Annotated in this window: 49 protein-coding genes (2 of these 49 only partly in view); 24 read left to right on the top strand and 25 right to left on the bottom strand. The window is 39.9% G+C overall.

Features of this window, described 5'->3' with window-relative positions; genetic code table 11:
* From cydA to sdhC, 9 genes are all read right to left on the bottom strand, one after another.
* On the bottom strand, positions 1 to 711 hold the 5' portion of the coding sequence (cydA, locus tag AAZR93_RS13900) for a cytochrome ubiquinol oxidase subunit I (RefSeq protein WP_294109967.1). 858 nt of this gene lie to the left of the window's left edge; 711 of the gene's 1,569 nt are visible here — the first part of the coding sequence; its start codon is at positions 709 to 711; its stop codon lies off the left edge, out of view.
* An 830-nt stretch (positions 712 to 1,541) separates the two neighbouring features.
* Positions 1,542 to 2,414 carry a succinate--CoA ligase subunit alpha gene (sucD, locus tag AAZR93_RS13905; protein ID WP_294109964.1) on the bottom strand — a complete coding sequence of 291 codons (873 nt, stop codon included), beginning with the start codon at positions 2,412 to 2,414 and terminating at the stop codon, positions 1,542 to 1,544.
* On the bottom strand, positions 2,414 to 3,580 hold the full coding sequence (gene sucC / locus AAZR93_RS13910; protein ID WP_434720138.1) for an ADP-forming succinate--CoA ligase subunit beta: 1,167 nt from the start codon (positions 3,578 to 3,580) through the stop codon (positions 2,414 to 2,416). Before sucC ends, sucD begins: the two co-directional genes overlap by 1 nt.
* Before the next feature lie 131 nt (positions 3,581 to 3,711).
* Positions 3,712 to 4,926, bottom strand: a complete 1,215-nt coding sequence (odhB, locus tag AAZR93_RS13915) for a 2-oxoglutarate dehydrogenase complex dihydrolipoyllysine-residue succinyltransferase (protein WP_434720139.1) — start codon at positions 4,924 to 4,926, stop codon at positions 3,712 to 3,714.
* A gap of 14 nt (positions 4,927 to 4,940) precedes the next feature.
* On the bottom strand, positions 4,941 to 7,748 hold the full coding sequence (gene sucA / locus AAZR93_RS13920) for a 2-oxoglutarate dehydrogenase E1 component (RefSeq protein WP_434720140.1): 2,808 nt from the start codon (positions 7,746 to 7,748) through the stop codon (positions 4,941 to 4,943).
* 385 nt (positions 7,749 to 8,133) lie between these two features.
* Entirely contained in the window at positions 8,134 to 8,850 is a 717-nt protein-coding gene (locus AAZR93_RS13925) for a succinate dehydrogenase iron-sulfur subunit (protein WP_294109956.1), read from the bottom strand.
* A gap of 35 nt (positions 8,851 to 8,885) precedes the next feature.
* Positions 8,886 to 10,652, bottom strand: a complete 1,767-nt coding sequence (gene sdhA, locus AAZR93_RS13930) for a succinate dehydrogenase flavoprotein subunit (protein ID WP_294109954.1) — start codon at positions 10,650 to 10,652, stop codon at positions 8,886 to 8,888.
* Positions 10,653 to 10,997: a succinate dehydrogenase membrane anchor subunit gene (sdhD, locus tag AAZR93_RS13935; protein ID WP_294109953.1), complete on the bottom strand. Its 345-nt coding sequence runs from the start codon at positions 10,995 to 10,997 to the stop codon at positions 10,653 to 10,655.
* Positions 10,991 to 11,401 carry a succinate dehydrogenase cytochrome b556 subunit gene (sdhC, locus tag AAZR93_RS13940; protein ID WP_294109951.1) on the bottom strand — a complete coding sequence of 137 codons (411 nt, stop codon included), beginning with the start codon at positions 11,399 to 11,401 and terminating at the stop codon, positions 10,991 to 10,993. The genes sdhD and sdhC overlap by 7 nt, the downstream gene beginning before the upstream one ends.
* A gap of 606 nt (positions 11,402 to 12,007) precedes the next feature.
* Here sdhC and AAZR93_RS13945 point away from each other — a divergent pair.
* Complete coding sequence (locus AAZR93_RS13945) at positions 12,008 to 13,294, top strand: citrate synthase (protein ID WP_294109949.1); 1,287 nt, start codon at positions 12,008 to 12,010, stop codon at positions 13,292 to 13,294.
* 89 nt (positions 13,295 to 13,383) lie between these two features.
* Here the strand turns inward: AAZR93_RS13945 and AAZR93_RS13950 are convergent, their stop codons facing one another.
* Positions 13,384 to 14,142 (bottom strand): AraC family transcriptional regulator, encoded by a 759-nt coding sequence (locus AAZR93_RS13950; RefSeq protein ID WP_434720141.1) that lies wholly within the window; start codon positions 14,140 to 14,142, stop codon positions 13,384 to 13,386.
* Positions 14,143 to 14,241: 99 nt separating this feature from the next.
* Here AAZR93_RS13950 and AAZR93_RS13955 point away from each other — a divergent pair, with 99 nt between their 5' ends.
* Positions 14,242 to 15,378 (top strand): multidrug effflux MFS transporter, encoded by a 1,137-nt coding sequence (locus AAZR93_RS13955; RefSeq protein WP_434720142.1) that lies wholly within the window; start codon positions 14,242 to 14,244, stop codon positions 15,376 to 15,378.
* A gap of 158 nt (positions 15,379 to 15,536) precedes the next feature.
* Here the strand turns inward: AAZR93_RS13955 and AAZR93_RS13960 are convergent, their stop codons facing one another.
* Both AAZR93_RS13960 and AAZR93_RS13965 read right to left on the bottom strand, forming a co-directional pair.
* Entirely contained in the window at positions 15,537 to 16,280 is a 744-nt protein-coding gene (locus AAZR93_RS13960) for a type 2 GTP cyclohydrolase I (RefSeq protein ID WP_294109941.1), read from the bottom strand.
* Positions 16,281 to 16,502: 222 nt separating this feature from the next.
* Positions 16,503 to 16,709 (bottom strand): YbfA family protein, encoded by a 207-nt coding sequence (locus tag AAZR93_RS13965; protein WP_434720143.1) that lies wholly within the window; start codon positions 16,707 to 16,709, stop codon positions 16,503 to 16,505.
* A 420-nt stretch (positions 16,710 to 17,129) separates the two neighbouring features.
* Here AAZR93_RS13965 and kdpF point away from each other — a divergent pair, with 420 nt between their 5' ends.
* The 7 genes from kdpF to AAZR93_RS14000 all read left to right on the top strand — a co-directional run bounded on the left by kdpF (position 17,130) and on the right by AAZR93_RS14000 (position 25,506).
* The gene (gene kdpF, locus AAZR93_RS13970) at positions 17,130 to 17,219 is read left to right on the top strand and encodes a K(+)-transporting ATPase subunit F (RefSeq protein WP_294109932.1); all 90 of its coding nucleotides are present in this window, start codon (positions 17,130 to 17,132) and stop codon (positions 17,217 to 17,219) included.
* Between the two features lies 1 nt (position 17,220).
* A complete protein-coding gene (gene kdpA / locus AAZR93_RS13975; protein ID WP_294109930.1) occupies positions 17,221 to 18,924 on the top strand; it encodes a potassium-transporting ATPase subunit KdpA in 1,704 nt (567 codons plus the stop codon).
* 13 nt (positions 18,925 to 18,937) lie between these two features.
* Positions 18,938 to 21,001 (top strand): potassium-transporting ATPase subunit KdpB, encoded by a 2,064-nt coding sequence (kdpB, locus tag AAZR93_RS13980; protein WP_434720144.1) that lies wholly within the window; start codon positions 18,938 to 18,940, stop codon positions 20,999 to 21,001.
* A 10-nt stretch (positions 21,002 to 21,011) separates the two neighbouring features.
* Positions 21,012 to 21,605 carry a potassium-transporting ATPase subunit KdpC gene (gene kdpC / locus AAZR93_RS13985; protein ID WP_336431004.1) on the top strand — a complete coding sequence of 198 codons (594 nt, stop codon included), beginning with the start codon at positions 21,012 to 21,014 and terminating at the stop codon, positions 21,603 to 21,605.
* Positions 21,606 to 21,612: 7 nt separating this feature from the next.
* On the top strand, positions 21,613 to 24,300 hold the full coding sequence (gene kdpD, locus AAZR93_RS13990; protein WP_434720145.1) for a two-component system sensor histidine kinase KdpD: 2,688 nt from the start codon (positions 21,613 to 21,615) through the stop codon (positions 24,298 to 24,300).
* 16 nt (positions 24,301 to 24,316) lie between these two features.
* Entirely contained in the window at positions 24,317 to 25,000 is a 684-nt protein-coding gene (gene kdpE, locus AAZR93_RS13995) for a two-component system response regulator KdpE (RefSeq protein WP_294109922.1), read from the top strand.
* A gap of 101 nt (positions 25,001 to 25,101) precedes the next feature.
* Positions 25,102 to 25,506, top strand: a complete 405-nt coding sequence (locus AAZR93_RS14000) for a DUF5329 family protein (RefSeq protein WP_434720146.1) — start codon at positions 25,102 to 25,104, stop codon at positions 25,504 to 25,506.
* Between the two features lie 263 nt (positions 25,507 to 25,769).
* Here AAZR93_RS14000 and glnS read toward each other — a convergent pair whose 3' ends face one another.
* The 10 genes from glnS to AAZR93_RS14050 all read right to left on the bottom strand — a co-directional run bounded on the left by glnS (position 25,770) and on the right by AAZR93_RS14050 (position 36,978).
* Positions 25,770 to 27,437 carry a glutamine--tRNA ligase gene (glnS, locus tag AAZR93_RS14005; protein ID WP_434720147.1) on the bottom strand — a complete coding sequence of 556 codons (1,668 nt, stop codon included), beginning with the start codon at positions 27,435 to 27,437 and terminating at the stop codon, positions 25,770 to 25,772.
* A 197-nt stretch (positions 27,438 to 27,634) separates the two neighbouring features.
* Positions 27,635 to 28,450: a sulfite exporter TauE/SafE family protein gene (locus tag AAZR93_RS14010; protein ID WP_434720148.1), complete on the bottom strand. Its 816-nt coding sequence runs from the start codon at positions 28,448 to 28,450 to the stop codon at positions 27,635 to 27,637.
* Positions 28,451 to 28,716: 266 nt separating this feature from the next.
* The gene (locus tag AAZR93_RS14015) at positions 28,717 to 29,451 is read right to left on the bottom strand and encodes a vWA domain-containing protein (RefSeq protein ID WP_434720149.1); all 735 of its coding nucleotides are present in this window, start codon (positions 29,449 to 29,451) and stop codon (positions 28,717 to 28,719) included.
* Between the two features lie 216 nt (positions 29,452 to 29,667).
* A complete protein-coding gene (locus AAZR93_RS14020; protein ID WP_434720150.1) occupies positions 29,668 to 30,561 on the bottom strand; it encodes a hypothetical protein in 894 nt (297 codons plus the stop codon).
* A 299-nt stretch (positions 30,562 to 30,860) separates the two neighbouring features.
* Positions 30,861 to 31,064 carry a hypothetical protein gene (locus AAZR93_RS14025; RefSeq protein ID WP_434720151.1) on the bottom strand — a complete coding sequence of 68 codons (204 nt, stop codon included), beginning with the start codon at positions 31,062 to 31,064 and terminating at the stop codon, positions 30,861 to 30,863.
* 74 nt (positions 31,065 to 31,138) lie between these two features.
* Positions 31,139 to 31,543, bottom strand: coding sequence for a RidA family protein (locus AAZR93_RS14030; RefSeq protein ID WP_434720152.1), 405 nt, complete (start codon positions 31,541 to 31,543; stop codon positions 31,139 to 31,141).
* A 196-nt stretch (positions 31,544 to 31,739) separates the two neighbouring features.
* Positions 31,740 to 33,371: a benzoylformate decarboxylase gene (gene mdlC / locus AAZR93_RS14035; protein ID WP_434720153.1), complete on the bottom strand. Its 1,632-nt coding sequence runs from the start codon at positions 33,369 to 33,371 to the stop codon at positions 31,740 to 31,742.
* A 339-nt stretch (positions 33,372 to 33,710) separates the two neighbouring features.
* Entirely contained in the window at positions 33,711 to 34,994 is a 1,284-nt protein-coding gene (locus AAZR93_RS14040) for a cytotoxic necrotizing factor Rho-activating domain-containing protein (protein WP_434720154.1), read from the bottom strand.
* Positions 34,995 to 35,409: 415 nt separating this feature from the next.
* A complete protein-coding gene (locus AAZR93_RS14045; RefSeq protein ID WP_294109901.1) occupies positions 35,410 to 36,405 on the bottom strand; it encodes an XdhC family protein in 996 nt (331 codons plus the stop codon).
* 9 nt (positions 36,406 to 36,414) lie between these two features.
* Entirely contained in the window at positions 36,415 to 36,978 is a 564-nt protein-coding gene (locus AAZR93_RS14050) for a nucleotidyltransferase family protein (RefSeq protein ID WP_294109899.1), read from the bottom strand.
* A gap of 325 nt (positions 36,979 to 37,303) precedes the next feature.
* Between AAZR93_RS14050 and AAZR93_RS14055 the strand changes: the two genes are divergently transcribed.
* Genes AAZR93_RS14055 through AAZR93_RS14065 form a run of 3 tightly spaced genes read left to right on the top strand, consistent with a single transcriptional unit; the run spans position 37,304 to position 41,879 of the window.
* Positions 37,304 to 40,099 carry a xanthine dehydrogenase family protein molybdopterin-binding subunit gene (locus AAZR93_RS14055; protein WP_434720155.1) on the top strand — a complete coding sequence of 932 codons (2,796 nt, stop codon included), beginning with the start codon at positions 37,304 to 37,306 and terminating at the stop codon, positions 40,097 to 40,099.
* Positions 40,096 to 40,647 (top strand): (2Fe-2S)-binding protein, encoded by a 552-nt coding sequence (locus AAZR93_RS14060; protein ID WP_336431002.1) that lies wholly within the window; start codon positions 40,096 to 40,098, stop codon positions 40,645 to 40,647. Before AAZR93_RS14055 ends, AAZR93_RS14060 begins: the two co-directional genes overlap by 4 nt.
* Positions 40,644 to 41,879, top strand: a complete 1,236-nt coding sequence (locus AAZR93_RS14065; RefSeq protein ID WP_434720156.1) for a cytochrome c — start codon at positions 40,644 to 40,646, stop codon at positions 41,877 to 41,879. Before AAZR93_RS14060 ends, AAZR93_RS14065 begins: the two co-directional genes overlap by 4 nt.
* 44 nt (positions 41,880 to 41,923) lie before the next feature.
* On the opposite strand, the gene AAZR93_RS14070 is transcribed toward AAZR93_RS14065, so the two are convergent.
* The gene (locus AAZR93_RS14070) at positions 41,924 to 42,484 is read right to left on the bottom strand and encodes a DedA family protein (RefSeq protein WP_294109890.1); all 561 of its coding nucleotides are present in this window, start codon (positions 42,482 to 42,484) and stop codon (positions 41,924 to 41,926) included.
* Positions 42,485 to 42,917: 433 nt separating this feature from the next.
* On the opposite strand from AAZR93_RS14070, the gene AAZR93_RS14075 reads away from it, so the two are divergent.
* The 3 genes from AAZR93_RS14075 to AAZR93_RS14085 are packed head-to-tail and all read left to right on the top strand — an operon-like array spanning position 42,918 to position 47,752.
* Positions 42,918 to 45,836: a xanthine dehydrogenase family protein molybdopterin-binding subunit gene (locus tag AAZR93_RS14075; RefSeq protein ID WP_336431001.1), complete on the top strand. Its 2,919-nt coding sequence runs from the start codon at positions 42,918 to 42,920 to the stop codon at positions 45,834 to 45,836.
* A complete protein-coding gene (locus AAZR93_RS14080) occupies positions 45,833 to 46,399 on the top strand; it encodes a (2Fe-2S)-binding protein (RefSeq protein ID WP_434720157.1) in 567 nt (188 codons plus the stop codon). Before AAZR93_RS14075 ends, AAZR93_RS14080 begins: the two co-directional genes overlap by 4 nt.
* 12 nt (positions 46,400 to 46,411) lie before the next feature.
* A complete protein-coding gene (locus AAZR93_RS14085; RefSeq protein WP_434720158.1) occupies positions 46,412 to 47,752 on the top strand; it encodes a cytochrome c in 1,341 nt (446 codons plus the stop codon).
* Between the two features lie 135 nt (positions 47,753 to 47,887).
* Here the strand turns inward: AAZR93_RS14085 and AAZR93_RS14090 are convergent, their stop codons facing one another.
* Positions 47,888 to 48,280, bottom strand: coding sequence for a nuclear transport factor 2 family protein (locus tag AAZR93_RS14090; RefSeq protein WP_434720159.1), 393 nt, complete (start codon positions 48,278 to 48,280; stop codon positions 47,888 to 47,890).
* A 44-nt stretch (positions 48,281 to 48,324) separates the two neighbouring features.
* Between AAZR93_RS14090 and AAZR93_RS14095 the strand changes: the two genes are divergently transcribed.
* The 4 genes from AAZR93_RS14095 (at position 48,325) to AAZR93_RS14110 (ending at position 52,965) form a co-directional block, all read left to right on the top strand.
* Entirely contained in the window at positions 48,325 to 49,095 is a 771-nt protein-coding gene (locus AAZR93_RS14095) for an AraC family transcriptional regulator (RefSeq protein WP_434720160.1), read from the top strand.
* 228 nt (positions 49,096 to 49,323) lie between these two features.
* A complete protein-coding gene (locus AAZR93_RS14100; RefSeq protein WP_434720161.1) occupies positions 49,324 to 50,115 on the top strand; it encodes an inositol monophosphatase family protein in 792 nt (263 codons plus the stop codon).
* 559 nt (positions 50,116 to 50,674) lie between these two features.
* Positions 50,675 to 52,027: an MFS transporter gene (locus AAZR93_RS14105; RefSeq protein ID WP_434720162.1), complete on the top strand. Its 1,353-nt coding sequence runs from the start codon at positions 50,675 to 50,677 to the stop codon at positions 52,025 to 52,027.
* 80 nt (positions 52,028 to 52,107) lie between these two features.
* Positions 52,108 to 52,965 (top strand): phosphatidylinositol-specific phospholipase C domain-containing protein, encoded by an 858-nt coding sequence (locus tag AAZR93_RS14110; protein ID WP_294350975.1) that lies wholly within the window; start codon positions 52,108 to 52,110, stop codon positions 52,963 to 52,965.
* A 132-nt stretch (positions 52,966 to 53,097) separates the two neighbouring features.
* Here AAZR93_RS14110 and AAZR93_RS14115 read toward each other — a convergent pair whose 3' ends face one another.
* Positions 53,098 to 53,238: a hypothetical protein gene (locus AAZR93_RS14115; RefSeq protein WP_434720163.1), complete on the bottom strand. Its 141-nt coding sequence runs from the start codon at positions 53,236 to 53,238 to the stop codon at positions 53,098 to 53,100.
* Positions 53,239 to 53,323: 85 nt separating this feature from the next.
* On the opposite strand from AAZR93_RS14115, the gene AAZR93_RS14120 reads away from it, so the two are divergent.
* From AAZR93_RS14120 to AAZR93_RS14140, 5 genes are all read left to right on the top strand, one after another.
* Entirely contained in the window at positions 53,324 to 53,476 is a 153-nt protein-coding gene (locus AAZR93_RS14120; protein WP_434720247.1) for a type VI secretion system ImpA family N-terminal domain-containing protein, read from the top strand.
* Positions 53,461 to 53,844 carry a VasL domain-containing protein gene (locus AAZR93_RS14125; RefSeq protein ID WP_294350978.1) on the top strand — a complete coding sequence of 128 codons (384 nt, stop codon included), beginning with the start codon at positions 53,461 to 53,463 and terminating at the stop codon, positions 53,842 to 53,844. Before AAZR93_RS14120 ends, AAZR93_RS14125 begins: the two co-directional genes overlap by 16 nt.
* A 1,072-nt stretch (positions 53,845 to 54,916) precedes the next feature.
* Positions 54,917 to 55,948, top strand: a complete 1,032-nt coding sequence (locus AAZR93_RS14130; protein ID WP_434720164.1) for a methyltransferase — start codon at positions 54,917 to 54,919, stop codon at positions 55,946 to 55,948.
* Between the two features lie 169 nt (positions 55,949 to 56,117).
* Complete coding sequence (locus AAZR93_RS14135) at positions 56,118 to 56,858, top strand: SDR family oxidoreductase (protein WP_434720165.1); 741 nt, start codon at positions 56,118 to 56,120, stop codon at positions 56,856 to 56,858.
* A 202-nt stretch (positions 56,859 to 57,060) separates the two neighbouring features.
* A protein-coding gene (locus AAZR93_RS14140) for an alpha-keto acid decarboxylase family protein (RefSeq protein ID WP_434720166.1) crosses the window boundary here: on the top strand, positions 57,061 to 57,671 show its 5' portion. Its footprint extends 1,048 nt past the window's final position; 611 of the gene's 1,659 nt are visible here — the first part of the coding sequence; it begins with the start codon at positions 57,061 to 57,063; its stop codon lies off the right edge, out of view.

The raw sequence follows: 57,671 nt of genomic DNA on the forward strand, positions 1-57,671 counted from the left end.
AAGCACGATAACAGACAGAACCGCAGCAATACCAAAACTTGCAGCAATTGCAAAAGAACGTTTAGCAAAAGCAACATCACGTCCTTTTAGCAAGTAGTATGAACTAATACCAAGAATGAACATGGCACCAGTACAATAACCCGCAGCAACAGTGTGAACAAATTTAACTTGTGCGACAGGGTTCAGCACTAGCTCCGAGAAGCTAAGCATTTCCATGCGCATGGTTTCAAAGTTAAAGTCAGAAGCGATAGGGTTTTGCATCCAACCATTCGCGACCAAAATCCACAATGCAGAGAAGTTAGAGCCTAAAGCAACCAACCAAGTCACCGCGAGGTGCTGATTTTTGCTTAAACGATCCCAACCAAAGAAGAATAAACCAACAAAGGTAGATTCTAAGAAGAACGCCATCAAACCTTCGATTGCAAGAGGTGCACCGAAGATATCTCCGACATAGTGCGAATAGTAAGACCAGTTAGTACCGAATTGGAACTCCATAGTCAAACCAGTTGCAACACCTAGGGCAAAGTTAATACCAAATAACTTACCCCAGAACTTAGTCATATCTTTATAAATTTGCTTACCAGATAGTACATATACCGTTTCCATAATCGCAAGCAAAAACGCCATACCAAGCGTCAATGGTACAAATAGGAAATGGTACATCGCAGTCATGGCAAACTGTAATCTTGACAGTTCGACAATATCAAACATCTTGACTCCTTGCTCCTAGCAGGAAGACACCGACTTGCGGCAACCCGGCCTTCAGTTTAAAACCGAAGGACCTCTTAACTACCAGCAAAAAATGCCTCAAAACAACAAATAATTAACAAAAGGAAAAGAACTAACTACACTATAATAATAGTACGCTTATCTTTACATACAATAAACTTCTTTTACGTGATTCAGATTTGAATTCTGACTTTACATCAAGAATTATACTATTTAATAGATAAAGACATATTTGATCGAGCACCAATTTAAGCAATTTAAACAAATAAAGCCAGTAGCAATGAATTGATTTACGTCAATTTTTTGCTTTTTGTTAATTGATTGAAGCCACAAACAATTAATCGTTATTTAGATGTTAATTTGCTGTTATTGACAATGAAGCAAATATGCATTTTTCTTTAAAAGATTAACAAAAAAATATTATCTTTCTTTTAAACATTCAAAAAAAGAATATTTAATTTATTATAGTATCTTATTTTGCAGTTATTACGAATTTTATTAAAAAAAGAACTTATCTCAACTAATTGTCTATTTATCGTTAATTAAAATCACTTTAAATCCATAAAATTGATGTACCGCAAATTACGTATTTCTCCATTAATTGTGCTTTCCTTTCCCACAACCAAAAATCATACTCACTATATCTAAACATCGCTAACGCACTTTATACCATGGTGACAGCGGAATCTTATTTCATTTTATACATTGATTAAGCCTATAGTATAAACGCCAGCTATAAAAAAACCCGCATCCAAAATAGATGCGGGCTTCTGTCTCTTACCCTAAACGCGAATAAATAACTCGCGCTTAGCTTACTTGTTTAGCAATGATTTTACTGCATCGCCGATATCTGCAAGGCTACGAACAGTTTTCACGCCAGCGGCTTCTAAAGCAGCAAATTTCTCATCGGCAGTACCTTTACCACCAGCGATAATTGCGCCTGCGTGGCCCATACGCTTACCTTTCGGCGCCGTAACACCTGCAATATAACCAACCACAGGTTTAGTCACGTGCTCTTTAATATATGCAGCCGCTTCTTCTTCTGCGTTACCACCAATTTCACCGATCATAACAATCGCTTCAGTTTGTGGATCTTCTTGGAATAATTTCAAGATATCGATAAAGTTAGAACCCGGAATTGGGTCGCCACCAATACCGACACATGTAGATTGGCCTAATCCTGCATCTGTAGTTTGTTTAACCGCTTCATAGGTCAACGTTCCTGAGCGAGAAACAATTCCAACTTTACCTGGCAGATGAATGTGCCCCGGCATAATACCAATCTTACATTGACCCGGTGTGATAACCCCTGGGCAGTTTGGACCGATCATGCGAACGCCTGCTTGGTCTAATTTTACTTTAACTGTCAGCATATCCAGAGTTGGGATACCTTCAGTAATAGTAATAATTAGCTTAATGCCTGCATCGATAGCTTCTAAGATAGAATCTTTACAAAATGGTGCTGGCACATAGATAACTGATGCAGTCGCACCAGTTGCTTCTACAGCTTCACGCACGGTATTAAATACAGGAAGGCCTAAATGCGTTGTGCCGCCTTTACCTGGTGTGACACCACCAACCATTTTTGTACCGTAAGCAATAGCTTGTTCTGAGTGGAATGTACCTTGACCACCCGTAAAACCTTGGCAAATTACTTTGGTGTTTTTATCGATTAAAATAGACATTATTTAGCCTCCGCTGCTGCTACTGCTTTTTTAGCTGCATCAGTCAGGCTGTTAGCAGCAATAATATTCAAGCCACTTTCTGCCAGTTTTTTCGTTCCGAGTTCAGCATTATTACCCTCTAAACGCACAACAACTGGCACATTGACGCCAACTTCTTCAACTGCACCAATGATACCGTCGGCAATCAGGTCGCAACGAACAATACCACCAAAAATGTTAACAAAAACCGCTTTAACATTTTCATCTGAAAGGATGATTTTAAACGCTTCAGTTACGCGCTCTTTAGTTGCCCCGCCACCGACATCAAGGAAGTTAGCTGGGGAACCGCCGTGCAATTTAACGATATCCATCGTTCCCATTGCAAGACCCGCACCATTAACCATACAACCAATGTTGCCATCGAGAGCAACATAATTCAGTTCCCACTGAGCGGCTTGTGCTTCACGCGCATCTTCTTGGGATGCATCATGCATTTCACGCATTTCTGGCTGACGATATAATGCGTTGCTATCAATTCCTAATTTACCATCTAAGCAAACCAGGTCACCCTCGGTATTAATAACCAGTGGGTTAATTTCAGCTAATGCAAGATCGCGCTCAAGGAATAACGTTGCTAGACCCATGAAAATTTTAGCAAACTGGCTAACTTGTTTACCCGTTAAGCCTAATTTGAATGCAAGCTCACGGCCTTGGTAAGGCATAGGACCTGTCAGTGGATCAATACTTGCTTTATGAATTAACTCTGGCGTTTCTTCAGCAACTTTCTCAATTTCAACGCCACCTTCAGTTGACGCCATGAATACGACACGACGAGTGCTACGGTCAACAACGGCACCTAAATAGAGTTCTTTTGCAATATCAGTCGCCGTTTCTACCAAAATTTGGTTAACCGGCTGACCGTTTGCATCTGTTTGATAGGTTACTAAGTTTTGACCTAACCACTTTTCAGCAAATGCACTGATATCGTTGATATCATTTGTAACTTTAACGCCACCTGCTTTACCACGTCCACCTGCATGAACTTGGCATTTAATGACCCAAGGACCATTACCAATTTTTTTAGCAGCTTCAAGGGTTTCAGCGACCGTTGAACAAGCATAGCCTGTCGGCGCTGGCATACCATAACGTGCAAACAGCTGTTTTGCCTGATACTCGTGTAAATTCATGATGTTCTATCCATAATTAAGTCTGAAGAGGCGTTTATTCGCCTCTGCAATTGTTACTGATTTAGCAACCAGCGAACTGGTTACATCGGTTACTTCAGACCGGGCAGGTTGTACCCTGCCCTGTTATGTTGCTATACGTCTAGCAGTAAACGAGTTGGATCTTCCAGCATATCTTTGATAGCGACTAAGAAGCCCACTGATTCACGACCATCAACTAAACGGTGGTCATAAGACAGCGCTAAATACATCATAGGAAGAATTTCTACCTTACCATTTACAGCCATAGGGCGGTCTTTAATGGCATGCATGCCTAAAATTGCGCTCTGTGGTGGGTTAATGATAGGGGTGGACATCAGAGAACCGAATACGCCGCCATTAGTGATAGTGAAATTACCACCCGTTAAGTCTTCAACTGTTAACTTACCGTCGCGACCTTTGATAGCCAGTTCTTTAATATTTTTTTCAATATCAGCCATGCTCATGCCATCAACATCACGTAAAACTGGTGTTACCAAGCCTCGTGGCGTTGAAACTGCAATACTAATATCAAAGTAGTTATGATAAATCACATCAGAACCGTCAATAGAAGCATTCACTTCTGGGTAACGTTTCAGTGCTTCAACCGCCGCTTTAATATAAAAAGACATAAAGCCTAAACGTACACCATGACGTTTTTCAAATGCTTCACCGTACTGGGTACGTAAGTCTTTGATTGGCTGCATGTTGATTTCGTTGAACGTGGTCAGCATCGCCGTAGTATTTTTCGCTTCCAGTAAACGCTCTGCAATACGTTTACGCAAACGAGTCATTGGAACACGTTTTTCACTACGATGTGCTAATGGCGCTTGTGGAACTGCCGGTGCTTGAGCAACTGCTGCTGCCGCAGGTTTGTTAGTTGCTAAATGTTTCTCAACATCTTCACGCGTTAAACGACCACCAACACCCGTTCCTTTAATATCTGCTGCATTCAAGCCGTGCTCAGCAATTAGGCGACGAATAGCTGGGCTCAGCGCATCATTGCTTTCAGTTTCTAAGCTACCAGTTTGACGTTGTGCAGGTGTCGATACCTGAGCTTCTTTAACTTCAGCAGGAATACCAGTGCTATCACCTAAACGAATACGGCCTAATAACTGTTTAGATAAAACAGTTGCGCCTTCTTCTTCAACGATAGCTTCTAAGATACCCGCTTCACTCGCAGGAACTTCTAAAACCACTTTGTCTGTTTCGATCTCTACCAGCACTTCGTCACGCTCGACTCTATCACCTGCCTTTTTATGCCATGTGGCAACCGACGCATCTGCAACGGATTCAGGAAGATCGGGAACAAGAATTTCTACGCTACTCATTTTGTATCCTTTATTTATTCAATGTTCAAAGCGTCATTTACCAGGGCTTTTTGTTGTTCCTGGTGAACGGACGTATAACCAACTGCTGGAGAAGAAGAAGCAGCACGGCCTGCATAGCGTAAAGTCGCTCCGGCAGGGATTGCTTCACGGAAATTATGTTGACTACAGTACCAAGCACCTTGGTTTAATGGCTCTTCTTGACACCAAATGAAGTCTTTCGCATTAGTAAATGGCGCCAATGCATTTTGGATATCTTCGTGTGGGAACGGATATAGCTGTTCAATACGAACTATCGCAACATCGGTTTGTTCATTCTTACGACGTTGCTCTAATAGATCGTAATAGACTTTCCCTGAACACAGAACGACACGTTTCACATTTTTCGGATTGATTTCATCTATTTCACCGATAACTGTTTCAAACTTGCCATTGGCCAGTTCTTCCATGCTTGATACCGCTAATGGGTGACGAAGCAGTGATTTAGGTGACATAACAATCAGAGGACGGCGCATACCACGTAGCGCTTGGCGACGTAACATGTGATAAACCTGTGCCGGTGTTGATGGTACACACACTTGCATGTTCTGATCTGCACACAGTTGTAGGTAACGTTCTAAACGTGCAGATGAATGCTCTGGGCCCTGACCTTCATAACCATGAGGCAGTAACATGACCAGACCACACATACGACCCCATTTTTGCTCGCCTGAGCTAATAAATTGGTCGATAACTACTTGAGCACAGTTAGCAAAGTCACCAAATTGCGCTTCCCAAATCGTTAGTGTGCGCGGTTCAGTTGTTGCGTAACCATATTCGAATGCAAGTACCGCATTTTCAGTCAGGACTGAGTCCCAAACATTAAATACACCTTGACCATTATGAACATTTTGCAAAGGTACGTAGACGGAGCCATTCGTTTGGTTATGAACAACCGCATGACGATGGAAGAATGTACCACGTCCGGCATCTTCACCTGATAAACGAACAGCAACGCCTTCATCGACAAGTGTGGCATAGGCTAAAACTTCAGCTGCACCCCAATCGAGAAGTTTTTCACCTTTCGCCATTTCTAAACGATCTGCATAGATTTTCTCAACACGTGATTGAGCAACAATACCATCAGGAATTGTGCTTAATTTCGTCGCAAGTTCAGTGAGTCGTTTAGGATCATAAGTTGATTTATATGAAGCATCCCAATCATGATTTAAGTAAGGTTCCCACGTGTACGCATTGAGTCCCATTTCACGGTACTCTTCAACGACACAGTCACCTCTGTCAAGCGCATCACGATAGAGATTAACCATCTCAGTCACTTCATTTGCAGAAACCACACCACTTTCAATTAAGCGATCTGCATAAATTTTACGTGGTGTCGGATGCTGCTTAATTTTTTGATACATAATTGGCTGAGTTGCATTTGGCTCATCAGCTTCATTATGACCATGACGGCGATAACAGACTAGGTCGATCATCACGTCACGTTTAAATGTATTACGGAAATCAAGCGCTAAGCGAGTCACAAAAGCAACCGCTTCAGGATCATCTGCATTAACGTGGAAAATTGGTGCCTGCACCATTTTCACGATATCCGTACAGTATTCAGTTGAACGCGTATCTTTTGGATTTGAAGTCGTAAAACCAATTTGGTTATTAATTACGATACGCATTGTACCGCCAACCTCATAACCGCGAGCTTGAGACATGTTCAAAGTTTCTTGAACTACGCCCTGACCTGTCACTGCCGAGTCACCATGAATGGTAATAGGCAGAACCATATTGCTGCGACCTTCATCAAGACGGTCACGGCGTGCGCGTACAGAACCAATAACAACTGGGCTAACAATTTCAAGATGCGATGGGTTAAACGCCAACGCTAAGTGAACGCGCGAACCCGCGGTTTCAAAGTCAGATGAAAAACCTTGATGGTATTTCACATCACCTGCAGTTGAGTGATCTTTGTGCTTGCCCGCAAACTCATCAAAAAGTTCAGCTGGTTTTTTACCTAAGATATTAATCAGAACGTTGAGGCGGCCACGGTGAGCCATACCTAAAACAACTTCACGTGTATCTTGCTTGCCGGCGTGGTGGATCAGATCCTTCAACATAGGGATCAATGAATCACCACCTTCCAGTGAAAAACGTTTTGCCCCTGGGAATTTAGCACCTAAGTAACGCTCAAGGCCTTCGGCAGCAGTCAGTTCAGCTAAGAAACGACGTTTCTCTTCTTTAGAGAATTGCTCTGCAACATTCACAGACTCAAGACGTTGCTGTATCCAGCGCTTTTCTTCAGTGTTGGTGATGTGCATATATTCAGCGCCGATTGAACCGCAGTAAATGCGTTTCAGCTCCTTATATAAGTCACTGAGCTTCATGGTTTCTTTGCCGATAGCAAACGAACCCACGTTGAACGTTTCGTCAAAATCTTCTTTTGTTAAGTTGTGGAAGGCGGGATCTAAATCTGGAACAGATTCTCGATTCCAAAGACCTAACGGATCAAGATTTGCGTTTTGATGTCCACGAAAGCGGAATGCGTTAATTAGTTGCAAAACTTTAACTTGTTTTGCATCGATCGTAGGATCGCTAATAGAGGTGTGATAACGCGTAGAATCTTTTGCTAAGCGACGGAAATAATCGCGTGCTTGCGAGTGAAATTGCTCACTGTTGGTGCTTGCACCAGCCAGTTGTTGGAAAATATCTTTCCATTGCTCATCTACGGAATTAGGGTCAGTCAGATAATCTTCATAGAGCTGTTCTATATAAGACTGGTTCGCGCCTGCCAGAAAGCTTGAATCCAGCCAGTCCTTCATTACGCCGTTCTGCATTGTGATCCCTTAAGCTATTAGAAGCTTTAGTTTTCGCCGTGGTTAACTAATCGCCGCATTTAAGCGACCTCGATAAAGGTTCTCTTGGACATGCTTTTTGCATGTTCTCACTTTGGGAGTCCCATTATCAATTGAGGGTTTCCCTTTTAAGGAACCTTTAAAAACTGGCTGCGGTTTTTAAAGGTTCCTTGCTTACGCTCGTGTCTTCATCTTTTGCAGTTGGCTTTTTACTTTCACTTTTTTACTTTACGCTTTCGGTGACTTTATGGACTATTTTACAAGATTAGCATTTTTATTTTACGCTTTATCTTTACTTTATGTGTTTATTTTGTGCTATCACTTAATTAACCAGCAGTACCTAGGTACCGCTGGTCAAAATCAGCTTTTATGCACTATGTTTTAGTAACATAGATTTAATATGGCCGATAGCTTTCGTTGGATTTAGTCCTTTAGGGCATACATTGACACAATTCATAATGCTATGACAGCGGAAAACACTAAAAGCGTCGTTCAGATCATCTAATCTTGAATCCGTTTCAGTATCGCGACTATCAATCAGGAATCGATACGCTGCAAGTAGACCTGCGGGACCAATAAATTTATCCGGATTCCACCAAAAAGATGGGCAAGAAGTTGAACAACACGCACACAAAATACACTCATATAAACCATCGAGCTTTTCACGTTGTGCAGGTGATTGTATATTTTCACGCGCCGGTGGGTTCTTATTATCATTAAGAAGATAAGGCCGAATTTTTTCGTATTGGGTGTAAAATTGAGTCATGTCGATAATCAAGTCACGCACAACAGGCAGACCGGGTAATGGACGGATCACAATTTTCTTCCCATTACGCGTTAAAGCAGATACTGGCGTAATGCAAGCCAGTCCATTTTTACCGTTCATGTTCAGACCATCAGAACCACACACTCCTTCACGACAAGAACGGCGAAAAGACAGTGTAGGATCTTGTTCTTTCAGCTGAATCAACGCATCCAATAGCATCATGTCACGCCCTTCCGGTAATTCAAGGGTGTAATCTTGCATACGTGGTGCGCTATCCACATCCGGGTTATAGCGATAAATCGAAAATTGTTGTTTCATAATTTATTTCTCCGCAACTGGATTAACACCACACATTAGTAGGTACGAATTTTCGGTGGGAAGGGTTCACGCAACTTAGGCTGCATGTTAACTTCACGACGCGTCATCGTTTCAGATTGCGGTAAATACAATGAGTGACATAACCAATTCGCATCATCACGCTCTGGATAGTCAAAACGGCTATGAGCACCACGACTTTCTGTACGGAAATTTGCAGCTTGTGCTGTTGCATAAGCCGTTTCCATCAAGTTATCCAGTTCTAAACATTCGATACGCTGAGTATTAAATTCAGTCGACGTATCATCAAGACGTGCATTTTGCAGACGCTCACGAATCACTTTCAGCTCTTCTAAACCTTTTGCCATTGCATCACCTTCACGGAATACCGAGAAGTTATGCTGCATGCAAGTTTGTAGTGCTTTACGAATCTCAACAGGATCTTCACCGGTACGTGCATTTTCCCAACGATTGAAGCGGGTCATTGCCGCATCGATATCAGATTCAGAAGCATCACGCATCGAACCTTGTTCCATGATTGATTCTTTCAAGTGCACGCCAGCTGCACGACCGAATACCACAAGGTCAAGCAATGAGTTACCACCTAAACGGTTTGCACCATGTACGGATACACAAGCAATTTCACCCACTGCAAACAAGCCAGGGATAACTTCATCTTCGCCTTTTTCGTTATAGCGAATCGCTTGCCCTGTAACTTTCGTTGGAATCCCACCCATCATATAGTGACAGGTTGGAATAACAGGAATTGGCTCTTTAATTGGGTCAACGTGCGCAAAGGTGCGAGACAGTTCAAGAATACCCGGCAAACGGGATTCCAGCACATCTTTACCTAAGTGATCCAGTTTCAGTTTAGCGTGTGGACCCCAAGGACCATCACAACCACGGCCTTCACGGATTTCAATCATGATTGAACGAGCAACTACATCACGACCCGCGAGATCTTTCGCGTTTGGTGCATAGCGTTCCATAAAACGCTCGCCATCTTTATTCAGTAGATAACCACCTTCACCACGACAACCTTCTGTCACCAGAACGCCAGCGCCGGCAATACCTGTCGGGTGAAACTGCCACATTTCCATATCTTGCAAAGGCACACCAGCACGAGTTGCCATACCAACACCATCACCAGTATTGATGTGTGCATTCGTCGTTGACTGATAAATACGTCCTGCTCCGCCAGTCGCTAAAATTGTCGCTTTAGCTTTGAAGTAAACTACCTCACCGGTTTCCATGCAGATTGCGGTACAACCGACAATATCACCATCTTGATTTTTAACTAAATCAAGGGCGTACCACTCGGAAAAAATGGTCGTGTGATTTTTCAAGTTTTGCTGATACAGAGTATGTAACAGAGCGTGACCCGTACGGTCAGCAGCAGCTGCGGTACGTGCTGCTTGCTCACCACCAAAATTTTTGGATTGACCACCAAATGGACGCTGATAAATAGTGCCATCATCAAGGCGCGAGAAAGGCAATCCCATATGCTCTAATTCAAGGATAGCTTCCGGCCCAGTTTTACACATGTACTCGATAGCGTCTTGGTCACCGATATAATCAGAACCCTTAACGGTGTCATACATATGCCATTCCCAGTTATCAGGGTGCGTATTACCAAGTGCAACAGTAATACCGCCTTGTGCTGATACTGTATGAGAACGTGTTGGAAAAACTTTAGACAACAAAGCACAAGTTAGGCCTTGCTGTGAAATCTGAAGTGCTGCGCGCATACCTGCACCGCCAGCACCAATGACAATAGCGTCAAACTCTCTGATTGGCAGATTCATTTATGCACCCCACACAACAATTGTTCCGTAAATTAAGTAAGCCAATAAAGCAACAACGATTACCAGTTGTAGCACTAAGCGCAACGCGATTGGCTTAATATAGTCGGTCAATACTTGCCACATACCAATCCAGGCATGTACCAAAATTGAAAACAACGTGAGGATAGTGAATACTTTTGTCACAGAAGAAGCGAAGAAGCCACGCCATACTTCATAGGTAATATCATTAATAGCAACGAAGCCAACAATGTAGAGTACATAAAGTACGATAACAATTGCAGAACCGCGAATGAATAGCCAGTCCTGGATACCAGTACGGCCTAAAGCAGATGCATTACTTACCATACTAATATCCCCGCCAGAATTGCCAGAATTACAGTAATAACAAATGTAATTTTTGCAGATGAGTTTCCTGCAGCAAGGGTTTCATCAACGCAACCAAAATCCATTAACATATGACGAATACCACCACATAGGTGATATGCCAATGCTGTTAGAATGCCCCAAAGAATAAACTTAGCAAAAAAGCCAGTCATTATTTCAGACGCGTATTGAAAACCTTCTGGAGAGGAGATAGATATCCCTAGCAACCAAAGCAGAATACCAACTGCGATGAGAGTAATGACGCCAGAGACACGGTGCAAGATCGAAGAAATTGCAGTGATCGGGAAATGAATCGTCTGCAAATCTAAGTTGACAGGTCTTTGTTTTTTCACAATTTTGCCCACACAGCTTTTATTATTTTCCATCCTCCGGACCTGGGGTGGAAATCAGACAGTGACAGGGGTACTAAATGCAACTTAACACAAACTGTAATCCATCATGTTTAAACAAAGTTGCATACTGATCACGCTGGGAACTCCTAATACAGGGTAATCCGGAGACCTGCCGCCAGTATAAAGTCTTCACATAGCTATTACAATTCCCACACAAAATGTTTGGGGACATTTAGCTCGAACAGTGAGAAGGATCACGATTTAAACATTTTGTATAAAAGTGCTTATCTTATTTGACAATGATTCAACATTTACCTTACATATAGGTCTGGCAGAATTACCTTAATGGTGTGAATGAATTTTCATCGTAAAAGGCAAAATTCATAAACAACAAAAGTTATGAAAGTTGTTCCCCTTACCACAAATAATGATATTGTAGGGAAAACAACAAAAAATAACATAACATCTAAGCACTCATGAACAACCTAATTACATTGTCGTCGGTCGTCAGATTTCAGGGTTTTATGTGATAGCTAACTGATTTCCTCACAACACTGGTAGAACAATGCGCAAAGACACAGTATAAAGCTGGGTTCTAGGTTGTTGGGTGTCGATTATCAAGCGCTAAGGAGACCATAAATGGCTGATAACAAAGCTAAGCTAACGACTGTAGGTACAGGTGAAATTGAGCTAGACGTACTAAGCCCGACTCTAGGCCAAGACGTTATTGATGTCCGTACTTTAGGTTCAAAAGGGTACTTTACTTACGACCCTGGTTTTACTTCAACTGCCTCATGTGAATCGAAAATTACCTTCATTGATGGCGACAAAGGCATCCTGCTGCATCGTGGTTATCCCATTGATCAATTAGCCACCCAAGCCTCTTACCTTGAAGTTTGTTACATCCTGTTGTACGGCGAAGCGCCGACGCAAAAAGAATACGAAACCTTCAAACACACCGTAACTCGCCACACCATGATCCATGAGCAAATTACACGTATGCTTAATGGCTTCCGTCGTGACTCCCATCCGATGGCCGTTTTATGTGGCGTAACCGGTGCATTAGCTGCGTTCTATCACGATGCCCTTGATGTTAATAACCCACGTCACCGCGAAATTACCGCTTATCGTTTGTTGTCAAAAATGCCAACAGTTGCAGCGATGTGTTATAAATACTCAATTGGCCAACCTTTTGTTTATCCACGTAATGATCTCTCTTACGCGGGTAATTTCTTGCACATGATGTTCTCTACTCCATGTGAAGACTATAAGGTTAACCCTGTTCTTGAGCGTGCGATGGATAGAATTCTTATTCTACATGCTGATCACGAACAAAATGCCTCTACCTCAACCGTACGTACTGCTGGCTCATCAGGTGCAAATCCATTTGCTTGTATTGCAGCGGGCATTGCATCTCTTTGGGGACCTGCGCATGGTGGAGCTAACGAAGCCTGCTTACGCATGTTAGAAGAAATTCAAACAGTTGAGCACATTCCTGCCTTTATCGAACGCGCTAAAGACAAAAATGACTCTTTCCGCTTGATGGGCTTTGGTCACCGCGTTTATAAAAACCATGACCCTCGTGCAACTGTAATGCGTGAAACTTGCCACGAAGTTCTGAAAGAGCTGAATCTCAATGATGGCTTATTAGAAGTTGCGATGGAATTAGAACGTATCGCACTAAACGACCCGTATTTCATTGAGAAAAAACTGTATCCAAACGTCGACTTCTATTCAGGTATCATACTGAAAGCAATGGGTATTCCATCATCTATGTTCACCGTTATTTTTGCTATTGCACGAACAATTGGCTGGATTGCGCATTGGAACGAAATGCATGATGACGGTCTGAAAATTGCCCGTCCTCGCCAGCTCTATACTGGTTATGCTAAACGTGAATTCAACACTGAATTATCAAAAAAATAATATTTAATTAAATCCGAACGCCCTACATTAATTAAGGTCTTGATTTTTCAAGACCTTTTACTCTTCAACTTTCATCTTTTTATTATTGACTACTGTTGGTATTCTCTTGGGGTTACACCACTCATCTTACGAAAAAAGCTGATAAACGCGCTATCACTAGTGAGGCCAAGCTCTTGAGTAATAAAGTGATAAGGCCTTCCTTGCGCAAGTAATTCAATTCCTTTAATAAAACGCCATTGCTGTCGCCATGCCTGATAATTCATACCTGTTTCTTTCAAAAAAATTCGACTAATCGTTTTCTCACTAGCCCCAACAGTGAGTGCTAATTGATTTAGTGCAGGCGGAAGTTTTTCTATATCTAAATGTTTAAAGCGGCGATCTTGAGGAATTGCTAACAATGTCGGTTCTACCTCTGCATTTTGTAGTTCATCAATAAACACAGGCACTAAATTCGCCAAACGCCCCTGCTGCCAATTGCTATCAAATGGCGCGATAGCAACACATTCAAGCAATTCTCTAAGTAAAGGGGATACATTCATAATCACGACATCCTGCCCAATTTTCTGTGCATATTGAGGGCTCAAATAGACAGACCGATATCCTACAGATGCTCTCATTTGCGCACGATGACGAACAAATGGGGGTATCCACGCCACTCTTCCCGGCGGTAGTAATGAAATTTTATTATCCAGTGAAATACGCATGCAACCTTGCTGAGTGAACAATAATTGTCCCATTTCATGAGTATGTAAACCCGAGTCATGCAGCCCCATTTGAGCGGCGATCCCCAATATTGGTGCCTGATACCAATGGGTTTGAAATTCATCAGTTTGTGCTAACCAAGCCATAATGTCTCTTTATTGTTATTTATTGTCTTTATATTTGTAATAAGACAATAAAAATATCACTAAACTGCCTGCAATTGAATATCGATATAGGAAAAACAGATGAAATCGCCTCTTTCATTATGGCTAGCAGTTGCTTTAATGATGTTTCCTCAAATAGTAGAAACCATTTACAGTCCAGCTTTGACGCACATAGCAAGTGCATTTAAAGTCAATCCAGAACAAGCTTCCCAAACGCTATCACTCTATTTCTTTGCATTTGCATTAGGTGTCGTTTTTTGGGGAAGAATGTGTGACGTACTAGGTCGTCGCCCAACAATTCTGGCGGGTTTATGTCTATATGGCGTAGCATCTGTCATAACATTATTTATCTCACAATTTTATTTACTGTTAATTTTACGTATGTTATCTGCATTTGGTGCTGCTGTAGGCTCCATTGGAACTCAAACTATCATGCGTGATAGCTACCAAGGTCATGAATTAGCAAAGGTATTCTCGATTATGGGAATTGCACTGGCCATAAGCCCTGCATTAGGCATGTTAACTGGCACTGTGCTGGTTAATCTGGGTGATTATCAAGCGGTTTTTGGTGGTTTAGCGGCAATAGCAGCTGTTTTATTGTTATGGTCCTGTTATAAGTTGCCTGAAACCCGCCCAGTGAGTGTGACTAAGATCGCATTTATGGCGTTTCTATTAAGGATGATTAGGGATAAACAAATTATTAGAAATGTGATTTTAATCTCATTTCTGAACATTAATTTATTCAGTTACTACCAACTTGCGCCATTTATTTTTGAACGATTAGGCTTCACACAGCAACAATTCGGACTAACTGGCATTTTATTAGCTATCGGAGTGGGATTAGGCTCTTTAATAAATCGACAGTTATTGGCTAAAAAACATACTTCAGAGCAATTAGTTAAGCTTTCGAGTCTTATTTCATTACTTTGCGGATGCCTAGTTTTCGCATTAATTGATTCAATTTGGTTTTTAGCACCCGTAATAGGCGTAGTTATTAGCTATGGTATTGCGATCCCGAATATATTGGCAAACGCATTAAATAGTTATAGCCATGCAAAAGGAACCGCTGGGGCAATACTTGGACTTTTTTATTACATCGGGTTAGCGCTAGGTTTAATGATTGCAGGCTGGAGCCAACATTTAGGTTTAGTATTAGCAATATCGGGCTTAATTCTGGTTTTAACATCCAGAAAATACCAAATTCAGACAAACTACTAAAAATCTTCTATGAATTGAAAAATAAAGGAAATTAATTCTCTAAATAGTTCATGTTGTGGCTAGGCGGTGAATGAAGACAGCTTGGGGAACATACACAAGTATGTGACCCAAATGGCCAAATGAAACCAACACCGCCACAGCGTGAAATATGACGAGAATTAGGCAGGATTGTCGATATCGACAAACTCGGCGTCTAACCCATGCTGATCAACGAGCCATTTTGTCAGCGCTTTAATGCCATAACGCTCTGTTGCATGATGACCGGCACTGTAGAAATGGATCCCCATTTCCCTTGCAATGTGAATAGTTTGCTCAGAAACTTCTCCAGTAACGAAAGCATCAACACCGAATTCTGCCGCTTGCAAAATGAACCCTTGCCCACCTCCCGTACACCATGCGATTTGACGAATTTCCTCTTTTGCATTATCACCGCAATGCAACACTTTACGGCCAAGTCGAGTTTCTAAACGGTTAGTTAGCTCTTCAGGCTTTATTGGGCTATCAAAAAAGCCAAATGGCATTAATGGATCAATTTGACCATTAATTTGAACTCCCATCAGATGAGCCAATTGGGCATTATTACCTAATTTATGATGAGCATCTAATGGCAGGTGATAGCCATAGAGATTGATATCATTAGTTAATAATGTTTTTAAGCGCTGTCTTTTCATCCCTTTAATAATGGCGGGTTCATTTTTCCAAAAATAGCCATGGTGAACAATCACCGCATCGGCTTTTTTTTCGACAGCAACATCGAGTAATGCTTGGCAAGCAGTTACCCCTGTGATTATTTTTTGCACATGTGGACGCCCTTCAACTTGTAGTCCATTAGGCGCATAGTCTTGGATTTCACTGACTTTCAACTCATCATTAATGATTTCTTCTAATCTTAAGTTATGCATTTTGTTGTCCTTTTAGTGCACGGGCTCAATAACTTGAGCTCACCATTTTGAATATAATTTACTGATAGTACTAAGCATAAATAGGAACACAACTTTTTTGTGTGATTTATTATTGTGATAATAATTGAAAAATAATATTCACTAGATAAAAAAATCCCCACAATTATTTAATTGCAGGGATATCTGATGAGTTACTTATATACTTACTCGCTATACGCTTAATTAACGATGATTTTCCATCGCCATCTCTGAACGTTCCAGCCACACAGGTTTATCACTCGTTTTCGCCCAGACCTTATGTAAGTAACTATAATATTTTGCTCGTTTTGGGTAAAAAACCATAACCGGGAACGCTAGAATGCCAGCTGTTACAGCCGCAGTACGGCGTGCTAAAACCTGATTACGGGAATATTCACGATATGTGGACATCGGTATCCTCCTTCAGTAGCGACTCTATTTGCCGATCCCAATATTGCTCTTCAACTTCTATAAAACTCGATAGTCTCAAAAAGAGCCACTAAAATCGTACAAATAATATAAAAACAAATTAACTGAAATTATGATACTGCAATTTGTGTAATAAAACTACTCATCTGACCACTTAATTACAAAAAAAATTAATAATCGAGCTATATTTTGTTGCTTAATTACAATTATTAACCAAATACCGTATAAAACAAACAATAAATTAACATATTAATAACATGTTGCATTTTAAGTAACGAGCGATTTTTATTTTTTATAGCTACCATTTTTATACTTTTTTTACACCCCTAGCCTTCTTTTTATCAGCTTCTTTACAACGAAATCTCTACCCTAACCTCATGGAAATACTCAGGAGATAACATTGTGTCATTACTTTCCACTATTGGGGCTGTTCTTGTTGTTGGACTACTCGCTTATCTAATTTATGCCCTGCTTAACGCGGAGGATTTTTAATATGGCGGCTAATGGATTTTTACTTATCGCTAGTTTCTTGCTGATACTCTTAGTGCTCGCTAAACCATTAGGTAATTTTATTGCCTGTATTATTGATGGTGATATGCCACATTTTGTCAATAAAAGTGAATCATTACTGTGGCGTTTTAGCGGAGTTAAACAGCGTGGACGTGAAATGGCAGAAATGAGTTGGCAACGTTATGCCATCGCAATTTTGCTATTTAATGTTCTCGGTTTTTGCTTGTTATTTGCTATTTTGATGTTCCAAGGTAGCCTGCCCTTAAATCCTCAAAAGCTACCGGGGATGAGCTGGGATCTGGCATTTAATACCGCCATTAGCTTTGTCGCAAATACTAATTGGCAGTCTTATAGCGGTGAAAACACACTAAGTTACCTCAGTCAAATGGCTGGTTTAACGGTTCAAAACTTCCTATCTGCGGCAACAGGGATCGCCGTCGTATTTGCGCTCATTCGTGCTTTTTCAAGACATGCTAGTAAAACAGTCGGGAATGCGTGGGTAGATATTTCACGGATCACTTTATATCTTCTTCTGCCACTTGCCATTGTTTTTGCGCTATTCTTTGTTAGCCAAGGGGTTATCCAAAATTTCTCTGCCTATTTATTAAGCAGTAATTTAGACAGCAATGCGCAACTTCTCCCTATGGGTCCTGTCGCTTCTCAAGAAGCCATAAAATTACTAGGAACCAATGGTGGTGGCTTCTTTGGTGCCAATTCCGCTCACCCTTTTGAAAACCCGACAGCACTCAGTAATTTTGTCCAAATGTTAGCGATTTTCCTAATACCAACTGCATTATGTTTCGCTTTTGGTCGTATGGTTGGTGATAGCAAACAAGGTCATGCTTTGCTATGGGCAATGACCATTATCTTTGTAATTGCCGCGATTGTAGTTATCCAAGCTGAATATGTAGGAAATCCATTCCTCAGTGAGCTACATGCTAACAGCAGTGCCAATATGGAAGGAAAAGAGAGCCGTTTTGGGGTGTTGAGTTCGGCATTATATGCCGTTGTCACCACAGCAGCTTCATGTGGCGCAGTCAATGCCATGCATGATTCATTTACTGCACTTGGCGGCATGGTACCAATGTGGTTGATGCAAATCGGTGAAGTGGTCTTTGGTGGTGTTGGTTCAGGTCTATATGGCATGTTGCTATTTGTTTTACTGGCCGTATTTCTTGCTGGTTTGATGATTGGTCGCACACCTGAATACCTCGGTAAAAAAATCGAAGTGCGTGAAATGAAAATGGTCGCAATCGCCATACTTGTGACACCTACACTTGTGTTACTTGGTACAACAATCGCATTGATGACCGAAGCTGGCCGTGCAGGTATTTTAAATCCTGGCGCTCATGGCTTTAGTGAGGTTTTATATGCATTTTCTTCCGCAGCAAATAATAACGGTAGTGCTTTTGCGGGTTTAAGTGCTAATACCCCGTTCTACAACGTGTCACTTGCCATTGCTATGTTCCTTGGGCGCTTTGGTGTCATTTTACCCGTCCTTGCTATTGCCGGTTCAATGGCGATGAAAAAACCACAAGCAGCCAGTATTGCCAGTCTTCCTACCCACGGCCCTTTATTTATTGGGTTATTAATCCTAACCGTTCTTCTCATTGGTGCGCTGACATTTGTTCCAGCACTTGCGCTTGGCCCAATAGCAGAGCATTTGCAAATTTGGCTAGTGGCGTAATGAGGGTAAAAAAATGAAAAATCAAAAAACACAATTGTTTGATAACGCACTGATCCGTCAATCTATTATTGATGCCTGTAAAAAATGTACCCCTCAAGCGCAATGGCGTAACCCTGTCATGTTTGTGGTTTATATTGGTAGTATCATTACAACTATTTTATGGCTAGCAATGTTAGCTAACTATGCGCAAGGCAGTGCATGGTTTAGTGGTATGGTCACCTTATGGCTATGGTTTACCGTCATTTTTGCAAACTTTGCCGAAGCCTTAGCTGAAGGTCGCAGTAAAGCGCAAGCTCAAAGCCTTAAAGGGGTGAAACAACAAAGTAGCGCCACTAAACTGGCAACACCATCATTAGATGCGGCACAAGAAATCGTTAGTTCTGATTTGCTACGTAAAGGCGATATCGTACTTATTCGTGCAGGGGAAACAGTTCCTTGTGATGGTGAAGTTATCGAAGGCGGCGCTTCCGTCGATGAAAGTGCCATTACAGGAGAATCAGCCCCAGTGATCCGTGAGTCAGGTGGCGACTTTTCATCTGTCACTGGCGGTACTCGTGTATTATCAGATTGGTTAATTGTTGAATGTACAGTCAATCCGGGTGAAACCTTCTTAGACCGAATGATCTCAATGGTTGAAGGCGCACAGCGTCGTAAAACCCCGAATGAAATCGCGTTAACGATTTTGTTAACGGCCCTCACCATCATTTTCTTATTAGTTTGTGCAACGCTTTACCCGTTCACCTTATATGCTGCTGAAAATGCAGGAGCGGGCAGCGCAGTCTCAATATTAGTACTTATTGGATTATTAGTATGTTTAATTCCAACCACCATTGGCGGGTTGCTTTCATCTATCGGCGTTGCAGGTATGAGTCGAATGTTAGCGGCGAACGTCATCGCCACCAGCGGTCGAGCTGTCGAGGCGGCGGGCGACGTGGATGTGCTGCTACTTGATAAAACAGGCACCATTACCCTCGGTAATCGCCAAGCATCTGAATTTTTGCCTTTAGCAGGTGTAACTGAACAGCAACTGGCTGATGCGGCTCAATTATCATCACTAGCTGATGAAACTCCAGAAGGCCGTAGTATCGTGATCCTAGCCAAACAAAAGTTTAATCTACGTGAAAGAGACATTCACGCCATGAATGCAACCTTTGTACCTTTCTCTGCAATGACTCGTATGAGCGGTGTCAATGTTGGTGAAAGAATGATCCGTAAAGGCTCGGCCGATGCCATTCGTCGCTACGTAGAAGCCAACCATAGTAAGTTTCCCCCTGAAGCCGATAAACTCGTCGAACAAGTGGCACGCTTAGGTGGCACACCGCTAGTCGTTGTCGATAATCAAACGGTACTTGGCGTGGTAGCACTTAAAGATATCGTTAAAGGTGGCATGAAAGAACGTTTTGCTCAAATGCGCAGTATGGGCATTAAAACCGTCATGATCACCGGTGATAACCATCTAACCGCAGCAGCTATTGCTGCCGAAGCCGGTGTTGACGATTTCCTCGCGGAGGCCACTCCAGAAGCCAAATTGGCGTTAATTCGCCAATATCAATCCGAAGGACGCTTAGTTGCAATGACAGGGGATGGTACGAATGATGCGCCAGCACTTGCACAAGCGGATGTTGCGGTCGCGATGAACTCGGGCACTCAAGCAGCAAAAGAAGCCGGAAACATGGTGGATTTGGATTCAAACCCAACAAAATTAATTGAAGTCGTGCATATCGGTAAACAAATGTTAATGACGCGTGGCTCACTCACCACCTTCAGTATTGCCAATGATATTGCTAAATATTTTGCCATCATCCCTGCGGCATTTGCTGTGACTTGGCCGCAGCTCAATGCTTTAAATATTATGCACTTACATTCACCGGCTTCCGCCCTGCTATCGGCCGTTATTTTTAATGCTTTGATCATTATATTTTTAATTCCCTTGGCATTGAAAGGCGTTAATTACCGCCCGATGAGTTCTCAATCACTGTTGCAACGTAACTTGAGTCTCTATGGTATTGGCGGACTTATCGTTCCATTCATTGGTATCAAGCTCATTGATATGTTTATTAGCCTATTTGGAATATAAGGAATCCATTATGAACATGATTAGATCATCAATTATTATGCTTTTATTATTAACCCTCATAACGGGAATTGCCTATCCGCTGATGGTAACAGGGCTAGCAAATGTCTTCTTTCCATGGCAAGCCAACGGCTCGCTCATTAAGCAAGATGAACACATTATTGGCTCTGCATTAATTGGCCAAAATTACCAACGGATTGACTATTTCCATGGTCGCCCTTCTGCCACATCGGAAATGCCTTATAACACCTTAGCCTCTGGTGGTAGTAACTTGGCGGTCAGTAACCCATTACTGAGTAACATCATGTCACAACGTAGTGAATTACTACGACAACAGAACCCTGAGGGGGGACAAGCTATCCCAGTTGATTTATTAACCTCATCGGCAAGTGGTCTCGATCCAAGTATTTCCATTGCCGCCGCACTTTATCAAGCGCCAAGAATTGCCAAAAACAGACAGATCCCATTAGAAGAGGTAAAATCGCTAATAAACACACATACACAAAGTGCTTTATTTAAATTTTTAGGCGAACCTGTGGTGAATGTGTTAGAACTCAATATCGCCCTTGATGAATATAAACAACAAGAAAATAGCCTAACTCACTGAGGTTAATATGAATAATCAAGAGCCTGTTCGCCCAAATCCAGATGAGCTTTTGGCTAAGGCAAACGAGCACGGACGTGGCAAACTTAAAATATTTTTCGGCGCCTGTGCAGGTGTCGGAAAAACTTATGCCATGCTACAAGAAGCGCAACGCCTAAGAGCACAAGGTTTAGATGTTCTTATTGGTGTAGTTGAAACCCATGAAAGGGAAGAGACTGCGGCACTTCTTGATGGCCTTGCTCAATTGTCACCTCGCCGACTTCATCATCGCGGGCGTCGTTTACAGGCTTTTGACATTGATGGGGCTCTTGCAAGAAATCCAGCCATCATTCTAATGGATGAACTCGCCTTTAGTAATCCGACAGGCAGTCGCCATCCAAAACGTTGGCAAGATGTTGAAGAGTTACTTGATGCAGGTATTGATGTACTCACAACAATTAATGTCCAACACATTGAAAGTTTAAATGATATTGTTGGCAGTATTACAGGTATACGCGTTAGAGAAACGGTTCCCGATCATATTTTTGATGCCGCCGATGAAGTGGTCTTAGTCGATCTTCCTCCTGATGATTTACGCCAACGTTTAAAAGAAGGCAAAGTTTACATTTCAGGACAAGCTGAGCGCGCTATCGAGCACTTTTTCCGTAAAGGTAATCTTATTGCATTACGTGAATTAGCCTTACGTCGCACCGCTGACCGTGTTGACGACCAAATGCGTGAATTTCGTGACGGAAAAGGACAAGCACCCGTTTGGCATACCCGTGATGGATTACTTTTATGCATTGGTCATAATATGGGCAATGAAAAATTGGTGCGAGCCGCAGCACGCCTTGCGGCAAAATTAGGCAGTATTTGGCATGCGGTTTATGTTGAAACGCCAACGTTGTACCGCCTTCCTGAAAATCAGCGCCGCGCTATTTTAAAAGCATTACGTTTAGCGCAGGACTTAGGGGCCGAAACAGCCACGCTATCAGATCCTTCAGAAGAAAAAGCAGTCCTACGTTATGCGCGAGAGCATAATTTAGGCAAAATTCTAATCGGACGCCGAATTAAGCATCGCAAATGGATAAAATTCAATCTTCGTGAAGGCTTTGCCGATCGCTTAGGCAAGTTAGGGCCCGATCTAGACCTTGTTATCGTCGCACTTGAAGAAAAAAGTGAGTGGGATAAAGAGCCAGAAAAAAAACCGTTTTCTGAAAAGTGGCGCTCTGACGTCAATGGCTTTTTAATGGCGATACTGATGTGCGCCGCTATCACCCTCTTTTCTCGCACATTTTTACTTGCCCTCGATAAAGCCAATTTAGTCACTCTTTATTTACTTGGCGTAGTATTAATTGCCTTATTTTATGGACGTCGCCCCTCTATTTTTGCGGCTTTAATTAATGTGATAAGCTTTGATTTGTTCTTTGTTCAGCCACATTTTTCATTAGCTATCATGGATATGCAATATTTAGTGACCTTCTCCGTGATGCTAATTGTCGGCGTCGTCGTCGGAAATCTCACTGCGGGTATGCGGTATCAAGCGCGGATTGCACGTTATCGAGAACAGCGAACTCGCCATCTGTATGAAATGACTAAGGAATTGGGTCAAGCACTCAGTACAGAAGATATTGGCGAAACAGGTTATCATTTCATCAATAATGCATTTCAAGCAAAAACCTGCTTATTATTACCCGATGAAAATAACCAGTTATTTCCTTTGCAATGCAAAGGGCATAGCCCAATGCAAATTGATAAAGCCATTGCTAAATGGAGCTTCGATAAACGTCAGCCCGCAGGTGCAGGTACAGATACATTGCCGAGCGTACCTTATCAATTACAACCCATTACCTCCGCAGATCAAACACTTGCTGTTCTTGCTATTGAGCCGACAAATATTCGTCAATTACTCATTCCCGAACAACAACGCATGCTACAAACTTTTACCGGATTAATTGCAAGTGCCCTATCGCGCTTACAACTGACCAAGCAAGCAGAAGCCGCTAAATTAGATATTGAACGAGAACAATTGAGAAACTCACTTCTCGCGGCGCTTTCTCATGATTTAAAAACTCCATTGACTGTCTTATTTGGTCAAACAGAGATTCTCATGCTCAATTTGTCTGCGGAAAATTCACCCTATACAAGCCAAGTCGATAAAATGCGTCAACAAGTGCTCAGTACTTCCCGCTTGGTAAATAACTTACTTGATATGGCACGCTTACAATCTGGCAGTATTCAACCAAATCTTGAATGGCAGTCACTACAAGAAATTACCAGTAGCGCAGTGAGAACTTTAGATTATACTTTACATAGTCATCCCCTAGATATTGATATTCCAGTGGATTTACTGCTGTATTGTGATGCAAACTTGATTGAACGTGTACTCATCAATTTATTGGAAAATGCGACCAAATATAGTGATGAAGAAACACCGATAGGAATTCGCGCCTATACAGAGCCACAAAAAGTACATATTGAAATTTGGGATGCCAGTAATGCTATCCCTGATGGGCAAGAGCAAACTATTTTTGATAAATTTTCGCGTGCACAAAAAGAATCCGCTATTCCTGGCGTGGGTTTAGGTCTTGCAATTTGCCGTGCTATCATTCAGTTACATGGTGGTGAGATCTGGGCTAAAAATAATGAAAAAGGTGGTGCCAGTTTCCACTTTGTTTTACCTTTAAAACAATTGCCTGAAATTGAGGCCGAAATCTAGGAGACGTCTAACCATCGTGGGCACCCATCAAATCCTAATTATTGAAGATGAAAAAGAGATCCGCCGCTTTGTTCGCCTTGCGTTGGAGGGTGAAAATTGGAAGGTATTTGAAGCTGAAAACTATCATCGCGGCTTAATTGAGGCTGGCACCAGACAACCTGACTTACTGATATTGGATCTTGGCTTACCTGATGGCGATGGCATTGATTTAATTCGTGATTTACGTAAGTGGAGTAGTATTCCTGTTATTGTATTATCGGCTCGTGAAGAGGAATCCCAAAAAGTCGCCGCTCTTGACGCTGGCGCTGATGATTATCTCACAAAACCTTTTGGTATCAGTGAATTGCTGGCAAGGGTACGAGTCGCATTACGTCGATTTGGTAAAACAGGTCAAGAAAGTTCTCTTTTTCAATTCGGTGACATTAGCGTCGATTTTATTAATCGTGTTGTCACCAAAAAAGATGAACAGTTACATCTCACCCCTATTGAGTTTCGTTTGCTCAGCGAAATGGTTGCTAATAGCGGCAAAGTACTGACTCAGCGCCATTTGCTATTACAAGTATGGGGACCAAATTATGTTGAACATAACCATTATCTTCGCATCTATATGGGGCATTTACGCCAAAAGCTAGAAAATGACCCAGCGCGGCCAATTCATCTTCTCACCGAAACCGGGATTGGCTATCGTTTTATGCCTTAAAAGGCCAAATAGAGATAATCCTTAAAAATAAACTTCTCAGAATAACGCCAATAGTTTAAATCCGGTAACGCTCTATAATTCCCGCATCTTAACGTATTGGAGTGAATACCTTGCAACTGTTATCAACTCAATCATTTCGTCGTTTTTCATCATTTTTAATTTTGTTTCTAAGCCTTTTTGTCACAACCCAAGCTCTCGCCCTAAGCCCTGAAGAAAAGATCCGTACAGAAGCGCTATTAACAGAACTGGGTAAGCAACAAAATCTCACTTTCACTCGAAATGGCACAGAACATAGTGCTATAGATGCTGAATCTCACCTAAGATTAAAGCTAGGTAAAACACATAAGAGATTACAAACCGCAGAGCAATTTATTGATAATGTTGCCTCAAAATCATCCATTACGGGTGAACAATATCAAGTCAAAGATGGGCAAGGCAATATAATGTCAGCCAATAAATATCTCCATGATTTATTGAAAAACAATGTAGATAAAACAACTAAATAATAGCTTTATCCATCTGTAAAAAAGCCGCAATCTTTATCAGAAAATTGCGGCTTTTTAAAAAGTAAAACGAGCGAAGTTTAACTCAGATTTGTCCCCTAAATAATTTGTGTCACAGGTAGGCGGCAAATAAAGCTATCCCGATGAGCATACACTAGTATGTGATTCGGGTAGCTTAATGATGCCAACACCCCTGTGGCGCAAAGAATGACGGGGACATTAAATATTGAAGTCAACGCAGCTACAACGCGAAATATGACGAGGATTTAAGCCCCTTCAACCTTAGACCAAGTATCGCGCAACCCAACCGTCCGATTAAATACCAGATACTCTGCATTACTCAACTTACTATCTGCACAGAAATAACCTTCGCGTTCAAACTGATACGCTTTTTCAGGTGCTGCATTTTGTAAGCTACGTTCAACAAAACCTTGGCGGATAACTAAAGACTCTGGATTAATCGTCGATAAAAAGTCATCTTCTGCCGCTGGGTTTGCCACCGTAAATAAACGGTCGTACAAACGAATTTCAGCAGGTAATGCATGAGGAATGCTCACCCAGTGAATTACGCCTCTTACTTTACGGCCATCAGCAGGGTCTTTATTTAATGTATCTTCATCGTAGGTACAGTAAATAGTAGTGATATTGCCTTCTGCATCTTTTTCAACACGTTCTGCTTTAATAATATAAGCATTACGCAGGCGAACTTCTTTACCTAAAACTAAGCGTTTATATTGACGGTTAGCTTCTTCACGAAAATCAGCACGGTCAATATATAATTCGTTGCTAAATGGTACTTCACGAGTGCCCATCTCTGGGTCGTTTGGATGATTTGGTGCAATTAAAATCTCTTCACCATTTGTTTTATTTTCAATCACTAAACGAACTGGGTCGATAACTGCCATGGCTCGTGGTGCGGATGCATTTAAATCATCACGAATACAAGATTCTAGAGATGCCATTTCGACATTATTATCTTGCTTAGTGACACCAATGCGAAGGCAAAATTCACGAATAGAAGCTGCTGTATAACCACGACGACGTAAACCTGAAATGGTCAACATACGAGGGTCATCCCAACCATTAACGTGTTTTTCAGTCACTAATTGATTGAGTTTACGCTTAGACATAATCGCGTATTCAAGATTCAAGCGCGAAAATTCGTACTGGCGAGGGTGGCAATCTATAGTGATATTATCCAAAACCCAATCGTATAAACGGCGGTTATCTTGGAATTCCAATGTACACAGTGAGTGCGTGATCCCTTCTAGGGCATCAGAAATACAATGCGTAAAGTCATACATCGGGTAGATACACCATTTTTTACCAGTTTGATGGTGTTCTGCAAATTTAATGCGATATAGAACCGGGTCACGCATAACCATAAATGGTGAAGCCATATCGATTTTTGCACGTAAACATGCTTTGCCTTCTTCAAAACCACCGTCACGCATTTTTTCAAATAACGCTAAGTTGTCGGCAATAAGACGGTCACGATAAGGGCTGTTTTTACCTGGCTCTTTTAACGTACCACGGTATTCGCGAATTTGATCCGCACTGAGTTCATCAACATAGGCAAGACCTTTATTAATAAGCTCTACCGCATACTGATACAATGCATCAAAATAATCTGATGAGTAGCGAACATCGCCGCTCCATTTGAAGCCAAGCCACTGCACATCATTTTGAATTGAGTTAACGTATTCAACATCTTCTTTTGCAGGATTGGTATCATCAAAGCGTAAATTACACTGTCCCTGATAATCCTGCGCAATACCAAAATTCAAGCAAATTGATTTCGCATGACCAATGTGTAAATAGCCATTCGGTTCTGGCGGAAAACGAGTATGCACCGAAGTGTGTTTTCCAGTCGCCAGATCTTCATCTATGATCTGACGGATAAAATTTGTTGGGCGAGTTTCTGCCTCATTCATTGTCATCATTCCTCAATGCCAAATGCGCGCTAAAAGCCTGTAGTAACCGAACATATTCTACCATAATCACTCAGGAAACAACCGTTTGATCGTGGTTCGCCTACAAAAGGTGTACCAAAAGGGCCATTTAGCAGAAAATCTCAACATTAAACTGCATTTAATCTCTATATAATACCACTCAAAATGCCATGGGTAGATTAGGTTAATAGCATAGCAACTAACACAATTAACAATAATAATGGATAACTTTGTGCATGACGTTTATCACTCAGATAAGGCATTAATAACGCTGAAAATCGGATACCTAACCAAGAGGATACAATCAATATCAACGCGCCTTTAATATAAATCATCCCCATAAAGCCTGTGCCTAACTCAAGATTTTTTGTCATCGCAAAATATAAATAGGTTAATGTGCCAGTAATTGCCATCGGTAAAGTTAACGGATTAGCGAACGCCGCCGCTTGGATCATACTAGCACCACGTCGTCTCATTAGTGGGACGGTCATTACACTGCCGCCAACACCTAAAAATGCAGCGACTGCGCCAATGAGCACACCAATCGGTGTATCTGCATAAAATCTCTTTTTAACCGCTCCAATACTATTTGAACTTATTTTCATAAAACCGGGGCGAATAAAACAATCAAATATTGTGATAACTAAGTAGCCAATAAATATCCAACGGATCCATTCACTGTCTACCGATAACGCGATAAATGCCCCCATAATTCCACCTAAAGAAATAGGGATAATAAATGGACGTATCATTGACCCGTTGAGATTACCTTTCAAATAATGAGCACGACACGAAAGTAGAGAAGAGAAAATCATCACACAGGTTGAAGTTGCCACTGCAATTTGCATGGCAACCTCTCCAGCGTTACTGCGAGGCCCCCAAACTAATATAATTAATGTGTATAATAAGGGGACTGTGATGAAACCACCGCCAAAGCCAAATAATGCAGTGGTGATCCCTGATATAAAACCAAATAAGCAAAGAAGAAGCTCCACATAAGTGTCCTCATAAATCATTTAGTTTTTTATCATATCGATGAAAAAGAAGGTTGGCTTATGCAAATTTGACAATTGAGTTTGAGATTTAGCCAAATCGCTAAACAATCACGACTAGCATTTTATCGGCTGAGATGTAATTAGTGACCTATTAATGAAATTAAAAAATACGCAAGAAAAACCTCAATAGCCAACATTTAAATCCTGTTTAGCTATCGAGGTTTCTTACATCACTAACTCACTATTTTTAAATCAATATTATTTGATTATTTTTTGCGTTCCTTTGCATCAGCCTCAACTTCCTGTTTCCAATCCTCTGATATTGGTGCAGCCATTTGCTTCGATTCAACGGCTTTGTTTACTGCTCGATAAGCTTTATCATATCCTGTTCCATCTTGGATATAGCCTGTCGCATTGGAGCCTTTAATTCCAATATTTTCAGCTTCTGAAATTGCATCGATATTCGCACCTAAGAAAATAAAGTCCCATTTATCTTCAGTTTCTGCGGATTTAATCATCGCTTTAATTTTTTCATGACTATACTTTTTACTTTTATTTTCTTCACCATCAGTAATGATCACAAACAATACATTATTATTCTTAGTGATTTTTCTATTTTCACGCATTTTTTCAATGCCTTCACCAATAGCATCCAGTAAAGCGGTATATCCATCGACAGAATAATCTTCCAAGGTTAAGTTAGAGATTTTACTTATTGGTTCTCTATTATGGAGTATTTTAGTTTTGTCATTAAATAAAATAGTTGTAATAAATGTCTTGCCATTTTTATTTCTATTTTCAGCTAAAACACTATTATAACCACCAATCGTATCTGATTCGAAACCAGACATAGAACCACTTTTATCTAAGATAAAGACTAAGTCTAAGACTTCCGTATCTTTGGTTGTTTCAATAACACTTTTACCCAGTGAAACACTCGAAAATAATAATATTAAAGCGGTTGATATCATGGTTAAAAACGACTTTTTTAATTTAGTCATCGCCGAATTCCTTGATGAAGTTACAGTTAATATGGCCTATAGCTATCATCCAATTTTAATAATTATTTCAAATAAGATTACTCTGCTTAATTGATAAGCATATTCTTAATTCATGTTTCACACTTATTGTTACTGATAATTATTACCGGAGAATAGGCTATACCAATTCGCCTTAAATTTTTTCATCATTACTGATAATACCAAAAATACAAAGCGTTATCGTATCCAAATACCACCATTTCTAAGCTGATTAATTTGTTTAAAAAACGCATTATATCTCTCATTTTCTTCAGAGCTATAATTTATAGAGGATGCCGTATACGCATTAACAAAATCAATGCTTAACTGATGAAACTGTGTATTTAATCTATCATGAATATCAGTGTTATTTGATTCTTGTAATTGCATAACTAATTTAATTAGCTGTTGAGCTGTTGACTGCACTTGAGGATCTAAAAAATCAACACTCGGTATTTCATAATTGAATTTCATATTCACTAAATTCATTGCGTTATCTTTTTCTATTTCAGAAATTAAACTTGAATTCTCTTTGAGATCGATATATTCAATTATTTCACTTTCATCAAAACACTTAGATTGAATATTACCTTCAAAATTATTATTTTTCGAAGCTATCAACGTAGGCAACTTCTCTCCGATAGGAGAGTGACATCTAAATAAATTTGCATCGATAATCTGAGCGCTAGTACTTCTAATCGGCATCGCTAGCTCATGACCATGAAAAATAATCGGCTGAATGGAGGGCTTGAATATATCACTATTTCCTTCTACGCTATAAACCTCTGATAATGTATAATATATAAAATGATACGGATTAATAATCCCACCAGAATTATGTTCGAATACCATAAATGTCGTTATATTATTTTTATTGTCCGCCATAGTATGTAAACCAGAAGAAAGCTGAATCATCCCATGATGGTTGGGTAATACATCATATTTTTTCCCATCTATTTTAAATATAATATTATTTTTCGTTGGATTACTATAATAAAACTTCCCCTTACTTTCCATGAGATCAAAATTATCACATGCAGAAATAAAAAATATACTCATAACCAACAATAAAAAATTCAATATAGCTTTCATTGTATTTTTCCAATATAATTTAAATATTAGGGCTTAATTCTAAAAATAAGAACTGAGTACTAATAGCTATAGCCACCCTATTTTTAATCTATATTGATAGAAAAAACTTTACTATATGTGCTTTAGTTTTTTTAGTTAGATACCCTAATATTATAATCTTTTGAAAAATAAGTATAAAAATAGATATCATACAAACTAATGTAATCAAAAAATTATTAACTTCACTAACTGAAGAATGGACATCACGCACGATAGCAAATAAAATTTAAGTTTTGGTTGAATATCATGAAAATTTAACTTTATTTAACATTAACTGAAAAACAATTACAGCCACAATGAAAACGAACAACTATAGGAAGCTTAGCTTTTTTTCCGTGCCTTTTACAAATCGAGTTTTCAATTTCAACAGCACGTTTTATTTCATTAATTTCAAGTCGTGATAATCGTTTATTCTTACCTGTTTCACTGCGAACTCTTTCACCACCGAGTTTAGCGCCTGACATAACAACCTCTTTTTAATGAAAAAATCAAAAATAGCGCCAAATAGCGCTATTGATCTATTTAGTTATTTAATCGCTTAGCTTAACACTGCGTGAGCTTCGATTTCAATTAACCACTCAGGTAAAGATAGCCCCGTAACAATAATCCATGATGACGCAGGTGGCGTTGCATTAAATTTTTCTTTTAAGGCTTTCGCAATATCGAGCTGTTCATCATGAGTATCAAAGCCTTGTTTAATATAGATCCTCAGCATCGAAACGTGAGATAAATCACCGCCGGCTTCTTTGATAACATGTTCAATATTGACTAACGATTGTACTGTTTGCTCATACATACCACCAGCCACAGTTTCTTGATTTGCATTAACGCCCACCTGCCCCGAAAGGAATAACTGGCGAGTACCTGTTGTCTCAATTGCCTGACTAAAACCATATTGTAAAGAATCAAAAACAGAAGAAGGATTAATTGATTTTTTTTGCATTTTCTCTCATCTACCAAAAGCTGTGAACGACTTTCTATTATAGATTAAAGAACTATATAAAGCCGAAACGATACAGTAAATTATCTAAAATAGATTGATTACAAAAAACTTACACATTTTTGCGAAAAGAGGCTAAAAAAATAGCCTCCACATTGACTGATGTGAGGCTATTTAAACCATTAATTCTGTATTGTAATTAAATAAGTGGCGGAATTGCTGGTAAAATTGGGACTTCAATAACAGTTGGTCCTTTACGACTAAAAGCATCTTTACAAGCTTGTTTTACCTGTTCAATCGTTTCTGCTTTTATCGCAGCACAACCATAACCCTTGCCTAATGCCACAATATCTAAGTTTGGGATATCTAACCCCGGCACTCCCGGTGTTTCTTCTAATACCGCAAATGATTTTAAAATCGCATATTCACTATTTCGCGGTATCACAAACACAATCGGCAAATTATGTTGAGCGGCACTCCATAAACCTTGAATTGAATATTGCATCGAGCCATCACCAATAATTGCCATCACAGGACGATTGCGACCGCTATCTCTTTCTGCTAATGCAAGCCCAACACTCGCGGGTAAGTTCCAACCTAATGAACCACTTGCAAAAGTATAAAATGAATCCGGTGATTCAATGGGCCATTCGCGATGTAATTCACCAAGATTAGAAGGTGACTCTTCAACCAAGATGGTTTCTTTCGGTGAAACAGCTCTAAGTGCACGAAATAATTGTGAGGCGCTCAGTGGAGTATCATTTGCCAGCGTCTCTGGAGCTGCCGGATGAGGCGCCATCCCATGTGATTGTTTAACAACTGTTTTCGCTGCTGTAGCTCTTGCTGTCACCAGATGAGTTAATCCTTCGATTGCGAGAACTGCATCACTTAATAAACTATCACCAACAGGCGATCGCCCTGCTTCAATCGGGTCGTCAGTAATATGTAATAAACGCAGGCCATCAGGAATATATTCCCCCCCTACATAAGGGTAATACCTAAAAACAGGTGCACCAATAATTATTGCTAAATCATGCCCTTGTAATTTTTCAGATAAAGGTGCAATCGCAAATGGAAGACCGCCTGCATAAAGAGGATGAGTTTCCGGAAAAGGTGGACGCTCTGACGCAGGGGCTGACCAAACTGGAATATTTAATTTTTCAGCCAGTTTAATTCCTGCATCCCAGCCTTGCCCTCTCGCAATTGCCGAACCATAAATCAGTACCGGATTTTTTGCAGCCGAGAGCGCGTCAGCAAATTCATGCAATCGCAGAGGATCGTAACCAATGCGTTCAGAAACTGAACGCACAACGGCATTATTGTCTACAGCAGGTTTGTCCCAATCATCAAGTGGAATGGATAAAAATACTGGCCCGGCCGGCGGCTGTAATGCCATAGCATAAGCACGCATAAAAGCAGCGGGAACATCTTCCGCGCGAACGGGTTGATAACTCCATTTAACCCAAGGCTTTGGTAGCACTTCTGGCTCAATATTCGTTAGCCAAGGTTCCATAAGTAGCATTTCACGAGTTTGATTACCGGCAGTAATAATTAATGGAGTACGATTCATGTATGCGGTTAAAATATTACTCATTGCATTACTTAAACCAGCAGAGGTGTGAACGTTGACCATCGCCACTTTACGCATACCTTGAGCATAACCATCTGCCGCCGCAACCGCCGAAGACTCGTGTAGCGTTTGTATATATTGGAAATCACTCGGAAAATCTTTTAAAAATGTTTCTTCTGTTGAACCAGGGTTACCAAAAACAGTTGTAATATCGAGTTTACGTAATAAATCAAATGTCACTTGGCGAATTGTTTTTTTCATTTAAAACATTCCATAAAAGAATAACGAAATGACCAATAATGATTGTCTATATTAGACTTAAAAATAAATATCACTCAAATAAAACAATCAATATTAGAATATATTTGTTTTTAATTTTATATTACATCAAAAAATGTAATAACTTACTTTTAAAATCAACTGTACTAGTATACCTATTCATTGAAAAGAGCTCTATATAAAAATAAGTGATATCGCTAGCTAGATGAAACGATAGTACTATATTTTCAATATAATTCAGTGCTCATTCACATTTAACACTACTTTTATTTTATATATTTAATCATAAAAAATTTTCTGAATTCCATCTACAAGCACTCTCTATAATTTGGTATTACTTTTCAATACCAATATTTCTTTAGAACCAGACATAGTATGTGATAATGATTTGGTTTTTAACGAATTTTTATCAATCGCTATATCATCACTAAGAGAGCTCATTTTAATTACGCCATTGTCATTAGTTAATACCACAATCGCATTCGCGACTCTAACCTCATTTTTACTAATCAGTGTTGATGATTTATTATAGTCAAAAGAAATGACATTTTTTTGACTATTAACATTTTCACCATGCCCACAAAAGGTCATTATTGAATACTCAAAGTTTTCATGAAGATAATCAGTAAGAACTTGATTATTAATTTGACCATCAGTTTTAGTCGATGATCCTGTCATTTTTTTATGACTATCAATTATCGACTTTGAACCATCTATTTCAGTTTCCCATTCTGATTTATTATTTCCTGGTTGCCCGCTATGTAGTGCATAAAAATGTTCATCTTTTATACCAAATACCATAGTACAACCTGAAAGCTCTCCGCTATGAATGAGTAGAGGCTGTTCTGGTTTAAGTTGTGATAAATTAAATCTGAAACCTACGGTTCCACAGTTACCATTATCCAATTGTATGCACTTAAGATTATCACTAAATTCTTGTTTATTATAATAATTACCTATTGGAGTTCCTAATATAATCTCGGCCGATTGAATATTTTTCCCACTATAGGCTTCAAGTCCATAAGCAATATCTAAGATATTGTTAGTAAGCTGTTCACTTTCTTTATCAAACCTAACATAATCGCATTCAATTGGTAATTTACTATCCACCACCTTAGTCGATATAATACCTTTTCCAATCAATGGGCTAACATCGCCTTTCATTACTTGAGCTTTATCTTTTAACAATTCACTCTTTTCACTAAGAGTAGTCTCGGTTTTAACACCATTAAATCTTGTTGTATTAGCGAAGTTAATTCTAGCATTCGCTCCTGAATCCGATATCACAACAGATTTATTAACAAGCTCTCTTAGGTTACTACGAGCCACCTTATTAAGGTTAGCATTAACAGAGCTCCGATAATTTTTTTTACTTATGCCTGAAGTTGAACGACTCAATTTACTAATTCCAAGACTAAAATTACTTTGATTACTGCTATTTTTTTTTCGAACACAATAATTAGTATTATTTTTAGTTGATAACGAATTGTTTTTTATCTCATTTATGTTTTTTAAAAACAACGAATTACCATTTTTCTTATACGTAACCAAATTAACATTAGTGCTCTTAATGTTATACAAACCAATCTTATTAAATATACTCATTATGCTTCATCTTGATAATTCATAGCCTGTATGAATATTAAATCATCAAATAAACTAGCCACTATCAAAAAACGATTAATATGTGAAAATTATCGATAAATTCTTGCAAATATTAAAACTACCAAACCACTCGTAATAAACCTAAAAACACTTTCAGTACAAAGAATTACATTTTTTATATCACATTAACTTCAATTTCCCCTAATTAACATTTGGTTTATAAAATTGAATTACAAATAAAGTACTCAACATAATAAACACCCTTGATACCGCGGCTTATATTGAGGTGATTACCGATAAATACGATTCGGCAAAGCTAATGGACAAAATTCGTGAATTTAGTACTTATTTGTATTCATCCCAGCGTTAATAAAAGAGCATAGCATCAACCCAATGCTCTTTTTCAATTTATTGATTATTTTGTTATTTTCGATAATCGTTCTGCAAATTTAATGCCATTTTTGCAAGCAACAATATCCGCCATAATAGCCAGCGCAATTTCAGATGGTGTTTTACTGCCTATTGGAATGCCAATAGGCGCATGTATCCGGTCAAGTTCACTTATCGACATTCCACCAACCGCTATTAGTCGTTCACGACGGCGATCACTCGTACGCTGTGACCCCATCGCACCGATATAAAATGCTGGGGTATTCACCGCTTCCATTAATGTCAGATCATCGATACGTGGATCATGGGTTAATGACACAATGGCGGTATTCACTGAACAGCTATTTTCTTCTAAGAAACGTGCAGGAAATAGTGAACTCATTTCAACCAAAGGGGAAATTTGCCCTGCAAAACGAGAAAGCTCATCGTTTCGGTGCTCACAAATAATCACCTCAAATCCCAGTGTCAGTGCGAAATCAGCACAGTACAAGCCAACATTAGAGATACCCGCAATGATAAGTCGAGGAGGAGCTGCAATATAAAGTTGAATTGAGTCATTTTGTCGCTCAATTTTTGTGGGATGTTGAGCATCAATCACTTGACTGATTTCCCCACACCGCGGCAAGGTAATTTTTTTAATAATCGCCGTATAGCCCTCAAGTGCTTTTTGTAACTCAAGAAGATAATTGAGAGAAACTGCATTATTTGGCAGGTATTCAATCAAAACGTCTAAACTACCATCACAAGGTAAATTCACTTTAGCGTCTACTCCTCCTTGGCCGTAGCGAACCACTTGGCTTTCTTTGAGGTATTCACCTGTTTGTATTCGTTGAATGAAATCCTCTTCAATACATCCCCCAGAAAGCGATCCCGAATACAGGCCGTCACCTTTTGCGACAAGAAGAGAACCCGGACTTCTCGGTGATGAACCATAAGTGCTTAACACGGTACATAGCCAAACGGGTTGTTCTTTAACCCATGTAATGGCTTGCGCTATCACAGAGACATCTTCACGTAACATATTTAAACCTTATTTATTATCAAGCAGAGGATAATCAATATCTTTGACGACACTTTTATCATTTATATTTAATTGATGGGTATAATGATGTTGTAATATTGATTTTGCCCCCTCATCTCCTGATAATTTAATTAATTCTTGCCTATATATTGCAGATATTCCCACAGGGTGTCCCGGTAAACCTTGGTATATAGGCCTCACTAGTGACCATGTTTTTAATTCTTGAGCGACTTGAACAAATAAATCACAACTAATGTAAGGCATGTCTGCTAAATGAATTAGCCATCCATCCCAATCTTGAGTCTTTTTGACGCCTAGCGCAATTGAATCGCCTAGCCCGTCACTATTTAATAATGAATATGGCACATTAAATTGCAAGCAATTGTTTATAACTTCCAGATTATCTGGTCTGGTTATTACATGTACAGGCAATCCGCTCTCGATTGAATTTACCAGTGTTTGTTCAAACACAGTACGCTCTCCCAAAAAGCTATTCAACTTATTTCCATGACCGCCAGCATTTTGAAAACGCTGACTTTTTCCTGCTGCAGTAATTAATATTCCAATTATCATAGTTTACTATTATGCATTAATAGATATTTTGTTTATATTATAGGGGTGCATACTCATCATTATTTAAGCTGCATGGTTGTTGACTGCACTCACCTAGCCGAGTCACATAGTTTATCTATGCCCCCGACTATCATCATTAGTCATCTACATGCACCTCGATTTTTTTGAGTATATATTAAATATTATAATAGTTTTTATTTATTGTTAACCCATTCGAATGATTCGTATTTAGACATTATTTTTTCTGCTACGTTAGATTATTTAAATCGATACTCGTTAGGTTGGTAATAAATTAAAAATAATAAAATAAGTGTAAGGGTATATTATGAGCAAAAGCAATGTCGAATTTACTCGCAGGCATTTTCTTAAGTGTGCTGTTATTGCGGGGATCTCTGTTTATTTAGCCCCTTTGTATAGCCGTGCTTTTGATGTGTTATTTGAAGAGAAAATTCTTCAATCCCCAGACTGGGACCCTGTCGATAAACGCATCAAATTTCGTATCGACGGTTATGCCAAAGTCCAAGGCGAAAAAGTATTTGCACGCGATATTCGAGCTCGCGACATTCCACACTGGCCAAAACAACAAGGTCATGCATTCTTACTTCGCGTAACCCAAGCCGACAAAATTTATACTGGTTTTGATCTCAGTTTACTAAATGATGGTTTGATGCCTGACAGAGTAGTCACTGCCACAGACCTCGAAAAAGACGGTGTCGCCTTCCCTGAGTTTTATGGTGATGATTTACTGCTTCCTGCGGGAAAAACACCCGCTTACCTTGGTCAAGCGGTAGCATTACTTATTTATCATGATTTTGCTAAATTTCGTTTCGCTAAAGAAACACTTAAATTTCGTGATGATGTCATTCAATATGGAGCACAAACTGGCCCATTACAGCGCGACCCATGGGGAAGCTATCGCGGTGTACGTATTGGAGATGAAGACCCATATTCACCTGATATATATTCCAGCCTAAAAGATATGCCAATTTCCCCCATTGGTATGAAAAAGCATCTACCCGTATGGCCTGAAGGTCGAGAAGGAGGAAAACTCGATGAAGAAGGCATGTATCATGCAGATCAACTCGCTAAACAGCTTGAGAACCCGCCTGAAGATTGGTTGATCATAAAACGTAATTACTTCTCACAATCTATTGATACAGCAGCGCTTGAGCCCGACAATGCAAATGGCTGGTATGATGCACAAACTCAATCATTCCATCTTGTTGTCCCGACTCAATCACCACAAGAAATTTCAGCGTCTTTACCTGAAATGTTAGCAAAATCGCATTTTCCAATTAAACGCATTTTCTTACACCCTTGCTTCACCGTCGGTTATGGCTCAAAAGACCATACCCCATTCCCTTACTATGGTGCGATGGCAACACTATATGGTGATGGCGTCCCTATCCGATTGGCTAACGACCGCTATGAACAATTTCAGTCCACCATCAAACGTCATGCGTTTGATATGGACTACACCCTCGCGGTCAATAAGAAAACCCATAAAATTGAAGCTCTTTGCGCCTCATTTGTTGGAGATGGCGGCGGGCGCTGTAACTTTACCCCCTCGGTTGTCATGGTGGGCGCAACGGGCGCACAAGCCATTTATTACATTCCGAGAAGTGACTTATCTGCGGTCGGTATTGCTTCCAGAGCCGTTGATGCAGGATCTGCTCGTGGTTATGGCACATTACAAGCCATGGCTGCCACGGATATGTTGATGGAAGAAGCGGCTAAACTACTGAAAGCCGATCCGATTGAATTTCGACTAAAAAACATTATCAAATCAGGGATGAAAAATACGCAAGGGGCTATCCCTGGCGGTGCAATTCGTGCTGATGAGGTACTCATTCGCTGCGCAGATCATCCAATATGGAAAGATAAAACCACACGAAAATCAGACTATGAAGCGAAACACCCGGGTAAACTATTTGGCACAGGCATTTCCTGTGTTCAAAAAGATTTTGGTACAGGTGCGGAATCTTCATTTGCTCGTGTAGAATTAACGCCAGAAGGTAAAATTGCCATTTATCATAGTGGTGCAGAAATCGGCACAGGGATGTCAACATCTCAGTCGGTTGTATGTGCCAAATGGCTAGGAAAACCAGCAGAAGAAGCGCATTTTTCCGTGGTTGACTGGTCAGTTTTACCTATGGTTTCTAGCGGTAACCCGTTTGCCATGTCCCAAGACGAACAAGACCGTTTAGCGCAAGATCCACTTTGGACACCAAATTATTGTTCTCCGGCAAGTGCCAGTAACTCCGCTTATTATTTCACTCAAAGTACAGAAGAAGCGGCACGTTTAGTCTTTGAGTATGGCCTATGGCCTGCGGCTATGTCGATTTGGCAAGAAGGTATTGGTGGAGGACAAGCAGCACCGTTAGTTGTTCGTCGTGAAGATGCTCGCTGGGTCGATAACGGATTGACAGCCGATGGACTTGAAGTTCTCCCACTTTCTCGCCTCATTGAGCGCACCTTTAAAATGGGTGGATTAACCGGCGCAGTTTGTCACGTATTTAACCGCTGGCAATGGGCGGAGTCTGATTATCAAATTAACGATGAGCTACGCCGTTTACCTATTGATGGTCTCTCATTACGTTTTGCAGGCAAAGAATATCAAGTCTGGAAGCGAGAGAAAGCCTATTACCCCGACACCCAACGCAATAATGCAGGGGTGACTTACTACAGTGCGGTGGCAACCGTATCAGAATTAGCTATCGATACTGCAACAGGAAAAGTTGAGCTCATCGACCACCATAGTGTCGTCGAATGCGGCAACTTAATTGTACCTCAACTCGTTTCAGGACAAATTCAAGGAGGACTAGCAATGGGAATTGGCCATGCACTCCATGAATATTTACCTCTCTATGAAGATGGCCCCGGCAATGGAACATGGAACTTTAACCGTTACCATCTGCCATTAGCCAGTGATGTGGCGGTTTGGAAACAGACCAGCGAAGTGTTACCCGGCTTATCCGAAACCGACCCGCCAAAAGGCGTTGCGGAAGTTGTGATGATCCCCGTGGTTTCATCTATCGTAAATGCCATTGCTGACGCAACTGGACATCATTTCTTGCACCTACCCGTGCGTCCTGAAGACATCTTAGAGGTAATCCAATGAGCTTAAATTTTCTGCCACTCACTTTAAATATTAACGGTCAACAATATGGGCCAATGGATGTTCCTGAAGGCTTGATGATGATCGACTTTTTACATGAGTATGTCGACTTGACGGGTTCACGATTGGGCTGTGGGCAAGGTATTTGCCACGCTTGTGTCGTTATCTTAGATAACCCATCAGGTACTAGTGAAGAGATCCGCACCTGTATCACAGGTGCACATTTCTTTAACAATAAAAAAATTCGTACCATCGAAGGTGCTGCAACCAAAGAAAAGGATGGGGAAGTTAAGTTATCCCCTGTTCAGCAAGCGTTTATCGAACATTTTAGTTTTCAATGTGGCTATTGCACCCCCGGTTTTGTGAACGCCGCCACCGTATTTGTTGAGGAATTACAACGTAATCCTATTGCTCAAGAAGATCTGGAAGATGCCATTAAAAAGGCGCTGAACAACCACATTTGCCGCTGTACGGGCTACGTCCGCTATTATGAGGCCGTTCGTGATGTTGTTCTTAGTATGCCGGGTTTGATTAAGGAGGCCATAAAATGATCAAACGTATTTTATTATGGCTAATCGCGATAGCTATTGTGGTTTGGGCGGTGCTCTATTGGTTTGAAAGTCGCACTCCCGATGGCCCTGTGCAAAAAGTCACCGCCTCCGCCCAGGAAATCGAACGTGGTCGCTACTTAACATTAGCAGGAGACTGCGCAGCCTGTCATACCGCTGCCAATGGGGCGCCAATGGCTGGAGGCTATCCCGTCGATACGCCATTTGGTGTAATCTACAGTAGCAATATTACCCCATCCGCTGACTTTGGTATTGGTCGTTGGACAAAAGAAGATTTCCATCGTGCTTTAACGGAAGGTATTTCGCCACCAAGTCGTCACTTATACCCTGCAATGCCTTATACCTCTTATAAAGGCGTCACGCGTGAAGATTCAGATGCCATGTATAGCTATCTGATGAGCCGAAAAGCGATTGATGTTGCACCTCCTGAAAACTCACTACCTTTCCCGTTTAATCAACGAATGGCAATGATTGGTTGGAACTTACTGTTTTTCAGTGATAAGCCGCTACCTGATAGTTCTCAGGGTAGCTCAGCTGAGTGGATTAGAGGGAAATATTTAGTCAATGTCTTAGAGCATTGTGCTGAATGCCATACACCTCGTGGCATCATGGGGGAAATGGAGCTAGATAAGTTCATGAAAGGTGGCTCATTAGGCCGTTTTACTGCGCCTGATATTACGCCAGAAGCTCTTGCTGCAAGAGGATGGACAACCGACGATTTACATCAGTTCTTCATGACGGGTATCACGGCTCAAGGCTCTGCCTATAGCGATATGCACCCTGTGATTTATCTCAGTTCGCAACATTTAACCAGTGATGACAATAAAGCCATCGCCACTTATTTGATGGGTGATACGCCACCTGCAACACTACCTACTAAATTAGGGTCTGGCAGTGAACAAGGTCGCCAAGTTTACCTTGAATCCTGTTCCGGTTGCCACGCATATGATGGCAGTGGTAAGCCGCATGTGGCTGTCGCAATGAAAGGAAATTCAACGTTACGAGATACTGACAGTACTAACCTGATCAATGTTATTTTAGATGGTTTACCTGAACAGCAATTCCCTAATAATGAAAGTATGCAAAGCATGCCGGGCTTTGCAGGAAAACTTGATGATAAACAAATTGCAGAGTTAGTTAATTTCTTACGTGTTGAATGGGGAGGACAGCCTGCGGATGTGACTCCTGAAAAAATTAAAACACATCGGCAGTAAGTATTGTTAAAAGCGAATAAGGCTTATTGGTTTACTCATAAGCCTTATTTTTTTGATGAACGATATTTTTTCTTAAACCAAAAGAGCAATAACAAAATAAAAATAATGGCTATCATCGCCCATAGAAAATATGAATGAATAGGCAGTCTGAGCACTATAGAGCTAACAAAATAGCCAATTGAGACAATACCGCAGCCCCATATCGCACCACCAAAAATATTTAGCACTAAAAATTTCAAAGGATTCACTTTGCTTGCGCCAATAATAATTGGGCCGACAGTTCTCATACCATAAGCAAAACGAATGCCGATAATAATCACATTTTCCCGTTGGCGAATAAGTTGCTGCACTCGGGCAATTTTATTTTGATGACGCTTAAAGCGGGGTAAAATACGACTTCCTGAAAATCGGCCAACGAGAAAAAGCACATTGTCGCTCACAATACCGCCGAGCGCGGCAAAAAGCATCGTCCATGAATACGATAACAATTGATTATGCGCCGCTATCCCAGATAAAAATGCCGCCGTCTCACCCTCAATCATTGTGCCGAAGAAGACGGCCCAATAACCATAATCTGTTATCCAACGTGTTAGCTCATCAGTCATTCAGTCATATTTCCTATCAAATTTATTTTTAGCTATTATTTTAATCATCATTTTTAGACTAAATGTCAGTTAAATTCACCCATAAATTTATTTATACATGATAAATAACAATCATTCCGTCTATTCTTTCACTTATTAGCATAATAATATTTCAACTCAATTAGTTTTTTCGATTACCTTTATTCAATTAAAGAAGGTTTATTTAAAATTATTCACTATCTTGCATAAATGACTTTATCATTAACAATATACACATATTATCTGTGGTATATTTTCATCTATAAAAATAGATATACACGGTCATCTGAGCAATTCGAATAAGAGCATTCAATTTAGTTGAAATAAACTTTCAATTAAAACCATAAAAGCTTCATTTTCTATCGCTATCTATTACGAATATAAGTCCAAAAATAATAAATTCTGGGAGTACAAAATGTCGGGACAAATTTCTAGACGAAATCTCATCAAACTAGGCACAATCGCAGGTATTGCGGTCATGGTTGGCCGACTCCCCTTCGCAATCGCCTTGGAAGTAGATTCAGATGCACCATCGACGGGATGGATAGGTCAAGATGGTAAAGCACGTTTCCGCTGGGATGGTATCGAAAAAGTTACAGGACAAAAAAACTTTGCTCGAGACTACAGAGCAAAAGATATTCCAGGCTGGCCTCAAAAACAAAGCTACGCTTTTATGTTAAAAGCCACTCAAGCGGATAGAAGCTTTGAAGGAATTGATATTTCAATGTTAGGGCCAAACTTACAGCCTGATCGTATTGTTCTACAAGAAGATCTCATTCGCGATGGACTGAATATTCCCCAAGATACCAGTATGGGAAAAGGCTTTTATGGCTATAATATTTTAGTCCCCAAAGGTGATACATCACCGATCATTGGCCATCCTGTCGCCATCCTTATTTATCATGACTTTGATCGTTATAGTGCAGCTCAACGCATGTTACGTTTTAATACCGATGTGGTGAAATACGGCGCGGTCACGGGCATCAAGCCACTCGCCAATTATGGCGCGGCACGTTATGTGCGTATCGGAGGAGAAACACCACTCTCGCCTTCTATATTTTCCCCCTATCAAGACTCGGGTATCAAAGGGGGATTCGATGGCAATACACCCGTTTGGCCGCCTTATGACCCTAAACATGCCATTACCGTTCCCCCCGTCATCCGCAAAGACCGTGGCGGTGGCTTTATTCAAGCACTACACCAAGCCGAAGATAAGCCAGATGCCCAAGAGAAGGGAATGGATTACGCACGACAAATTAATCAAGAAATTGAAGCGGCACGCCAAAATCCAGATAAATTTGTATTAGAGCGTCATGGTTTTTCACAATCTATCGACCCCTGTGCGATGGAACCTGATAACAGTAATACTTGGTATGATGCCAAAACCAAAACATTGCATATTTTGACAGCAACGCAGTCACCTGCTGGCGTTGTTAATGCAGCGGCCGAACTTTCAAAACGCAATAAGCACTTTCCAGTTGAAAATATTATTTTATTAACCGGTTCAACCGTCGGTTATGGCTCTAAAGACTATTCGGTGTTTCCATTCTATGCAATGGTGGCAAGTTTCTACGCTGACGGTCTGCCAGTTCGTATGGCAAACGATCGTTATGAACAATTTCAAATGGGTATGAAACGTCACTCAATTGAAATGGATGTAACCATCATCGGCGATCGAAAGACCGGTAAGTTTGATATATTAAGAGGAACTTACAATTGTAATGGTGGTGGTCGTGAAAACCTTTCTGTTGCGGTTTCTCACGTTGCAGTACGTGGCGCACAATCCATATATTACTTCCCTAAATCTGATTTGACTGCGTTAGCCATGGCGACACCCGCCGTAGAAGCAGGCTCAATGCGCGGATTTGGTTCATTGCAATCAATGGCAATTACAGAATTGATGGTGGATGAAATCGCGCATAACCTCAATATCGACCCCATCGAGCTACGCCGTCGAAATGCGATTTTAGAAGGTTATCCGAATACACAAGGCGGTGTTATTGCTGGTGACCCTCGCAATGTAGAAATGCTAAATTTAGTAGAAAAACATCCTCTTTGGCTTAATCGAGATAAAAAGAAAGCTGAATATGATGCTGCAAATCCTGGCAAACTCTATGGTGTTGGTTTTGCTCAAGTCCAACAAGTTTACGGTTCCAGTGGTGTACCAACCATCCTTTCCCTTGAATTCGATGCGCAAGGGCAACTCACTATGCGCCACTGTATGCAAGAAATCGGTACCGGTGGCACAACTGCGCAGCAAGTAATGGTTTGGCAAGCACTGAGTAAGGCGCCAGATGTTGTTGAATTTGGAGTTACTGAATTTGACCAACTGCCATTAAAAACCAGTTGGGCCAATCAGAAAAAACAAGATGAATTAGCAAAAAATGATCCTTATTGGACACCAGCACTCATCCCTGACATGAGCTCATCAAGTGGCGTTTATTATATCGGTTTCGGTACGCGCCAAGCTGGTCGCTTTTTACTTGAAAACTCGCTATGGCCAGCCGCAAAAAGTATCTGGAGTGAAGGCTTAGGTGGCGGGTCATTTAATGGTTTAAATGTTGAGTTTTCGGATATCCGCGTAGGACCTGATGGTATCGGAGGTGGTGGTATGAAGCCAATTCCCTTCAATATATTAGCCAAAAGAGCGCATCAATTAGGTCTCATCACGGGTGTTGCCGTGCATGGCTATTCAAGCTGGCAATGGGCACGAGCAGACTTTGACATTCCAACACTCGGTTTACGTAATCTTCCGCTGGATGCGTTATCTGTTCGATATGGTGATGGCGCGCCTCAAGAGTTGAAAAAACTCATGACAACGGGAGGATATCATTTCATTAAGCGTGAAATTGCTTATTACCCGCCAACACAGCGCGCTAAAGCAGACCCAACAACTGTGACCCCTGCGTCTTGTTTGGTCGAGCTTAACGTGAATACACTTACCGGTGAAGTCGACGTTATGCGACATCATATGATTATGGACCCCGGTACTATGATTGTGCCTGAATTAGTGTCTGGACAAATTCAAGGGGGAACTGCGATGGGTATTGGCCACGCGCTACTTGAAGAGCTACCGTTATATGAAAACGGCCCCGGTGATGGCACATGGAATTTTAATCGTTATGTTGTTCCACGCGCAAAAGATGTCGCTGTCTGGCAGCAAACCATTGATTACTTACCACCACTTTCAGAAACCTCACCACCAAAAGGTATGGCTGAACTTGGGATGATCCCAATATTGCCCGCCACCAGTAATGCATTAACCCATGCAACCGGTAAGCGTTTTTATGAATTCCCAATTACAGTAGAAAAAATCCAAAAGGCACTATCATGAAGATTAAAAATGCCGTTCCTATTATTGAAAAAATGCCATTAAGCTTAACAATCAATGGCAAAAAAATCGGCCCTATTGATGTTCCTGTTGGCATGCCGATGATTGAATTTTTACATGAATATCTTGACTTGACGGGAACTCACTTTGGTTGTGGGCAAGGTATTTGTCACGCCTGCACAGTGATGGAAGTACAAGCGGATGGCACCACTGTTGAAAGTCGTACCTGCATTTTTGGTGCTCACTATTTCAATAATAAAAATATTGTCACTATCGAAGGACAAGCCAAACTTGATGATCAGGGGAAAGTGACAGAACTTACACCTATTCAGCAGGCTTTCATTGAGAATTTTTCTTTCCAATGTGGTTACTGTGCCCCCGGTTTTGTTACTGGTGCAACGGTCTTTCTTAACCAACTCAAACACACCCCTGTAAAACGCGAAAATCTAGAACATGCGATAGAAGAAGCCCTAAATGAGCATATTTGTCGTTGTACTGGTTACGTTCGCTACTATGAAGCGGTACGAAAAGTCGCACTCGCTACGCCCGGCTGCGTGATTGACTAAGGGGAACAGAAAATGGTGATAAATCGTTTAACACGTAAAATCATTTACGCCGTCATAATACTCGGCATTTTATTTATGTTCTCGGTTTTATTTGGTGTTTTTCGTACCTCTAGCATTGGACCAAATTTAGATAAACCGTTAACGTCAGAAGAAATTGCAAAACTGATCCCTCGCGGTAAAGAGCTTGCTATTGCAGGGGACTGTTTTGGTTGCCATTCCTTACCCGAGGGACCACTAGCAGCTGGGGGGCGCGCCATTGGTACCCCATTCGGCGTTATTTACTCAACCAATATTACCCCCGATAAACAATTTGGGATCGGTAATTATACTCGTGCAGATTTTCATCGCGCGCTTAAGGATGGGATAGGTAAAGAGAGAGGCAACCTCTACCCTGCAATGCCTTTTGTTTTCACTCAAATGACAACATCAGAAGACTTAGATGCTCTGTATGCCTACGTCATGACCTTACCTGCCATGCCTATTGCGAATAAAGAAAATACGGGTGTTTTTGTGCTTCCTGTTCGCCCATTTATGAATTTTTGGACCTTACTTAACTTCCCTGACCATAAAGCGCCGGATAACCCACAACGTTCTGCACAGTGGAACCGTGGTGCTTATATTGTTGAAGGCCTTGCCCATTGTGGTGCATGTCATTCCCCACGTAACTTTATGATGGGTGTGGATTTTTCACGCTCACTACAAGGGGGAGAAGAAGCGGGCTTAGCTATTCCAAATATTACCGCACAAGCACTTTCAAACCATGGCTATGATACCGCCTCGCTCAGTCAGTTTTTACAAACAGGCATTTCGCCGCAAGGCTCTTCATTTGCGGACATGAATACAGTAACCCACTTTTCCACCAGCCAAATGGCCACTGAAGATGTCAATGCTGTGGCTATCTATTTGTTAACTGGAGAAGATGGCCAATTACTTGGTGCAAAACCGGCACCGCAGCCGCTGCCAGAAGCGCAAACTCAACAATCAACAAGTACAATCGAACCGACTAGTACAATTGAAAATACCATGGAAACAGGTCGGATGATGTATATGTCAACTTGTGCAGGTTGTCATGGCATTACAGGTGAAGGTGTACCTAACGGCATCCCTGCGCTAAAAGGCAATGCAATATTAGCAATGGATAACCCTGAAACCTTTATTAACGTAGTGTTAACGGGTATCCCGACAACAACATTTCCAAATGGCCAACGTATGTATGCTATGCCAAGTTTTGCCGATGATTTAAACTCACAAGAAATAGCAGATTTAATCACATGGGCACGTGCTCAATGGGGAGGACAAGCGACTCCTGTCACCGCAGATCAAGTTGATAAACTAAAAAAAGCATCACAATAAAAAATATAGCGCCTCTTTAAGATAATTAAAGAGGCGTTGTTTTAGCTAGCTCAACGTTGAACAAATCGCCCAATAATTGAGTTAATAAGCGGATAAGCATTAGGGAACTTTTAAATAATCATAGATTGGAATAAATTATCGTCTACTCCCAAAATCTCTATCACCAGCCTCTCCACTAATCATCCGAGTTAATTCCTCACAGCGAATAATTCGCCCTAATGATAAAGTGAAACAAGCAAATACTTCAAACTCGCTCTGTTCGATTCCACATTTCTCAACTGATACATAGTGATGCGTAAAAACAGTATTATTTTCAGCAACAATTGACTTAATTTCCACATTCATACGCTTTGTTTGTGATTTAAGCGCAGCCATATGCATTAAGAAATCATCATAGTTCAATGAGTTACCATCAACTACTTGTTGGTAATCAGGCGAAAAATATTGAGAGATTTTATTTTCGTCATGCTCAGGACTACTGACAATAATGTTTAATGCATCAATAACTATCTGATTTAAACTTTTCATTTATTTCTCCGTTCTTAAAACATAAATTATAAATGAAAGCCTAGATGGTATATTATCCGTATCAAGACAATATATACGGTAAATCAGCCATTATGATGCAAACAAAAACATTTGAGTATGAAAGTCAGCATTCAACCCCTTGGCATAAACATGAGCTAGGCCAACTATATTGGCTTAGTCAGGGTGTTTTTGTCATTGAAACCGAATGCGCACAATGGACAGTGACACCAGGATCGATAGGTTGGTTTCCTGCTGGCTTGGATCACAGGGCATGGGTTCCTCGGAAAGTCAAAGGTAATAGCCTTTACCTTAAGCCATCCGACTGTATTCAATATCCTTCTCAAGCCGGTATTTATGGCGGAAATTCCTTTATTTTAGCTATGTTAGAGCGAGTGTTGCGAAATAATCATGTATCTTCAAAAGATTACCAAAACAGTCTTTTAAAACTGTTAGGTTATGAAATTTCTCAATGTGCTGAATTACCACTTCAATTAACGCTTCCCTTAGATCGCCGAGCACGCAATGTAGCCAATGAATTACTAAGAAATCCCGCATGTATATTAGATCAGAGCCAATTAGCCAACCAATGGGGAATTAGCGTCCGTAATCTTAGTCGCTTGTTTAGCCAACAAACAGGCCTTAGTTTTAGTCAGTGGCGACAACAAGCCAAAGTAGTCGCATCTCTTCAGTGGGTACTTGCAGGATTACCAATCAGTGAAGTTGCATCACTCAGCGGTTATAGTAATGTCAGCGCTTATATTGAAGTATTTCGGCAACGCTTTGGAAAAACACCAGGTCAATTCAAAGAGGATTAATATTTTAATAGCTTAATTGTTCATTTTTTGGATAAATAAATTAGCAGTTTGTATGCGGTGGAATAATTGATAAATAAAACCAAACGTTCCAGAAAAATTTAAAACGGCAACCCAATTACGTAATAAAAAATTAACATTAAAACACTATGCCATGGAACTGATCACAGAATAGACTAATCAATTAGTGTATTTTTTGAAATATTAATTTCATAAACTGAGGTTTTAAACATGGATCAATTGGCAGAACGATACCGCTTAAGCAAAGCTATTGCGAAGGAAGCAGGAAAGTTAGCTGCTGATTTCTATCATAATAGAAAAAAGCTTAACATCGAAAAGAAAAAAGGAGATGGACAAGACCTTGTTACTATTGCAGATAAAACAACAGAAGAGTTTATTCGTAAACAAATTAATCACTATTACCCTCAAGATACAATTTTTGGTGAAGAATCAGGACTTACCGTAGGTCAGTCTAAATCAACATGGGTTATTGACCCAATAGATGGTACAAGCGCATTTATTTTTGGGCTACCTTCTTGGTGCATATCTATCGCATTGATAGATGAGCAACAAAATACCCAAATTGCCGTTATCTACGATCCCATTCATGATGAATTGTTTCATGCCCTTCGAGGCCATGGTGCTTATCTCAATGAAGACAAAATTTTTGTGAATCAAGTGAATTCACTCAATGAAGGATTGCTCGGTGTTGGCATTTCAACCCGACTTTCTCCAGATAAAATTATCCCATTTTTAGATAATTTATTACATGCGGGTGGAATGTTTGTTCGCAATGGCTCTGCCGCCTTAATGCTAGCCTACGTGGCTGCGGGAAAATTAATCGGTTATTACGAGCCACATTTAAATTCGTGGGATTGCCTTGCCGGGCTACTACTGATCCAAGAAGCAGGTGGTGTCACCAACAACTTTAAAAGTGATCCTAATTTTCTGCTAAATGGAAACTATGTACTTACTTCAAGCAGCGAGATTTACGATACATTAGCCTCTTTTCTTATGAAATAACCCCAACCTAATCTACCGCTATTAGGCGGTAGATTAACTCCTCTTTTAAGCATCACAAACTAAGTTTTCTTAGCACTCATTTCTAATTTTGAGAGCTAGAGCTCACTCTTATTAATAAGAATTTATTTTCTATATCTAATTGATATACACCATCAATAAAACCCATATAAGTAGTATTACTACGATAGAAAACCCACCAATAAAATCGATAAAAAAAATCATAATCCAATGATATATAATGAATTATTGAAAATTCATGTTGTAATTTTTCCTTGTAATCATCAATGTTAACAATATGTGAAAACGCTCACGGAATATATTTTTTACAATGTGTATTTTTAGAATGTATAGTTCAATGTGAGAGTGAGAAATTTTGACCTCTAAAATAAATTAATAGTAACTCTTTTTGCTTTCAAGATGAGCTTATGACATTTAAAAACTAACAGCATAATTGAATAACCCAACCATAAATAATTTTTAAAATACTTTAATTTTAATCACCAAAAAGCTCTGACTTATAACCACGTATTATCTATATAATTATAACGGAAGATAGAATATGACTAATTTAATGCGTAAATTTGGGTTCTCAACCCATACTGTAATTCAACTCTTATTTATTACTGCCAATGCGCAATTATTATATGCATTTTGGGATCTCAGAAATTCACTTCCCCTCGGGTTTCCTGTTGCAATGGGGATCTCCGATGCACAAGCGGGACAATTATATTCAATGCAAGGCTTAGTGATTCTACTTGGTACTGTCGGATTAGGATGGATAGGAGACCGTTTTAAAGTACGTAACATTATGTTTTTTACTACCTTAGGCGTCGGATTTATTTCTTTATTTATTGCACTAAACTCGCCAGGTCTAAGTATGGGTACCTTATTGCTGTGCTTCTTCTTCATGTTACTGTTAAGTGAAGTATTATTTAAACCTGCAAACTTTAAAGCCGTCAGTCTTTCGACAACTAAAGAACACCAAGGTGTTGCATTTGGTATGTTTGAGTTTGGTCGAGGCTTACTTGCATTTTTATTGAGTTTAGTATGGGCCGCGATGGTTTATTACGAAGCGGATAGCCGAACGATGATGGTAACAGCTTCCATTATTGTATTGGCTACAGCAATCTTAATTTTTCTTGCTGTTTCTAAAGATGCCAAAGTAGGTGATGACTCAGAAAGCGCGGCTTCTGTAAAAGAAGCGGTATCTGGTATTTTTAAAGTGATTAAACTTCCCGTTGTCTGGATCACTGGCTTAAACGTTTTTTGTATCTATGGCACATTCGTGGCGGCTGGCACCTACTTTGCTCGATTCCTTCAAGCCGGTTACGGTACTTCAGCAACCGTTGCCGCCATGTTCGCCTCTGTAGTTATCGCATTACGCATGCTTCCATTGCTATCAACACTATTAGTCACCTTAGCATTTAAATCAACAGCCCATTTCATGCGTTTTATGTCATTTCTACTCGCTATCTTGTTATTAACAATAAGTATTCTTTTTTACATGAACCCAACGGCTATTTCTGATTTTGTACCAGGACAAGTACCAGAAGATGTTGTCACACCGACAGTCCGTAATACGATCATGATACTGATGCTATGTGCATCTGCATGTTGCTTTATGATCCGCGGTGTTTATTACGCACCTATTGGCGAGTCAAATATCGACAAAAAAAATGCCTCTGCGGCAATGTCACTCGCTATCACTATTGGCTACCTTCCCGCGCTTTTAGCACCGCTAATTCTAGGTAAAATCATTTATAGCCCACAACTAAATGAACAAGGTAAAATTATTCGAGAAGTATTAACACCAACTGATATTATTGGTAGTGTATTCATAGGATTATCAATACTAACTATGATTGCCGCACTATTATCTTGGAAGTTAATTAAAATGAAAAAAGAAATATAATCAACTTGATACATCATCAATTCCCTAAAAGTATTACTTTTGGGGAATTCATTATAAAAATTAGATTTAGAGCGTATCTTATGGTGAATAATAAATTATCTTGTTGGCTAAAATATATTAGCAATAGCACCTCAATCACTGAGCTTAGTATTCCTGGTAGTCACGATGCAATGACAGCGTTGTGTGACAGCCCTCACTACAAAACACAATATTTATCACTTGATGAGCAACTCAATATTGGCGTTCGTTTCTTTGATTTACGAATAACACGTAACTTAGTTGCAGCACATCGAAAATGGATTAGTGATATTGAAGCAAAGACGATTTTTGACCAATTACGTCAATTTTTAATTCAATTTCCCTCGGAATTTATTATTGTTCGCCTACAAAATGCGAATGAAAAAAAAGATGATTTTGAACAATATAAACTCGCCATCCAAACATTTATTACTGGCTATCTCGACGATATTTATACCCCAAAATTAAATCCTGATAAAAATATGCCTAGCTATGATTGGCCAACTATTGGCGAAGTAAGAGGTAAAATTATCGTGATCGAATGTGCTCCTACCTCTTTAAAAGTTTCCTCACTAAATAACCAAAACTGGGCATATAATTGGCATGAAAATGAAAATATTGTGCTGCAAGATAATTGGAACGGCCCTGATATAGATGAAAAACTTAAAGATATTAAAACATTACTAAACCCATTACTAAATTACGATAATAAGTTAATACTCAATCATATTAGTGCGACAAATGGTAACTTAGCAGATCCAATTGCTTATGCTGAAATTATCAATCCAATTATTGCCAATAAACTCAAAAAAATGGAAAGAAGTTCAGGAAAAGGTGTTCTTATTTATGATTTTATTGATGATGAATTAGCTATTAATACGATTAAAGTTAATGTGTTTAACAATGTGTATATAGCTTAATTTTTCACCAAAAATATTTAATACCACAACCCAATTGATACATAAAATATTGAAAATAGTACTATTTTCTCTCTCCCTAAAAGAATTTGATAATGACTCTTAGGGAGAGCTTATTTTTAATAGCCACCATATTTAGTTAATACCATTTTCAGCCACACGTACAAAAGCTTGCCCCGATGGTGATAGCTGACAAAATCCCATAATTAATTCAAATTCAGCGACAGAGCCGTTTATTTTACGATAACTTATTTTTTCTTCACAAAAACGACTCATACTTAAAAAAGAAGAGCTGAATAAACGTTTTCACCCCGCTCGCCCAGATATTGATTGGGCTAGAGCACATGGATTATGCCTTTCGATATTTAATCAAAACGGTGCAGATCTTCAAACAACCGCTTGGTTTATATTGATCCGCCAACACCAAGCGGGAATTGATGGGCTAAATGAAGGACTATCATTACTGCATGCTTTACTGAATCAACATTGGCAAACAATATGGTCAATTATCTAGAGCAACAATATGGCGATCATGCTGACGTCAGTACTTTTACTGAAAAATGGCAACAAAATATGCAAACTAATGCATTTGCTGAAAATCGGCTTAATCAATGGTCAGAAGGTATGGAGCAGTTGAATAAACTAAGTGTGCGATTAGATAGCCTTGATGGTAAACCCCGCAGCTACATTACTGGCTCTGAATTAAAAACAATCATTTTCAATGCACGACAACATTTTAATCAAGGTTTACCATTAGAAGAGGAATTACGACGTTTAGAAACACAAAAAGCACAAGGGACCGTTGCAGAGTCTGAATATCAACGTATTGACAATCACTTTAAGCAACTTCTTAATCGCTATGCCTTAATGCGCCAAAATTAGTAACAGATATTCTCAATATATCTCAGTACTAAATATTTATTGTATAGCTATTACCAATAATAAAAAAATAATACTGAGGTCTCATTATTTATATAAATTTTTGATATTATTGAATTTGAAAGCTGTAGAAGAATACTAAATTAAATCGTTTTTTAATCTAATATTCTTCTACCTATTCGTTTTGATAACAAAACAGCCTATTCTTATACAGGTATTACCTCACAATAAGAATTAATTTAGCCAACGCTCCCTCCTCTAATAACGTACTTATTGAAGCATTCCTAAATATCAATTCCATACAAATTAAACCCTCAACACTACTATTCTAACTTCTATTTTCTAAATTTACCCCACTTAATAAAAACCTCAATAAATTATAATTCATGTAAATATAAACTAAGATTATCATCACCCAATAATTTAATTTTAAAATAATCAGAAAATTCAGTGTTAACATTTTAATTTCTATTAAATTTAAATCTAATTTCATTATAAACTTATAACTCAATAATATTATTTCCATGAAAACAATATCATTGTAGCCCCCCCTCCAAAATCATCTCGATTAATTAACTTAATTACCTTATGACAATCAATTAGTTACAATTTATTTAATTTATTTTAAAATTATTAACTAAAAAATAATTAAAAATAATTTAATATCATTTTTCCTTTTTATTTAATTAGTTAGCAAGTAAAAACACTTACTCCATGATAACTCCACCTTGACTTTATAATAAAAAACACCAGAATTGAATTAATATGAAATATAATGATACTTATTTAATTTTATATAATATTATGCTTATCAGCATTTATTAATACTGCAATTATTTTTGATACCTTAATTTCATGGAGATATTAAACCTTCAAAATTAACCATATTCACACATAAATAATTTTATATTTAAAATATATAATTATAAGTGATTATATCTACAAAATACATACTTAACAATAAGTTACGTATTATTGATAACCAAATTACGGCCTTTAATACAGCGAAAAATTAATCTAATTATTTTACTACTAAATGTGTTTTCCATAAATAATTCAACGAGGAACTAATATCATGGTAAATAATAGTATTGATATATCTAAAAATGATGCAGCGGCAGTCTATGTATTAGAGCAAGCGATGGGGTTTACTTTTCAAGCTTCGCTACGCGCGGCAGCAGTATTAGGTATAGCCGATTACCTTAAAGATGGAGAAAAAACAGTAGATTACCTCGCAAAAGAAGTGAATGTGGATAGTAAAAAATTATTTCGTGTCATGAGAATGTTAGCCTCGAAAAGGATCTTTAAAGAAACTAGTGATAACAAATTTGCATTAACACCAGAAGCTGAGTTTCTTCGTTCAGATGCACCTCAATCTTTACGCTCCGCAATATTAATGCTCACCGATGAGACCTTTTGGTCCCCATTAGGGGATCTTGTCGATAGTCTACGTAGCGAATCTTCTTTTAAAAATTTATACGGCATGTCGTTCTATGAATATTGGTCGAAAAAAGAAAATCAAAGGGATGGATATGACTTTCATACTGGCATGTCCTCCATGTCTGCGGTAGAAAATTATTTTTTAGTCCAAGCCTACGATTTCCCAAAAAATGCAACAGTAGTCGATATTGCAGGTGGTATGGGAGGATTGCTATTAAATGTACTTCGTAATAACCCAACTTTACAGGGTATTTTATTTGATCAACCAGAGATATTAACCCGAAACCGTCTTAAAGAATTAGGTGATGACTCGCGCTGGAAAACACAACCCGGTAGCTTCTTTGAGTCTTGCCCTACCGCAGATATTTATCTATTGAAATACATCACGATGGATTGGCCCGAAGAGCAAGCCAGAGCCATATTACGCTGCTGCCGAAACGCTATGCATGAAAACTCCAAATTACTCATCATGGAGCCCGTTATACCAAAAGGAAATACTTGGCATGGCGGTAACGAAATCGATCTGTTGCTATTAGCTAGTTTTGACGGCGGACAAACACGCAGTGAAGATGAGCTCAAAGTTTTGTTAAAAAGTGCGGGATTGAAATTGAATCGCATCATTAATACAGGCTGCTACGTCTCCATTGTTGAAGCCGTTATTGATTAAGTAAATATTAACCAGCCTATATATCAACTGGCTAGTGTGAATTCTGGCGTTGACAATCAATGGCATCGCCAGCCTCTTACTTAAAATAAGCGAAAAAATTCACTCTAAATTTATCATGTTGATTAAATTGAAAAATAATTCAATTTCGCTAAATTAACAGGAAAAAACAATGGGACAGATTTCAGGTAAAATCATCATTATTACCGGCGCTAGTAGTGGGCTAGGTGCTGCAACAGCACGCTATCTTGCCACTCTCGGAGCAACCCTAGTACTTGCGGCTCGTCGTAAAGAACATCTTGATATACTCGCGAAAGACTGTATCGCCGCTGGCGGCAAAGCCCTCGTTGTACAAACTGATGTTACTCAACATGCTGATGTGAAAAATATGGTCAATCAAACTCTCACTCAGTTTGGTCGAATCGATGTGTTAATTAATAATGCAGGATTGATGGCGATAGCCCCCATGCACAAAGCAAAAGTTGATGAGTGGGTACGAATGATTGATATCAATGTAAAAGGACTGCTATACGGTATCGCTGAAGTACTACCGGTATTTGAAAAGCAAAATGAAGGCCATTTTATTAATATTTCTTCGGTAGCTGGCGTCAAAGTTTTCAGTCCCGGCGGTACAGTTTATAGCGGAACAAAATATGCTGTACGGGCAATATCAGAAGGGTTACGCCATGAGGTTGGTGGAAAAATTAGAACGACAACAATTTGCCCAGGTGTCGTCGAGTCAGAATTAAAATTCGGCAGCTCAGACCCCGAAAGCGCATCATTTTTACAAGAATTTTATAAACAAGCTATCCCTGCAGATTCAGTTGCACGCGCTATTGCTTATGCGCTTGAACAACCACCCAATGTCGATATCAATGAAATCGTCTTACGCCCTACGCAACAAGATTTTTGACCAGCGTTTTCTGTGATGCGCCAAAATTTCTTCTCACATTCTTATTCTCACCATGCTTTTCGGATCTTTAGCCATGCATATCGCTCTAAATTTAATATCCGAGTAATTGTGAGTATTTAAAAATATTGGCCGCCGCAAAGATCACATCAATCACGTTCTTGTTCAATGTTAAGCAATTCACGTTTATTGACAGGTTATGATCATGAGCAAAAATTATGCAGTAGCAGATTACCTTCTCGATCGTTTGGCTGAAATTGGCATTCATCATTTCTTTGGCGTACCGGGAGATTACAATCTACAGTTTCTCGATCATGTTATTGACCACCCCAAAATAACTTGGGTTGGCTGTGCTAACGAACTCAATGCAGCCTATGCTGCGGATGGTTATGCACGCTGCAAACCAGCGGCAGCGCTACTTACCACCTTTGGTGTCGGGGAATTAAGCGCTATAAATGGCATAGCCGGCTCCTATGCTGAATATCTCCCTATCATTCATATTGTTGGCGCACCTGCACTACGCGCTCAGCGGGTAGGCTGTTTATTACATCATTCGTTAGGAGATGGGGATTTCGGCCATTTTACCCGTATGGCACAAGAGGTCACTGTAGCCCAAGCTTGTCTTACTTTTGATAATGCCGCGACAGAAATTGATCGTCTCCTCACGATTGCATTAACGGAGCATCGCCCTGTACACCTAGTTCTTCCTTGTGATGTTGCCGAAATGCCTTTGATCTCCAAACCTGCACCAATGAAGTTACCTCAAATCAATTTATCAAAAAAATCACTGGAAAACTTTATCAATGCAGCGCGTGA

It is taken from the genome of Providencia sp. Je.9.19 (genome assembly GCF_051129765.1).
Taxonomy (GTDB): Bacteria; Pseudomonadota; Gammaproteobacteria; order Enterobacterales; family Enterobacteriaceae; genus Providencia.

Excerpts from the sequence above, each read along its gene's own strand:
- AAZR93_RS13965 (WP_434720143.1), bottom strand. The coding sequence starts at position 16,709 with ATGTCCACATATCGTGAATATTCCCGTAATCAGGTTTTAGCACGCCGT.
- kdpD (WP_434720145.1), top strand. The coding sequence starts at position 21,613 with ATGAATAATCAAGAGCCTGTTCGCCCAAATCCAGATGAGCTTTTGGCT.
- kdpB (WP_434720144.1), top strand. The coding sequence starts at position 18,938 with ATGAAAAATCAAAAAACACAATTGTTTGATAACGCACTGATCCGTCAA.
- sdhC (WP_294109951.1), bottom strand. The coding sequence starts at position 11,401 with ATGGAAAATAATAAAAGCTGTGTGGGCAAAATTGTGAAAAAACAAAGA.
- AAZR93_RS14110 (WP_294350975.1), top strand. The coding sequence starts at position 52,108 with ATGGTGAATAATAAATTATCTTGTTGGCTAAAATATATTAGCAATAGC.
- AAZR93_RS14050 (WP_294109899.1), bottom strand. The coding sequence starts at position 36,978 with ATGATAATTGGAATATTAATTACTGCAGCAGGAAAAAGTCAGCGTTTT.
- AAZR93_RS14100 (WP_434720161.1), top strand. The coding sequence starts at position 49,324 with ATGGATCAATTGGCAGAACGATACCGCTTAAGCAAAGCTATTGCGAAG.
- AAZR93_RS14125 (WP_294350978.1), top strand. The coding sequence starts at position 53,461 with ATGGTCAATTATCTAGAGCAACAATATGGCGATCATGCTGACGTCAGT.
- AAZR93_RS14105 (WP_434720162.1), top strand. The coding sequence starts at position 50,675 with ATGACTAATTTAATGCGTAAATTTGGGTTCTCAACCCATACTGTAATT.
- sdhA (WP_294109954.1), bottom strand. The coding sequence starts at position 10,652 with ATGAATCTGCCAATCAGAGAGTTTGACGCTATTGTCATTGGTGCTGGC.
- AAZR93_RS14085 (WP_434720158.1), top strand. The coding sequence starts at position 46,412 with ATGGTGATAAATCGTTTAACACGTAAAATCATTTACGCCGTCATAATA.
- sucA (WP_434720140.1), bottom strand. The coding sequence starts at position 7,748 with ATGCAGAACGGCGTAATGAAGGACTGGCTGGATTCAAGCTTTCTGGCA.
- AAZR93_RS13960 (WP_294109941.1), bottom strand. The coding sequence starts at position 16,280 with ATGCATAACTTAAGATTAGAAGAAATCATTAATGATGAGTTGAAAGTC.
- AAZR93_RS14115 (WP_434720163.1), bottom strand. The coding sequence starts at position 53,238 with ATGAGTCGTTTTTGTGAAGAAAAAATAAGTTATCGTAAAATAAACGGC.
- kdpA (WP_294109930.1), top strand. The coding sequence starts at position 17,221 with ATGGCGGCTAATGGATTTTTACTTATCGCTAGTTTCTTGCTGATACTC.
- AAZR93_RS14060 (WP_336431002.1), top strand. The coding sequence starts at position 40,096 with ATGAGCTTAAATTTTCTGCCACTCACTTTAAATATTAACGGTCAACAA.
- AAZR93_RS14025 (WP_434720151.1), bottom strand. The coding sequence starts at position 31,064 with ATGTCAGGCGCTAAACTCGGTGGTGAAAGAGTTCGCAGTGAAACAGGT.
- AAZR93_RS14095 (WP_434720160.1), top strand. The coding sequence starts at position 48,325 with ATGGTATATTATCCGTATCAAGACAATATATACGGTAAATCAGCCATT.
- AAZR93_RS14130 (WP_434720164.1), top strand. The coding sequence starts at position 54,917 with ATGGTAAATAATAGTATTGATATATCTAAAAATGATGCAGCGGCAGTC.
- glnS (WP_434720147.1), bottom strand. The coding sequence starts at position 27,437 with ATGAATGAGGCAGAAACTCGCCCAACAAATTTTATCCGTCAGATCATA.
- AAZR93_RS14040 (WP_434720154.1), bottom strand. The coding sequence starts at position 34,994 with ATGAGTATATTTAATAAGATTGGTTTGTATAACATTAAGAGCACTAAT.
- AAZR93_RS14090 (WP_434720159.1), bottom strand. The coding sequence starts at position 48,280 with ATGAAAAGTTTAAATCAGATAGTTATTGATGCATTAAACATTATTGTC.
- AAZR93_RS14065 (WP_434720156.1), top strand. The coding sequence starts at position 40,644 with ATGATCAAACGTATTTTATTATGGCTAATCGCGATAGCTATTGTGGTT.
- sdhD (WP_294109953.1), bottom strand. The coding sequence starts at position 10,997 with ATGGTAAGTAATGCATCTGCTTTAGGCCGTACTGGTATCCAGGACTGG.
- AAZR93_RS13925 (WP_294109956.1), bottom strand. The coding sequence starts at position 8,850 with ATGAAACAACAATTTTCGATTTATCGCTATAACCCGGATGTGGATAGC.
- AAZR93_RS14055 (WP_434720155.1), top strand. The coding sequence starts at position 37,304 with ATGAGCAAAAGCAATGTCGAATTTACTCGCAGGCATTTTCTTAAGTGT.
- AAZR93_RS13945 (WP_294109949.1), top strand. The coding sequence starts at position 12,008 with ATGGCTGATAACAAAGCTAAGCTAACGACTGTAGGTACAGGTGAAATT.
- AAZR93_RS14030 (WP_434720152.1), bottom strand. The coding sequence starts at position 31,543 with ATGCAAAAAAAATCAATTAATCCTTCTTCTGTTTTTGATTCTTTACAA.
- AAZR93_RS13950 (WP_434720141.1), bottom strand. The coding sequence starts at position 14,142 with ATGGCTTGGTTAGCACAAACTGATGAATTTCAAACCCATTGGTATCAG.
- AAZR93_RS14045 (WP_294109901.1), bottom strand. The coding sequence starts at position 36,405 with ATGTTACGTGAAGATGTCTCTGTGATAGCGCAAGCCATTACATGGGTT.
- odhB (WP_434720139.1), bottom strand. The coding sequence starts at position 4,926 with ATGAGTAGCGTAGAAATTCTTGTTCCCGATCTTCCTGAATCCGTTGCA.
- AAZR93_RS14070 (WP_294109890.1), bottom strand. The coding sequence starts at position 42,484 with ATGACTGATGAGCTAACACGTTGGATAACAGATTATGGTTATTGGGCC.
- AAZR93_RS14135 (WP_434720165.1), top strand. The coding sequence starts at position 56,118 with ATGGGACAGATTTCAGGTAAAATCATCATTATTACCGGCGCTAGTAGT.
- sucC (WP_434720138.1), bottom strand. The coding sequence starts at position 3,580 with ATGAATTTACACGAGTATCAGGCAAAACAGCTGTTTGCACGTTATGGT.
- AAZR93_RS14015 (WP_434720149.1), bottom strand. The coding sequence starts at position 29,451 with ATGACTAAATTAAAAAAGTCGTTTTTAACCATGATATCAACCGCTTTA.
- AAZR93_RS14075 (WP_336431001.1), top strand. The coding sequence starts at position 42,918 with ATGTCGGGACAAATTTCTAGACGAAATCTCATCAAACTAGGCACAATC.
- AAZR93_RS14080 (WP_434720157.1), top strand. The coding sequence starts at position 45,833 with ATGAAGATTAAAAATGCCGTTCCTATTATTGAAAAAATGCCATTAAGC.
- AAZR93_RS14020 (WP_434720150.1), bottom strand. The coding sequence starts at position 30,561 with ATGAAAGCTATATTGAATTTTTTATTGTTGGTTATGAGTATATTTTTT.
- AAZR93_RS13955 (WP_434720142.1), top strand. The coding sequence starts at position 14,242 with ATGAAATCGCCTCTTTCATTATGGCTAGCAGTTGCTTTAATGATGTTT.
- sucD (WP_294109964.1), bottom strand. The coding sequence starts at position 2,414 with ATGTCTATTTTAATCGATAAAAACACCAAAGTAATTTGCCAAGGTTTT.
- kdpC (WP_336431004.1), top strand. The coding sequence starts at position 21,012 with ATGAACATGATTAGATCATCAATTATTATGCTTTTATTATTAACCCTC.
- mdlC (WP_434720153.1), bottom strand. The coding sequence starts at position 33,371 with ATGAAAAAAACAATTCGCCAAGTGACATTTGATTTATTACGTAAACTC.